52 protein-coding genes and 2 pseudogenes (2 of these 54 cut by a window edge) are annotated in these 57671 nt (G+C 67.9%); 26 read left to right on the plus strand and 28 right to left on the minus strand.

Features of this window, described 5'->3' with window-relative positions:
* Positions 1–103, minus strand: partial view of a hypothetical protein gene (locus tag ACWF9G_RS12890; RefSeq protein ID WP_379306791.1) — the 5' end (the start) only. Its footprint begins 179 nt before the window's first position; the window shows 103 of its 282 coding nt (coding positions 1–103); the start codon lies at positions 101–103; its stop codon lies beyond the left edge, outside the window.
* Between the two features lie 105 nt (positions 104–208).
* Between ACWF9G_RS12890 and ACWF9G_RS12895 the strand changes: the two genes are divergently transcribed.
* The 6 genes from ACWF9G_RS12895 to ACWF9G_RS12920 all read left to right on the plus strand — a co-directional run bounded on the left by ACWF9G_RS12895 (position 209) and on the right by ACWF9G_RS12920 (position 6962).
* Complete coding sequence (locus ACWF9G_RS12895) at positions 209–1390, plus strand: AAA family ATPase (RefSeq protein WP_379306793.1); 1182 nt, start codon at positions 209–211, stop codon at positions 1388–1390.
* A gap of 389 nt (positions 1391–1779) precedes the next feature.
* Entirely contained in the window at positions 1780–2706 is a 927-nt protein-coding gene (locus tag ACWF9G_RS12900; RefSeq protein WP_452515321.1) for an alpha/beta fold hydrolase, read from the plus strand.
* A gap of 192 nt (positions 2707–2898) precedes the next feature.
* The gene (locus ACWF9G_RS12905) at positions 2899–3189 is read left to right on the plus strand and encodes a hypothetical protein (RefSeq protein WP_189031575.1); all 291 of its coding nucleotides are present in this window, start codon (positions 2899–2901) and stop codon (positions 3187–3189) included.
* 228 nt (positions 3190–3417) lie between these two features.
* The gene (locus ACWF9G_RS12910) at positions 3418–4248 is read left to right on the plus strand and encodes a hypothetical protein (protein WP_452515323.1); all 831 of its coding nucleotides are present in this window, start codon (positions 3418–3420) and stop codon (positions 4246–4248) included.
* 30 nt (positions 4249–4278) lie between these two features.
* Positions 4279–6213: a fumarate reductase/succinate dehydrogenase flavoprotein subunit gene (locus ACWF9G_RS12915; protein ID WP_452515325.1), complete on the plus strand. Its 1935-nt coding sequence runs from the start codon at positions 4279–4281 to the stop codon at positions 6211–6213.
* A 2-nt stretch (positions 6214–6215) separates the two neighbouring features.
* Positions 6216–6962, plus strand: a complete 747-nt coding sequence (locus tag ACWF9G_RS12920; RefSeq protein WP_379306801.1) for a succinate dehydrogenase/fumarate reductase iron-sulfur subunit — start codon at positions 6216–6218, stop codon at positions 6960–6962.
* Positions 6963–7011: 49 nt separating this feature from the next.
* On the opposite strand, the gene ACWF9G_RS12925 is transcribed toward ACWF9G_RS12920, so the two are convergent.
* From ACWF9G_RS12925 to ACWF9G_RS12940, 4 genes are all read right to left on the minus strand, one after another.
* Positions 7012–7149 (minus strand): hypothetical protein, encoded by a 138-nt coding sequence (locus tag ACWF9G_RS12925; RefSeq protein WP_229740032.1) that lies wholly within the window; start codon positions 7147–7149, stop codon positions 7012–7014.
* Between the two features lie 98 nt (positions 7150–7247).
* Entirely contained in the window at positions 7248–7463 is a 216-nt protein-coding gene (locus ACWF9G_RS12930) for a DUF397 domain-containing protein (RefSeq protein WP_452515327.1), read from the minus strand.
* Positions 7460–7678: a DUF397 domain-containing protein gene (locus ACWF9G_RS12935; RefSeq protein WP_189031590.1), complete on the minus strand. Its 219-nt coding sequence runs from the start codon at positions 7676–7678 to the stop codon at positions 7460–7462. Before ACWF9G_RS12935 ends, ACWF9G_RS12930 begins: the two co-directional genes overlap by 4 nt.
* On the minus strand, positions 7675–8592 hold the full coding sequence (locus ACWF9G_RS12940; protein WP_379306806.1) for a helix-turn-helix domain-containing protein: 918 nt from the start codon (positions 8590–8592) through the stop codon (positions 7675–7677). Before ACWF9G_RS12940 ends, ACWF9G_RS12935 begins: the two co-directional genes overlap by 4 nt.
* A 180-nt stretch (positions 8593–8772) precedes the next feature.
* On the opposite strand from ACWF9G_RS12940, the gene ACWF9G_RS12945 reads away from it, so the two are divergent.
* Positions 8773–8979, plus strand: coding sequence for a hypothetical protein (locus tag ACWF9G_RS12945; RefSeq protein WP_379306808.1), 207 nt, complete (start codon positions 8773–8775; stop codon positions 8977–8979).
* Here the strand turns inward: ACWF9G_RS12945 and ACWF9G_RS12950 are convergent.
* Both ACWF9G_RS12950 and ACWF9G_RS12955 read right to left on the minus strand, forming a co-directional pair.
* The gene (locus tag ACWF9G_RS12950; protein WP_452515329.1) at positions 8976–9923 is read right to left on the minus strand and encodes a DNA-3-methyladenine glycosylase family protein; all 948 of its coding nucleotides are present in this window, start codon (positions 9921–9923) and stop codon (positions 8976–8978) included. The genes ACWF9G_RS12945 and ACWF9G_RS12950 overlap by 4 nt on opposite strands.
* 327 nt (positions 9924–10250) lie before the next feature.
* The gene (locus tag ACWF9G_RS12955) at positions 10251–13352 is read right to left on the minus strand and encodes an FAD-binding and (Fe-S)-binding domain-containing protein (protein ID WP_452515331.1); all 3102 of its coding nucleotides are present in this window, start codon (positions 13350–13352) and stop codon (positions 10251–10253) included.
* Positions 13353–13510: 158 nt separating this feature from the next.
* On the opposite strand from ACWF9G_RS12955, the gene ACWF9G_RS12960 reads away from it, so the two are divergent.
* A complete protein-coding gene (locus ACWF9G_RS12960; protein WP_452515333.1) occupies positions 13511–15397 on the plus strand; it encodes an ABC transporter ATP-binding protein in 1887 nt (628 codons plus the stop codon).
* A 63-nt stretch (positions 15398–15460) separates the two neighbouring features.
* Here ACWF9G_RS12960 and ACWF9G_RS12965 read toward each other — a convergent pair whose 3' ends face one another.
* Positions 15461–16456 (minus strand): acrylyl-CoA reductase family protein, encoded by a 996-nt coding sequence (locus tag ACWF9G_RS12965; RefSeq protein WP_452515335.1) that lies wholly within the window; start codon positions 16454–16456, stop codon positions 15461–15463.
* Positions 16457–16543: 87 nt separating this feature from the next.
* Positions 16544–17620, minus strand: coding sequence for a DNA polymerase IV (locus ACWF9G_RS12970; RefSeq protein ID WP_452515337.1), 1077 nt, complete (start codon positions 17618–17620; stop codon positions 16544–16546).
* A gap of 148 nt (positions 17621–17768) precedes the next feature.
* On the opposite strand from ACWF9G_RS12970, the pseudogene ACWF9G_RS12975 reads away from it, so the two are divergent.
* A pseudogene (locus ACWF9G_RS12975) lies at positions 17769–18176 on the plus strand (PaaI family thioesterase); the annotation flags it as partial.
* 282 nt (positions 18177–18458) lie between these two features.
* Here the strand turns inward: ACWF9G_RS12975 and lon are convergent.
* The 4 genes from lon to ACWF9G_RS12995 form a co-directional block, all read right to left on the minus strand.
* On the minus strand, positions 18459–20867 hold the full coding sequence (lon, locus tag ACWF9G_RS12980; RefSeq protein ID WP_452515338.1) for an endopeptidase La: 2409 nt from the start codon (positions 20865–20867) through the stop codon (positions 18459–18461).
* Positions 20868–21011: 144 nt separating this feature from the next.
* Positions 21012–22085, minus strand: coding sequence for a DUF3068 domain-containing protein (locus ACWF9G_RS12985; protein WP_379306822.1), 1074 nt, complete (start codon positions 22083–22085; stop codon positions 21012–21014).
* Positions 22082–22252: a DUF2613 domain-containing protein gene (locus ACWF9G_RS12990; protein ID WP_189031615.1), complete on the minus strand. Its 171-nt coding sequence runs from the start codon at positions 22250–22252 to the stop codon at positions 22082–22084. The genes ACWF9G_RS12985 and ACWF9G_RS12990 overlap by 4 nt, the downstream gene beginning before the upstream one ends.
* 29 nt (positions 22253–22281) lie before the next feature.
* Positions 22282–23058: an Rv1157c family protein gene (locus tag ACWF9G_RS12995; protein WP_379306824.1), complete on the minus strand. Its 777-nt coding sequence runs from the start codon at positions 23056–23058 to the stop codon at positions 22282–22284.
* A gap of 84 nt (positions 23059–23142) precedes the next feature.
* Here ACWF9G_RS12995 and ACWF9G_RS13000 point away from each other — a divergent pair, with 84 nt between their 5' ends.
* Positions 23143–23754 carry a TetR/AcrR family transcriptional regulator gene (locus ACWF9G_RS13000; RefSeq protein WP_379306826.1) on the plus strand — a complete coding sequence of 204 codons (612 nt, stop codon included), beginning with the start codon at positions 23143–23145 and terminating at the stop codon, positions 23752–23754.
* A 297-nt stretch (positions 23755–24051) separates the two neighbouring features.
* Here the strand turns inward: ACWF9G_RS13000 and ACWF9G_RS13005 are convergent, their stop codons facing one another.
* Positions 24052–25740 carry a serine/threonine-protein kinase gene (locus tag ACWF9G_RS13005; RefSeq protein WP_452515341.1) on the minus strand — a complete coding sequence of 563 codons (1689 nt, stop codon included), beginning with the start codon at positions 25738–25740 and terminating at the stop codon, positions 24052–24054.
* A 227-nt stretch (positions 25741–25967) separates the two neighbouring features.
* Here ACWF9G_RS13005 and ACWF9G_RS13010 point away from each other — a divergent pair, with 227 nt between their 5' ends.
* The 6 genes from ACWF9G_RS13010 to ACWF9G_RS13035 all read left to right on the plus strand — a co-directional run bounded on the left by ACWF9G_RS13010 (position 25968) and on the right by ACWF9G_RS13035 (position 31512).
* Positions 25968–27323, plus strand: coding sequence for a hypothetical protein (locus ACWF9G_RS13010; RefSeq protein ID WP_379306830.1), 1356 nt, complete (start codon positions 25968–25970; stop codon positions 27321–27323).
* 104 nt (positions 27324–27427) lie between these two features.
* Positions 27428–28219, plus strand: coding sequence for a TIGR03084 family metal-binding protein (locus ACWF9G_RS13015; RefSeq protein WP_379306832.1), 792 nt, complete (start codon positions 27428–27430; stop codon positions 28217–28219).
* 336 nt (positions 28220–28555) lie between these two features.
* Positions 28556–29239: a hypothetical protein gene (locus ACWF9G_RS13020; protein ID WP_452515343.1), complete on the plus strand. Its 684-nt coding sequence runs from the start codon at positions 28556–28558 to the stop codon at positions 29237–29239.
* Complete coding sequence (gene lhgO / locus ACWF9G_RS13025) at positions 29236–30441, plus strand: L-2-hydroxyglutarate oxidase (RefSeq protein ID WP_452515345.1); 1206 nt, start codon at positions 29236–29238, stop codon at positions 30439–30441. The genes ACWF9G_RS13020 and lhgO overlap by 4 nt, the downstream gene beginning before the upstream one ends.
* Before the next feature lie 68 nt (positions 30442–30509).
* Complete coding sequence (locus tag ACWF9G_RS13030) at positions 30510–30983, plus strand: SRPBCC family protein (protein WP_379306838.1); 474 nt, start codon at positions 30510–30512, stop codon at positions 30981–30983.
* A gap of 10 nt (positions 30984–30993) precedes the next feature.
* Positions 30994–31512, plus strand: coding sequence for a ribonuclease H family protein (locus ACWF9G_RS13035; RefSeq protein WP_452515346.1), 519 nt, complete (start codon positions 30994–30996; stop codon positions 31510–31512).
* Positions 31513–31598: 86 nt separating this feature from the next.
* On the opposite strand, the gene ACWF9G_RS13040 is transcribed toward ACWF9G_RS13035, so the two are convergent.
* The 9 genes from ACWF9G_RS13040 to ACWF9G_RS13080 all read right to left on the minus strand — a co-directional run bounded on the left by ACWF9G_RS13040 (position 31599) and on the right by ACWF9G_RS13080 (position 41120).
* Positions 31599–32357, minus strand: a complete 759-nt coding sequence (locus ACWF9G_RS13040) for a hypothetical protein (RefSeq protein WP_452515348.1) — start codon at positions 32355–32357, stop codon at positions 31599–31601.
* Positions 32358–32493: 136 nt separating this feature from the next.
* Positions 32494–33672 (minus strand): MlaD family protein, encoded by a 1179-nt coding sequence (locus ACWF9G_RS13045; protein ID WP_379305999.1) that lies wholly within the window; start codon positions 33670–33672, stop codon positions 32494–32496.
* The gene (locus tag ACWF9G_RS13050) at positions 33669–34760 is read right to left on the minus strand and encodes an MCE family protein (RefSeq protein ID WP_379306001.1); all 1092 of its coding nucleotides are present in this window, start codon (positions 34758–34760) and stop codon (positions 33669–33671) included. Before ACWF9G_RS13050 ends, ACWF9G_RS13045 begins: the two co-directional genes overlap by 4 nt.
* An 8-nt stretch (positions 34761–34768) precedes the next feature.
* The gene (locus ACWF9G_RS13055) at positions 34769–35878 is read right to left on the minus strand and encodes an MCE family protein (protein ID WP_379306003.1); all 1110 of its coding nucleotides are present in this window, start codon (positions 35876–35878) and stop codon (positions 34769–34771) included.
* Positions 35875–36870, minus strand: coding sequence for an MCE family protein (locus tag ACWF9G_RS13060; protein WP_452515350.1), 996 nt, complete (start codon positions 36868–36870; stop codon positions 35875–35877). Before ACWF9G_RS13060 ends, ACWF9G_RS13055 begins: the two co-directional genes overlap by 4 nt.
* Positions 36867–37892, minus strand: coding sequence for an MCE family protein (locus ACWF9G_RS13065; protein WP_379306007.1), 1026 nt, complete (start codon positions 37890–37892; stop codon positions 36867–36869). Before ACWF9G_RS13065 ends, ACWF9G_RS13060 begins: the two co-directional genes overlap by 4 nt.
* Positions 37889–39388, minus strand: coding sequence for an MlaD family protein (locus ACWF9G_RS13070; RefSeq protein ID WP_379306009.1), 1500 nt, complete (start codon positions 39386–39388; stop codon positions 37889–37891). Before ACWF9G_RS13070 ends, ACWF9G_RS13065 begins: the two co-directional genes overlap by 4 nt.
* 7 nt (positions 39389–39395) lie before the next feature.
* Positions 39396–40262: an MlaE family ABC transporter permease gene (locus tag ACWF9G_RS13075; protein ID WP_379306011.1), complete on the minus strand. Its 867-nt coding sequence runs from the start codon at positions 40260–40262 to the stop codon at positions 39396–39398.
* A 3-nt stretch (positions 40263–40265) separates the two neighbouring features.
* On the minus strand, positions 40266–41120 hold the full coding sequence (locus tag ACWF9G_RS13080) for an MlaE family ABC transporter permease (RefSeq protein WP_379035543.1): 855 nt from the start codon (positions 41118–41120) through the stop codon (positions 40266–40268).
* A 461-nt stretch (positions 41121–41581) separates the two neighbouring features.
* Here ACWF9G_RS13080 and ACWF9G_RS13085 point away from each other — a divergent pair, with 461 nt between their 5' ends.
* Positions 41582–42256, plus strand: a complete 675-nt coding sequence (locus ACWF9G_RS13085) for a serine protease (protein WP_452515353.1) — start codon at positions 41582–41584, stop codon at positions 42254–42256.
* 115 nt (positions 42257–42371) lie between these two features.
* On the opposite strand, the gene ACWF9G_RS13090 is transcribed toward ACWF9G_RS13085, so the two are convergent.
* Positions 42372–43820: an MFS transporter gene (locus tag ACWF9G_RS13090; protein ID WP_452515355.1), complete on the minus strand. Its 1449-nt coding sequence runs from the start codon at positions 43818–43820 to the stop codon at positions 42372–42374.
* A gap of 37 nt (positions 43821–43857) precedes the next feature.
* On the minus strand, positions 43858–44484 hold the full coding sequence (lppU, locus tag ACWF9G_RS13095) for an LppU family putative lipoprotein (RefSeq protein ID WP_379306017.1): 627 nt from the start codon (positions 44482–44484) through the stop codon (positions 43858–43860).
* Between the two features lie 191 nt (positions 44485–44675).
* Here lppU and ACWF9G_RS13100 point away from each other — a divergent pair, with 191 nt between their 5' ends.
* The 7 genes from ACWF9G_RS13100 to ACWF9G_RS13130 all read left to right on the plus strand — a co-directional run bounded on the left by ACWF9G_RS13100 (position 44676) and on the right by ACWF9G_RS13130 (position 52807).
* Positions 44676–45884, plus strand: coding sequence for a serine hydrolase domain-containing protein (locus ACWF9G_RS13100; protein WP_452515441.1), 1209 nt, complete (start codon positions 44676–44678; stop codon positions 45882–45884).
* 41 nt (positions 45885–45925) lie between these two features.
* Positions 45926–47266 (plus strand): cytochrome P450, encoded by a 1341-nt coding sequence (locus ACWF9G_RS13105; protein WP_452515357.1) that lies wholly within the window; start codon positions 45926–45928, stop codon positions 47264–47266.
* Between the two features lie 292 nt (positions 47267–47558).
* The gene (locus ACWF9G_RS13110; protein WP_452515359.1) at positions 47559–48428 is read left to right on the plus strand and encodes a L,D-transpeptidase; all 870 of its coding nucleotides are present in this window, start codon (positions 47559–47561) and stop codon (positions 48426–48428) included.
* A 123-nt stretch (positions 48429–48551) separates the two neighbouring features.
* A complete protein-coding gene (locus ACWF9G_RS13115) occupies positions 48552–49502 on the plus strand; it encodes a carbohydrate ABC transporter permease (RefSeq protein ID WP_379306135.1) in 951 nt (316 codons plus the stop codon).
* Positions 49499–50365, plus strand: a complete 867-nt coding sequence (locus ACWF9G_RS13120; RefSeq protein ID WP_452515361.1) for a carbohydrate ABC transporter permease — start codon at positions 49499–49501, stop codon at positions 50363–50365. The genes ACWF9G_RS13115 and ACWF9G_RS13120 overlap by 4 nt, the downstream gene beginning before the upstream one ends.
* A 20-nt stretch (positions 50366–50385) precedes the next feature.
* The gene (locus tag ACWF9G_RS13125) at positions 50386–51714 is read left to right on the plus strand and encodes an ABC transporter substrate-binding protein (RefSeq protein ID WP_379306025.1); all 1329 of its coding nucleotides are present in this window, start codon (positions 50386–50388) and stop codon (positions 51712–51714) included.
* 16 nt (positions 51715–51730) lie between these two features.
* Positions 51731–52807, plus strand: coding sequence for an ABC transporter ATP-binding protein (locus ACWF9G_RS13130; RefSeq protein WP_452515363.1), 1077 nt, complete (start codon positions 51731–51733; stop codon positions 52805–52807).
* Between the two features lie 7 nt (positions 52808–52814).
* Here ACWF9G_RS13130 and ACWF9G_RS13135 read toward each other — a convergent pair whose 3' ends face one another.
* The 3 genes from ACWF9G_RS13135 to ACWF9G_RS13145 all read right to left on the minus strand — a co-directional run bounded on the left by ACWF9G_RS13135 (position 52815) and on the right by ACWF9G_RS13145 (position 56669).
* Positions 52815–53567 carry an MBL fold metallo-hydrolase gene (locus ACWF9G_RS13135; protein ID WP_452515365.1) on the minus strand — a complete coding sequence of 251 codons (753 nt, stop codon included), beginning with the start codon at positions 53565–53567 and terminating at the stop codon, positions 52815–52817.
* A 67-nt stretch (positions 53568–53634) separates the two neighbouring features.
* A complete protein-coding gene (locus tag ACWF9G_RS13140) occupies positions 53635–55650 on the minus strand; it encodes a M13 family metallopeptidase (RefSeq protein WP_452515367.1) in 2016 nt (671 codons plus the stop codon).
* 53 nt (positions 55651–55703) lie between these two features.
* A complete protein-coding gene (locus ACWF9G_RS13145; RefSeq protein ID WP_452515368.1) occupies positions 55704–56669 on the minus strand; it encodes a LysR family transcriptional regulator in 966 nt (321 codons plus the stop codon).
* Positions 56670–56781: 112 nt separating this feature from the next.
* On the opposite strand from ACWF9G_RS13145, the pseudogene ACWF9G_RS13150 reads away from it, so the two are divergent.
* Together ACWF9G_RS13150 and ACWF9G_RS13155 are read left to right on the plus strand one after the other, a co-directional pair.
* Positions 56782–57348: pseudogene (locus ACWF9G_RS13150) on the plus strand (NAD(P)H-binding protein); the annotation flags it as partial.
* Positions 57349–57638: 290 nt separating this feature from the next.
* On the plus strand, positions 57639–57671 hold the 5' portion of the coding sequence (locus tag ACWF9G_RS13155) for a darcynin family protein (RefSeq protein WP_452515443.1). 102 nt of this gene lie beyond the right edge of the window; the window shows 33 of its 135 coding nt (coding positions 1–33); its start codon is at positions 57639–57641; its stop codon lies off the right edge, out of view.

Below are 57671 nucleotides of genomic sequence, written 5' to 3' on the forward strand. Positions count from 1 at the left end.
CCAGGAAAGCGCCCGCGGGCAGCTCCCAACCCGCGACGATCTCGGCGGTGGAGGCCACCTCAGGCTCGGCGTCGTGACCATCGCGCCAGGATTCCTCGACCATGCCGCTCCGTCCCCATTCCGCTCGTCTTACGTTCGCTAGCAGTATCTAGGACACAGCCCAGAGTTACCGAGATTCTGCCGTGCCGACGCGCTACGGTTGTCCGGCATGGACCCCGTGCGCAATCCCTACGCCCCCGGCGCCGGCCAACGTCCACCCGAATTGGCCGGGCGCGACAAGCAACTCGCCGCCTTCGACATCGTGCTCGAGCGCGTCGCCAGGGGCAGGCCGGAGCGCAGCGTGATGCTCACCGGTTTGCGTGGCGTGGGAAAGACCGTGCTGCTCAACCAGCTTCGCTCGGCCGCTGTCTCGCGCAGCTGGGGGACCGGCAAGATCGAGGCGCGGCCGGATCAGGATCTGCGCAGGCCGCTGTCGTCCGCGCTGCACATGGCGGTACGCGCGATCGCGATGGCGCACCGCAATCCCGAACACGTCGACGACTTCCTCGGCATCCTCAAGGCCTTCGCCCTGCGCGCCACCGCCGACAAGGGCATGCGCGAACGCTGGCAGCCCGGCATCGATGTACCCGCGGTGACCGGGCGCGCCGATTCCGGCGATATCGAGATCGACCTGATCGAGCTGTTCAAGGAGGCCGCTGCGCTGGCGGCCGACATCGGCGTCGGGATCGGCATCTTCATCGACGAGATGCAGGATCTTGGCCCTGCCGATGTGTCCGCGATCTGCGGCGCCTGCCACGAGCTCAGCCAGGACGCCGCGCCGCTGATCGTCGTCGGCGCGGGGCTGCCGCATCTGCCCGCGGTGCTCTCGGCGTCCAAGAGCTACTCGGAGCGCCTGTTCAGTTATCACCGCATCGATCGGCTCGACCGGGAATCGGCGGACCTCGCGCTGATCGCCCCCGCCGAGCGCGAAGAGGTGAAGTTCACCTCCGAAGCCCTCGACTCGCTCTATCAGAAGGCCGACGGCTACCCGTATTTCGTGCAGGCCTACGGCAAGGCGGCCTGGGATCAGGCGCCGGAGAGCCCGATCACCGCCGAGGACGTCGAGGTCGCCGCACCGACGGCCGAGGAAGAACTGGCGGTCGGCTTCTTCGGTTCCCGCTATGAGCGCGCCACGCCCGCCGAGCGCGAGTACATGCGCGCGATGGCCGATCTCGCCGGCGACGACGGCCCGGTGGCGACGTCGGCGGTGGCCGCCGAGCTCGGCCGCAAGCCCGCCTCGGTCTCCCCCGCGCGCGACGGCCTGATCAAGAAGGGCCTGATCTACTCGGCCGAACGCGGCACGATCGGCTTCACGGTCCCGCACTTCGGCCGCTACCTCCGAAGCGTATAGCTCTCTTCGGCTATCTAGCCCTTCTACTAGATATGCCGATACGGACCTCACGGGCTGCGTCCGCAGGTTGATCTACAGATTTCTAGCAATAGCGCTAGAAAGCCGAAGAGTCTCCTTGATAACGACCGGAGCCCGTCCGGATTCGGTTGCGCATCAGCTGGATAACGCGAGGATTCGCGGGCTAACGGCCCGGAAATCTGATTCGAAAATGTCCATACAGGACCACCACGCCACACACGCCCCGACCCCGAGGAGGGGCCCGCCGCGCAGCGGCGGGTTCGCGGCCGTCCCGCTGATCAGGCGTCATGGCGCAGGCGACGAAGGAGCAAGCCATGGCGCCTGATCAGCGGGACCCAAGGGGCCGCGAACCCGAGCGCGCCAGCGCTCCGATGAACACAGTCCGACGCGCGACGGTCACCGCCGACGACGGCGTGCCGATCGCGGTCCGCACCTTCGGCGCCGCCGACGCGACGCTGACCGTCGTCTTCGTCCACGGCCACTGCCTGCACACCGAGTCCTGGGCGATCCTGCGCGAACAGCTGCTCCGGCACTGGGACGCGGGGACAAGGATGGTGTTCTACGACCACCGCGGCCACGGCGAATCCGGGCACGCCCACCACACGACCTACACGATCGACCAGCTCGCGACCGACCTCGACGCCGTGCTGCGCGCGATCGCGCCCACCGGGCCGGTCGTGCTGGTCGGCCATTCGATGGGCGCGATGGTGCTGCTGGCCTACGCCCGGCTGTTCCCGGCGGCGATCGGCGAGCGGGTCGCCGGGATCGGGTTGATCGCCGGCGCGGCGGGCGGGATCACCGAGGTCGGCCTCGGCAGGCTGCTCAACCGGCACGCCGTCGCCTCGCTCCAGCGGGCCGTCGTGCACGCGCCGCGGGTGATGCAGGCGTCGAAGCGCTTCTCGCGCTGGATCTTCGGACCGCTGATCCGCGAGGCGAGCGCGGGGACCAGGCGGGTGAACCCGCGGGTCGCCGCGATCGCGACCGCGATCCTCAACGAGACGCCGCTGCTGACGATGTCGGGTTTCCTGAGCTCGCTGCTGACCTTCGACGAGGCACACACCCTGCCGCGACTGAGCGAGCTGCCTACCCTGGTGCTGGCAGGCTCGGCCGACCTGATGGTGCCGTTCACGCACTCGGTGGTGCTCGCCTCCCAGCTGGCGGGCGCCGAACTGGTGCGAATCGAGGGCGCGGGGCACAGCGTCATCCTCGAGTGCGCCGAGGAGGTCGCCCACTCGATCGCCACGCTGGTCGAGCGCGCGGCCGAGGGCGTCCGCAAGCACTACGCCGTCGCGGGCTGAGGTCGCGAGTTACCGGACGGCAACCGCGGGATCCGACCCAACTTCGGGCGCAAACCGAAAAGCTCGGTTATTGTGGTGGAGATCACGTTGTGTGGTGAGTCACACGGCTCGGTGCAGTGCGGCCCGGGAGTTCACGGGCGTGCCAGGTGATCCGACGAGTCGGTATGCCCGCCATATACACAGGAGGTAACGATGACACGCAGCGATATCGCGGAACTGCGCTACGCGGTCGGCCAACTCCGGCAATCGATCGGCGCACTGCGCTCCAACTACGGCGACGCAGCCACCGTGCGCAGGTTGGAGAACGACCTCGAGCGGCTCGTCATCGATGCCGAGGAGTTCGAGCAGGCGCCACCGCCGGAGCTCGCCGCCCCACGCAGGGCGGAACCGATCTATGTCCCGGACAGCAAGTCCGACGAGGCCGCCTGGATGGGCGCGCAGGACGAGGGGCTCGGTTTCCACTCCCGGCCGCGAACCAAATAGAAGACCTGTTCACCGGCGCGGCGGTCCTGCCACCCAGGGTCGCCGCGCCGACCCCTGTCCGGACCCGGCATTCCCGGCCTGTGACAGAGATCACCGAGGCGGTCATGGCCGGTTGAGGGAGACCCGGCTCGAGCGGCGATAACACAGGCGTATGGTGCTCCACATCACAATCCATCGCGGTGGGGAATGATCAACCGCCGCACGGCCTAGATCAGCGAGGCATCCACCGTGAGTGCCGCACCGACCACCACCCCGCCGTCCGGCACGGGCGTCTTCAGCAAGACGAGAGCCCGTATCGCCGCGCGCACCCTGCGCACCGACCGGTGGTGGCTGCCACCCCTGCTCACCGCAATCGGCCTGGCCGCCTTCGTCGGCTACGCGACGATCAGATCGTTTGTGCGCACGGCCTATTGGGTGCCGCAGTACCACTATCTGACGCCGTTCTACTCCCCGTGCCTGAGCGACTCCTGCGCACCGGGATCGAGCCACTTCGGCACCCCGTTCGGCGAACTCCCGATGTGGATCCCACTCGGCTTCGTTGTGCTGCCGTTCCTGCTCGGCTTCCGGCTGACCTGCTACTACTACCGCAAGGCCTACTACCGCTCGGTGTGGTTCTCCCCGCCGGCCTGCGCGGTCGCCGAACCGCACACGCGCTACACCGGTGAGTCGCGGCTGCCGTTGATCATCCAGAACTCGCACCGCTACTTCTTCTATGTCGCGGTGGTGGTATCGGTGATCAACACCTACGACGCGATCACCGCATTCCACGGTGACACCGGCGGTTTCGGCTTCGGTCTCGGCAATATCGTGCTGACCGTCAACGTCATTCTGCTGTGGGCCTACACCCTGTCGTGCCACTCGTGCAGGCACATCGCGGGCGGCAGGCTCAAGCACTTCTCCGCGCATCCGGTGCGGTACTGGTTCTGGACCCAGGTCTCCAAGCTCAACACCCGCCACATGGCGCTGGCCTGGACCACCCTCGGCACCCTCGCGCTCACCGACTTCTACGTGATGTTGGTTGCGAGCCAGACCATTTCGGACCTGCGGTTCGTCAACTGATTTCGCGTCGACTCGAGGAGCTTCATCGACATGCCAGAAGTGGAACAACACGACTACGACGTCGTGGTGATCGGGGCGGGCGGCGCCGGATTGCGTGCCGTCATCGAGGCAAGGGAGCAGGGGCTCTCGGTCGCGGTGGTGTGTAAGTCGTTGTTCGGCAAGGCGCACACCGTGATGGCCGAGGGCGGCTGCGCGGCCTCGATGGGCAATGCCAACGAGAAGGACAACTGGCAGACCCATTTCAAGGACACCATGCGTGGTGGCAAGTTCCTCAACAACTGGCGGATGGCCGAACTGCACGCGCGCGAAGCCGCCGACCGGGTGTGGGAGCTGGAAACCTATGGCGCGCTGTTCGATCGGACACCGGACGGGCGGATCAGCCAGCGCAACTTCGGCGGCCACACCTACCCGCGCCTTGCCCACGTCGGCGACCGCACCGGACTCGAGCTCATCCGCACCATGCAGCAGAAGATCGTCTCGCTGCAGCAGGAGGACCACGCGGCCACCGGCGACTACGAGGCCAGGATCAAGGTCTTCGCCGAGTGCACGATCACCGAACTGCTGACCGACAACGGCCGCATCGCGGGCGCGTTCGGGTACTGGCGTGAGTCGGGCGGCCTGGTGCTGTTCAAGGCGCCCGCGATCGTGCTCGCCACCGGCGGCATCGGCAAGTCCTACAAGGTGACCTCGAATTCCTGGGAGTACACCGGCGACGGGCACGCGCTGGCGCTGCGCTCGGGCGCGACGCTGATCAACATGGAATTCCTGCAGTTCCATCCGACGGGCATGGTCTGGCCGCCGAGCGTGAAGGGCATCCTGGTCACCGAGGGCGTGCGCGGTGACGGTGGCGTGCTGAAGAACTCCGAGGGCAAGCGGTTCATGTTCGACTACATCCCGCCGGTGTTCAAGGGCCAGTACGCCGAGACAGAGGCCGAGGCCGATCAGTGGTTGCGCGACAACGATTCCGCGCGCCGCACCCCCGACCTGCTCCCCCGCGACGAGGTCGCCAGAGCGATCAACGAGGAGGTCAAGGCCGGGCGCGGCACCGAACACGGTGGCGTCTACCTGGATATCTCCTCCCGGATGCCCGCCGACGAGATCGTGCGCAGGCTGCCGTCGATGCATCACCAGTTCAAGGAACTGGCCGACGTCGACATCACCGCCGAACCGATGGAGGTCGGCCCGACCTGTCACTACGTGATGGGCGGCATCGAGGTCGACCCCGACAGCGGCGCGGCCGTTGTCCCCGGATTGTTCGCCGCCGGTGAGTGTTCCGGCGGCATGCACGGCTCGAACCGGCTCGGCGGCAACTCGCTGTCGGACCTGCTGGTATTCGGCAGGCGGGCCGGGCTCGGCGCGTCGGCCTACGTCAAGCAGCTCACCGAGCGGCCCGCACCGGCCGGCGCCGATATCGAGGCAGCCGCGAAAACCGCACTGGCACCGTTCGATCCACCCGCGGCCGGTCCCGGCGAGAACCCCTACACCCTGCACAGCGAGTTGCAGGAGACGATGAACGACCTGGTCGGCATCATCCGCAAGGAACACGAGGTGCGCGAGGCGATCGAGAAGCTGGCGCAGCTGCGCGCCAGATTCGCCAACGTCACGGTGGCAGGGCAGCGGCAGTTCAATCCCGGCTGGCACCTGGCGCTCGACTTGGCCAACATGCTGCTGGTCAGCGAATGCGTGGCCGAGGCCGCGCTGTTGCGCACCGAGAGCCGCGGCGGGCACACCCGCGACGACCACCCGGGCATGAATCCGGACTGGCGCAACAAACTGCTGGTCTGCGCGATCGACCCCGCCACGGCGGGACAGCAGATGCCGGCGATCACGGTCACCCCGGCCGATCAGACGCCGATGCGCGAGGACCTGCTCGCCCTGTTCGAACTGAGCGAACTCGAGAAGTACTACACCGGGCAGGAATTGGCCGAACATCCGGCCGCGAGCTCGGCCGAGGGAAAGGCGTAGCGATGGGGTACGACGCCCGGTTCCGGGTCTGGCGCGGTGATGTCGACGGCGGCGGTCTCGAGGACTTCACGGTGCTGGTGAACGAGGGCGAAGTGGTGCTCGACATCATCCATCGCCTGCAGGCCACCCAGGCGCCCGACCTCGCGGTGCGCTGGAATTGCAAAGCGGGCAAATGTGGTTCGTGTTCGGCGGAGGTGAACGGCAGACCGGGGTTGCTGTGCATGACGCGAATGTCGACGTTCACCCAGGACGAGGTGATCACGGTGACGCCGATGCGCACGTTCCCGATCATCAAGGACCTCGTTACCGACGTCTCGTTCAATTACGAGAAGGCCAGGGAGATACCGTCTTTCACGCCTCCTGCGGATCTCGCGCCGGGCGAGTACCGGATGAAACAGGTCGACGTGGAGCGCTCACAGGAGTTCCGCAAGTGCATCGAGTGCTTCCTGTGCCAGAACACCTGTCATGTGGTGCGTGATCACGAGGACAACAAGCAGGCCTTCGCCGGGCCGCGCTATCTGATGCGCATCACCGAACTGGAGATGCATCCGCTCGACACCGCCGATCGCCGCGAATTGGCGCAGGAGGAAGCGGGTCTGAGTTATTGCAATATCACCAAATGCTGCACCGAGGTCTGCCCGGAAGGCATCAAGATCACCGACAACGCGTTGATTCCGTTGAAAGAGCGCGTCGTCGATCGTCGATACGACCCGATTGTCTGGCTGGGCAACAAACTGTTCCGGCGGTAGGCAGCTGCGCTGCGGGGTCCGCGCAGGCGAACCCCGCAGCGACTGCTACCTACAACACGGCTACAGTCCCTACCGCGACTAATCCGACCAGTAATCCGATGAACAGCGCCGCGAGCAACGAGCCGGTGAGCACATAGATTCCGACCGACGACACCGCGAAAAGCAGTATCACGATCAGGCGCTCCACCCCGTCCTCAGGCGCCAGCCTCCGGTACCGGGGTGGCATTTTCTTCAACCCTCGGTCCATAACCAAGGGTTACCCGCCGCGTCTTGATCCAAACGTGATCAAGGGCGATCGAACTCGCCGTCGTGCACGCCCGCGGTGAACGCGGCCCATTCGCTCGGGGTGAAGATCAACACCGGCCCGCCGGGGTTTTTGCCATCGCGTAGGGCGACATACCCGTCGTCCAGCATGGCGACCTCGACGCTGCTGCCCGCCCCCGCGGTGCCCGCCCGCAGCCAGGTGGCGCCGGTGGTGTCGATGGTGCGCTTGCTGTTCACCGTGCGCCAAGCGCGCAGGCGAACGCGCCGTTGTCGATGCCGCGGGTGAAGGCGTCCCAGCTCGGTCCGTCGAAGACCAGAGCGGGGCCCGCCGGGTTCTTGCTGTCACGGACGCCGACGCGCCCGCCGTACAGGAACGCGACTTCGACGCAGTCCTTGCCAGCGCCGCTGCGCGTGCTCTTGAACCAGTGTGCGTCGACGAGATCGAAACTCATGCCACATACTCCTTCGCGACCCGCCGCAGCAGGTCTCTACTCGGTTGAATATCCAGCGCATGACGCTGGAGGCACTCGTGAGCCCGGTCGTACCTTCTGACATCCGCGCGTCGTTCCAGGTAGAGATCGCCGGTGAAGCCTTCGGCATACACCACCGGCGGTTCGACCGGTTGCCCCTTGCTGTCGGTGCCGAACTCGAGAACCGTGAAAGGTCCGGTGGAGACTCCGAGTGGAACACCGGCGGCAAACGGCAGGATACGCAGAGCCACATTGCTTCGGGTACTCGTGTCGGCAAGATGTCGCAGCTGCGCAGCCATTACCTTTGCATCACCGACGATGCGATGCAATACCGATTCGTGCAGAACCACATCGATCTCTGCGGGCGAATGCTTGCGGGTGATCAACGCCTGCCGTTGCAGCCGCAACGCGACCCTTCGGTCGAGTTCGTCGACCGAATCCTTGGGATAGCCCAGGTGATTCAGCGCCCGCGCGTAGTCGGCCGTCTGGAGTAGGCCGAGGACCAATTCGGACTGATAGGCCCGCAACCGATGCGCCGATGCCTCCAAACCCACATAGACGTCGAAGTTTTCGGGAATCAGATCGCCGTAGGCGTGCCACCAGCTCTTGACAGCGGCCTGCTGCGCGAGGCCGGTCAATCCTTCGGCGAGATCGTCGGGAATGCCGTAGATCCGGCACAGTTCGTGGATGTCGATCGTCCGAATGCGATCGGCCTGACCCTTTTCCAGGCGCTGCAGTGTGCTGGCGCCCCATTCCATCAACTTGGCCGCCTCGGCGATGGTCAGACCCGCCTGGGTTCGCCAATCGCGCAGATAGCGCCCGAGCTGGCGGCGCGGCAGTGTCGAGGAGACACCCGCCGCCGTGCCACCCGCTCCGGTCGATGCGTTCGTTGCCACAGCCCCACTCCTCCTGTGTTCGCAACCCGCCACGACCCATAACCCCGGTCTGGCGGTGGATTTCGTCCACTATGGGGAATCCTGCACTCCCCCTTGGATCTTGTGCTGGGAATTCGCGCTAAATATCGGGATCGGCGTGTACTGACCGTTAGCCGGGCGTTTGCGTGCTGTGCTTGGTTCATGCAATTGAGCGATGTGAACATGCATGTTGCCGCTGCACTACTCGGTTGCGGCACCGATCCGGGCCCTATGGACGCCGAACAGGCCCATGCCGCAATGCAATCGCACCTGGACTGCACCGTCGACGAGTGCCGGGTGCGCAGGCGGGCGCGCGACACCCTGGTGGAGTCGGGGCGCTGCGTGCTCGACCAGCGCGCGATCCGTTAGCGGTGCCGGTGATCGGTGATCGGGGTGCGCGGGCCGAACTTCGGTTTGCGCGCCTGGCCGCTGAGCGCGAGCAGCCGGACCGCTCGATAGCGGTGCGGGCGTAGCGGTTCCAGGTACTCGATCATCTCCGCGTCGTCGATCGGGCGGCCGAGCAGGCTCCAGCCGACCACCGCGGCCAGGTGATAGTCGCCGACCGAGAGGGCGTCGGCGTCACCGAAGGCCCGCTGCGCGGTCTCGGCAACCGTCCAGACACCGATGCCGGGGAGGCTGCGCAACCGTTGCGCGGCCTCGGCGGGCGGCAGGTCGGCGGTGCGCTCGATCGAGTCGGCCACCCTGGCGGCGCGCACGATCGTCTGCGCGCGCTGCGGCCCGACATTGGCGCGGTGGTACTTCCACGACGGGATGCGCCGCCAGGTCTCGGCGTCGGGCGCGACCATCAGACCGGCGGGTGCCGGACCTGGCGCCTTCGTCCCGAACTCGCGCACCAGGCTCCGCCAGGACGCGAACGACGACTTCGTGTGCACCTTCTGCTCGAGGATCGCGGGCACCAGCGACTCGAATACCAGCCCGGTCCGCAGCATGCGCAGGCCGGGCACCACGCGATGCGCTTCGACCAGCTTGGGATGGTCGGGAGCGAAGTCGTCGAGGTCTTCCTCGAGACAGAGCATCCGGTCCAGACCGGCCAGGAATTCCTCGGCGCCCGGCCCCCACGCCCGCGCATGCGCACCGTCGCGGCCGTCCTGGGTGAGCCGGTAGGTGACCACGCCGCTCGGCATCCGCGAGGCGTGCCAGTGCGCGCCGTCGAGGTCGACGTGATGGCACGGGTCGCCGCCGCCGCGCCGCAGCGGGACCACGGTCAGCCCGACGTCGAACGGCCTGGTCGACCGGACGGTCCTGGACACCCCGGCCGTCGTCAGGCCGGGGTCGAGGGTCTGATCGCGCACCCGACCATTGTGCGCGCCCGATCCGGTGCGGATGTGGATTCGTAATGTTCGCCACGTGGACCGCGATACCCCTCCGATGGCAAACATCTGGCATCCCCATCGCCGTAGGAGGTAAACCGATGATCACCAACGCGCTCAACTGGCTGCTGGCAGCGTGGGGCAGCGGGTCCGCGGGCAGTTCGGGGTACCAGCTCGCGCCGGGGACGCTGCCGCACGGCAGCTGAGCATCCGGCTGCGCAGGCCGCTGAGCTGGCGAGTTCTTGCGCCTATCGAACCGAGCCACCACCGGCGGGAACGGGGTCGCAGCGGGTGGGCCGAACGGCCGGGTCAGCCGCCGAGCAGGTACGACGCCAACGGCACACCGCGCACACCCGCCAGCTGCTCGGCCTGGGTTCGGCAGGAGAAGCCGTCCGCCAGGAACGTCGTCGCGGGCGGGGCGGCGCGCAGGGCCGGGAGCAGCGCGTTCTCGGCGACCGCCACCGAGACGTCGTAGTGGCCTTTCTGCATGCCGAAGTTGCCTGCCAGCCCGCAGCACCCGGCGAGCTCGTCGACGGTGACGCCCATCGCGGCCAGCAGCCTGCGTTCCGCGGCGAAGCCACCCACGGCGTGCTGGTGGCAGTGCGGCTGGACGACGACCCTCTCGCCGGTGCGCCGTGGCGGCTGCCAACCGGGATGCTCGAGCAGGAATTCGGCGAGGGTGCGCACGGCGGCGGCGACCTGTGGTGCGCGAGGATCTTCCGGGAGTAGTTCGGGCAGGTCGGCGCGCAGTGTGGCGGTGCACGACGGTTCGAGGCCGACGACAAGGCCACCCGCCGCCACGTGATCGGCCAGCGCGTCGAGGGTGGCGCGTAGGCGGGCGCGGGCGCCGTCGAGCTGGCCGGTGGTGATCCAGGTCAGTCCGCAACAGACGCGAGCCGCCGGGATACGGACGCGATAGCCGAGCTGTTCGAGCAGCAACGTCGCGGCCACGGCGTTGTCCGGTGCGAACGTGTCGGTGAACGTATCGACCCACAGCATCACCTCACCGGTGGTAGCGGCCGGTAGACCTGCCCACCCCATTGCCGCGTCGCCCGTCGCTGAGGGACCTGCAGCCGCCTCACCAATCGCTGCGTTGCCCACAGCCGCGTCACGTGCAGCCGCCTCGCCCAGCGCCGCATCACCCACAACCTGGCCGCCAGCCGCAGCGTCACCCGCAGCCGCGTCGCCCGCAGTCGGGCCGTCTGCCGCCTTGTCATCGGCAGGCGTCGCGGCAGGCGTCGCGGCAGTATGCGTCTCGGTGTTTGGGAGCAGGTTCGGCAGGAGGTGGCGGTGCGGGGTGCGCTGCAGGGCGATCGCGGCCGGATCTGTGCGGTTGTCGCCGCCGATGTCCTGCCAGATTCGGCGGAATGATGTCGTCGCGAGTACTGGAGCCTCGCGGCGGGGGTCGATTCCCGCGGCGCGCATGGCCGTGCGCCGGAGCAGCGGGCGCGCGGCGAGGGCGTTGGCGAGGCGGGGGAAGCGTTGTGCGGCGGTGAGCCAGCGGGGGAGTTGACCGAGGACGTAGTGGTCGAGGGGGCGTAGGCGATGGTGGTAGCGGCGGTGGAGGACTTCGGATTTGTAGGTCGCCATGTCGACGCCGGCGGGGCAGTCCGAGGCACAGGCCTTGCAGGACAGGCACAGGTCCAGGGATTGCTCGACTGCCGGTGCGCGCCAGTCGAGTTCGCCGCGCACTACTTCCTGCAGCACTCTGGCCCGGCCGCGTGTGGTGTCCTTTTCGTCGGCGGTCGCCAGGTAGGACGGGCACATGAAGCCGCCGGAACCGCGAGTGTCCGCACGGCACTTGCCGATTCCTACACATCTGTGCACAGCTGTGGACAGATCGCCGGAGTCGGCGGACAGGGCGAAGCCGCCTGCCGGGGCCAGCGGCCGGAGCCCAGCCACGCGTAGATCGGCGTCGACCGGATTCGGCGCGACCAGTACTCCCTGATTGAGCACGTCATCGGGGTCGAACAGGGCCTTGAATCCGGCGAAGGCGGCGCGGGCGGCGGGGGAGTACATCACCGCGAGCAGTTCGGATCTGGCTCGGCCGTCGCCGTGTTCGCCCGACAGCGAGCCACCGTGGCGCACTACCAGTTCGGCGGCCTCGAACAGGAAGGAGCGGAACTGTTGTGGCGCGTCCGCGATCGGGAAGTCGAGGCGGACGTGGATGCAGCCGTCACCGATGTGGCCGTACAGCAGTCCGTCGACTCCGTATTCACCGGTCAGCGCCGCGAATTCACGGAGGTACGTGCCAAGGCGCTCGGGCGGGACGGCGGCGTCCTCCCAGCCGGGCCACGCCGGTTTCCCGTCCGGCGTCCGCCCGGCCAATCCCGCCCCGTCGGCGCGGATATGCCACAGTGCCGCAGTCGCAGCGGGATCGGTGACGATCCGGTAGTCGTCGGCATTGGCTTCCCGGCACAACCGCTCGGCCGCGGCCAGCGCTTCGGCGGCACTCGCACCCGCGGTTTCGACGAACAGCCAGCCGCGGCCGCGCGGCAGCTCGGGCACCGTCCCGCGATGGGCGCGCACCCGGTCGACCAACCCGGCGTCGATACCCTCCACCGCGACGGGCGCGCATCCCATCACCGCGGCGACATCGTCTGCCGCCGTGGCGATATCGGGATAGCCGAGCACGGTCAGCACTGTCGCGGCAGGCAGCGGCGTGAGCTCGATCTCGGCCTCGAGCAGCAGCCCACAGGTGCCCTCGGTGCCGACGAACGCCTTCGCGATCGACGAACCGCGTTCCGGCAGTAGATGTTCCAGACCGTAGCCGGAGGCCTGGCGGTCGAACCTGCCCAGCTCGGTGCGCAACACCGCGAGGTGGGTATTCGTGAAGCTGGAAAGGCCAGGTATTTCGGCAGGATTCGTGCCGAGCATGCGCTGCGTCGCGGTCCCGTCGATGACGCGCAGCGATCGCACGGTATCGGAGGTGCGTCCCCAGGCCAGCGCGTGCGGACCGCAGGCGTTGTTGCCGATCATCCCGCCCAGCGTGCAGCGGTCCTGGGTGGACGGATCGGGTCCGAACCGCAGGCCGTCGGGTCGCAACCGTCGTTGCAGGTCCGACAGCACGACGCCCGGCTGTACCAGCGCCGTGCGCGCCTCGGGATCGACCGCCCGGATGGCCCGCATATGCCTGCTGAAATCGAGCACGATGCCGGGGCCGACCGCATTGCCCGCTACCGAGGTGCCGCCGCCGCGCGCGGTCACCGCCAACCCGTGTTCGCGGGCGAAGCTCACCGTCGCGGCGACGTCGGAATCGTGGCGGGGAAACACGACCATCGCGGGCCTGACCCGGTAGTTGGAGGCGTCCGAGGAGTACTCCGCGAGCCTGCGCGTCGAGGCGTCGACCGCACAGGTGACCCGGCCACGCAGGGCATCGGCCAGCAGCTCCGCACTCCGGATCTCGTCCACCCGACCAGCCTATTCGGCCCCACCCGCGGCTTTCCGCGCCCGGTTTCGCTGTGCGCGGAACCGGCCGTCGGCGGAAAGTATTTGCGGTCAACCTTTGTTGAGGTTTTAGTGTCGGTGGGCAGGAGTTCGATGGGTGGGGAGCGAAGAGGAGTGTGGCAGTGAGTATCGAATCGGTGGCCTACAGCCAGATGTACCGGCGGATGAACGCGCCAGAGGAGGAACGGCCGTTCCGCCTGGCCACGGCACGCCGCATCCTCCGCTTCGCCGACCCGCACCAGCGCCGGATCTCCGGGTTCCTGCTGCTCAGCGTGGTGGCCGCGATCCTCGGCGTGGCGACGCCGGTGCTCGCCGGACGGGTCGTCAACGACATCGTCGGCGGTTCGGCACCGCGGATCGTCGTGCTGCTCGCCCTCGCCATCGCCGGGCTCGCGATCCTCGACGCCGGGCTGGGGGTGGTCATCCGCTGGCTGTCCGCCCGGATCGGTGAGGGGCTGATCCTCGACCTGCGCACCGCCGTGTTCGATCACGTGCAGAAGATGCCGGTCGCGTTCTTCACCCGCACCAGGACCGGCGCCCTGGTGAGCCGGTTGAACAGCGATGTGATCGGCGCGCAGCGCGCGTTCAGCGACACGCTGTCCGGCGTCGTCACCAACCTGGTGACGCTGGCGCTGACCCTGGCCGTGATGCTCAGCATCTCGTGGCAGATCACCCTGCTCGCCCTCGTGCTGCTGCCCGTGTTCGTCATCCCGGCTCGCCGCGCAGGCAACCGGCTCGCCGCCATGCAGCGCGAGGCCGCCCAGCTCAATGCCGCCATGAGCACCCAGATGACCGAGCGTTTCTCCGCGCCCGGCGCCACCCTGGTCAAGCTGTTCGGCAGGCCGAAGCAGGAATCGTCCGAGTTCGCCGTGCGCGCCACCAGGGTCCGTGACATCGGCGTGCGCACCGCCATGCTGCAGACCACCTTCGTCACCTCGCTGACGCTGGTGTCGGCCCTCGCGCTCGCGCTGGTCTACGGCCTCGGCGGCTGGTACGCGCTACAGGGCAGTCTCGACGCCGGTTCGGTCGTCGCGCTGTCGCTGCTGCTGACCCGCCTTTACACCCCGCTCACCGCCCTGGCCAGCGCGCGCCTGGAGATCATGTCCGCCCTGGTGAGCTTCGAGCGCGTCTTCGAGGTGCTCGACCTGAAGCCGCTGATCGAGGACGCGCCCGGCGCGGTCCCGGTGCCGGACGGTCCGGTGGCGGTGGAGCTGGACGCGGTCGACTTCGGTTACCCCTCGGCCGACAAGGTGTCGCTCGCCTCGCTCGAAGACGTCGCGACCCTGGACACCCGCGGTGGCGTCGAGGTGCTGCACGAGGTGACGCTGCGGGCCGAACCCGGCCAGCTGGTCGCCCTGGTCGGATCCTCGGGCGCGGGCAAATCGACCATCGCCCAACTGGTTTCGCGGCTCTACGACGTCGATTCCGGAGCGGTCCGGCTCAACGGCACCGATGTGCGCGAGCTGACCACCGAATCGATCCAGCGCACGGTCGGCCTCGTCACCCAGGACGGGCACCTGTTCCACGACACGATCCGCGCGAATCTGCTGCTGGCACAACCGGAAGCGGCCGAGGAGCAGCTGTGGGACGCGCTGCGCAGGGCCCGCCTCGGCGACCTGGTCGGCTCGCTCGCCGACGGCCTCGACACCGTCGTCGGTGAACGCGGCTACCGGCTCTCCGGCGGCGAACGGCAACGCCTGACCATCGCCCGGCTGCTGCTCAAGCAGCCGCGCGTGGTGATCCTCGACGAGGCCACCGCCTCGCTGGACTCCACCTCGGAAGCCGCGGTGCAGGAAGCGCTCACCGAGGCGCTGCACGGCCGGACCGCCCTGGTGATCGCGCACCGGCTCTCGACGATCCGCGCCGCGGACCTGATCGTGGTGCTCGAGCAGGGCCGGATCGTGGAGCGCGGCACCCACGCCGACCTGCTCAACGCCGACGGTCGCTACGCCGAGCTCTACCGCACCCAGTTCGCCGACGAACCGGTCCCGGTCAAGACCGCGGTCTAGATATAACTGTTCCCCACCTGCTGTCACCGTCGGCAGGTGGGGAACAGTGGGCTGTGGAGCCGGTCAGAACTCGCCGGCGACCCCGATGACGGTGCGCCCGGAGTGGCTGCCGTCCTTGATCGACTGCAGGACCCGGCCGACCTCGGTGATCGGGGCGAACGACTCGATCGCCGAGAGATGCTGCGGGCGAAGCTCTTTACCCAGCCTCGACCACAGGGCCCGCCGCTTCTCGATCGGCAGGAAGACGGAGTCGATGCCGAGCAGGCTGACACCGCGCAGGATGAAGGGCAGCACGGTGGCGGGCAGTTCGGCGCCGCCGGTGAGGCCGCTCGCCGCGACCGCGCCGCCGTAGCCGATGGAGCTCAGCACGTGGGCCAGCGACGCGCCGCCGACACTGTCGACCGCGGCCGCCCAGAACGCTTTGTTGAGGGGGCGCGGCTTGGCGTCCTGATCGAGCGGGAGCCTGCCGATGACCTCGTTGGCGCCGAGCTCGGCGAGCAGGTCGCCCGCGTCGGTCTTGCCGGTGGAGGCGATGACCTCGAAGCCGAGGCCGGAGAGGATGTCGATGGCGACCGTGCCGACACCACCGGTCGCACCGGTGACCAGGACCGCGCCGTCGTCGGGGGTGAGGCCACGGTCGAGCAGGGCCTGCACACTCATCGCCGCGGTGAAGCCCGCGGTGCCGATGGTGGCGGCGTCGCGGGTGTCGAGGCCGTCAAGGCGCACCACCCATTCGGCGGGCACCCTGGCGTATTCGGCGAAGCCACCGTTGCGGGCGACGCCGATTTCATAGCCGTGCGCGATCACCTGGTCGCCGGGGGCGAAGTCGTCGGTCTCGCACGCGACCACCTCACCGGTGAGGTCGATACCGGGCACGATCGGGTAATTGCGCACCACGCCGCCGCGCGGGGTGATCGCGAGGAGATCCTTGTAGTTGGCACTCGAGTAGTGGACCTTGATCGTCACCTCGCCTGCGCCGAGGAAATCGTCCCCGACCTGCTCACGAGCGAGCACGATCTGGCCGTCGTTCTCCCGGGCAACCATCGCGGAGTAATCCATGGCTCAGAGCATACGAGGCGAACCAGCCCACGGGCAGACCAAAACTTCCTGGACAGGCGATCACGAGTCGGGGTGGGCTCGGGGTGGTCAGGGCTGCTCGGGCGGGAGGAGTTCGAGGCGAACGCCGAGGAGGCGGACCGGGCGGTCGAGGTCGAAGCGGTCGATGATCGCCAGGGCGGTGTCGACGATGGTGGGGATGTCGTCCGTCGGCGCGGGGAGTTTCCGCTGCTTGCTGCGGGTGTAGAAGGTTTTGGTGCGGACGGTGACCGAGACGCGGGTGCTGATCCGCTGATGCTCGATCATCTCCTCGGCGACCTCGGTGGCCAGTCTCGCCACTTCCCGGCGGATCTCCTCCGGCTCGGTGAGATCGTGTGGGAAGGTCTCGGACTTGCTGCGGCCCACCGGGATTCGCGGGGTGGTCGTGAGCTCGGTGTCGCCTTTGCCGTGGCCGAGGACCCACAGGTAGGGCCCGGTGTTGGGACCGAATTCGGCGGCGAGGCGCTGCCGGTCGGCGGCCATCAGGTCGGCGACGGTGGCGATACCGAGGGCGGCCATTCGATGCGCGATTTTGGCGCCGACACCCCACAGCGCGTCGGTGGGGCGATGACCCATCAGCTCGGTCCAGTTGGCCGCGGTCAGCTCGAAGACGCCGGCCGCGGCGCCGGGGTCGTGTTCGGGCTCGGCGGAGGACTTGCCCGCCGACTTGGCGAAACCGGTGGCCAGTTTCGCGGTGAGCTTGTTGTCGCCGATGCCGACCGAGCAGGTCAGACCGAGTTCGACGACGGCGCTGCGGATTTCGGCGGCCAGCGGCCATGGGTCGCCGTCGGTGGCGACGAACGCCTCGTCCATGCCCCACACCTCGACCGCGCCGGCCACCCGGCCAAGGGTCGCCATGATCTCGTCGGAGGCTTCCTCGTAGGCGGCCATGTCCACCGGCAGGAACACACCGTCGGGGCACTTGCGCTGCGCCATCTTCAACGGCATGCCGGCGCGCAGGCCGTAGGCCCTGGCCGGGTAGGACGCGCAGGTGACGACCTTGCGCGGCTGGTCGGGATCGCCGGTACCGCCGACGATGACCGGCTGTCCGCGCAGCTCAGGGCGACGCCGGAATTCCACCGCCGCCTGGAACTGGTCGAGATCGACATGCAGCAGCCACTGGGGCACGGTTGAAGTATTACCGCACGGTACCGACAAACCGCCGCAACCTGGCGCTGACGGGTGCGGCACTGGGGTAATCGCCGCACCGGCCGGATGGCAATATCCGTAGCGCGCCAACCGATGTCACGACAGAGCTCGAAGAACGGAACACCCGATGCCGACCGAAGCCACCACCCTCGACCTCGACCTGGCCCGCCAGGTATTAGCCGCGCAGCCGTTCGCGCGCCTCGTCGGCACCGAACTGACCGAATTCGGGGACGGTGCGGCCACGCTGGTCATCGAGATCCAGCCTGAACACGGTCAGCAGTTCGGTTTCGTGCACGGTGGGGTGCTCGCCTACGCGGCGGACAACGCGCTGACCTTCGCCGCGGGCACCGTCCTCGGCCCCAACGTCCTGACCGGCGGCTTCACCATCACCTACCTGCGCCCGGCCATGGGCGAGCGGCTGCGCATCCACGCCACCGTCCTCGGCGCCACCCGCCGTCAGGCGGTCACCCACTGCGATGTCTACGCCGAGACCGAGGGCGAGGAGCCGATCCTGTGCGCGGTCGCGCAGGGAACGACCCGACGCGTGGAGAAGGATCTCGCCCCGTCCGCGGCGGCCGACGCCGACGAAGACCCGGAATTCGACGACGACGCCGACTTCGACGACGAGTTCGGGGAGGAGCAGGACAGCTTCGAGACCGATCAGCTGCCGGTCATCACCGTCAGTCCGGACGAAGCGCCGCAGTTGCCGCCCACGGTCAGCCGGTAGAGCTACTGGCGTAATCGTGCAATCCGGCTCGCTGCAGTCAGATATCTGACCGCGGAGACGCGAAATGCACGATTACGCCAGTGTGACGATCTAGGCCGTGTACGCCAGCTTCTCGGCCGCAGGCTCGGCGATCGGCTCGATGGCGTAGGCCAGGATCTCGGCCACGTCGGCGACGGGACGGACATCCAGGGCGGCCAGCACTTCCGCCGGGACCTCGTCGAGGTCCGGTTCGTTGCGGGCCGGGATGAAGACCGTCTTCAGGCCCGCTCGCTGGGCGGCGAGCAGCTTCTGCTTTACGCCGCCGATCGGCAGGACACGGCCGTTCAGCGTGACCTCACCGGTCATGCCGACATCACCGCGCACCTGGCGATCCAGGGCCAGCGACACCAGGGCGGTCACCATGGTGACGCCCGCCGACGGTCCGTCCTTGGGCACCGCACCCGCAGGGAAGTGGATGTGGATATTGCGGTCGAGGACCTTCGGTTCGATGCCGATCTCCTCCAGGTGCGAGCGCACGTAGGTGAGGGCGATCTGCGCCGACTCCTTCATGACGTCGCCGAGCTGGCCGGTGAGGGTGAGCGAACGCTCGCCCTCGGCGGCATTGGCCTCGATGTAGAGGACATCGCCGCCTGCACCGGTGACCGCGAGGCCGGTCGCCACGCCGGGAACCGCGGTGCGTTCCACCGAGTCCGGGGTGAACCGGGGACGGCCCAGGTAGTCGGTCAGGTTGTCGACGTCGACGGTCAGACCCGTTGCCGCGCTGTCGTATCCGAGCGACGGATCGTAGCCGAGACCGATGTCGATCACGTCGGCGCCCGAAGCGGGCGCGTCACCTCCGGACAGCTTGGTCGCCGCCTTGCGCAGCGCCTTGGCGACCAGCCGCTCCATCTGGCGCACACCGGCTTCCCTGGTGAAGTTCGCCGCGATCTCGCGCAGGGCCGCATCGGTGATCGAGACCTCCTGCGCGGTCAGGGCATTGCGTTCCAGCTGCCGAGGCACCAGGAAGTCGCGGGCGATGGCCACCTTGTCGGCCTCGGTGTAGCCGTCGACGGTGATGAGCTCCATCCGGTCGAGCAGCGGGCCGGGGATGGTGTCCATGACATTGGCCGTCGCGATGAACAGCACGTTCGACAGGTCGAGGTCCAGATCCAGGTAGTGGTCGCGGAAGGTGTGGTTCTGCGCGGGGTCGAGGACCTCGAGCAGCGCCGCCGCCGGATCACCGCGGAAGTCGGAGCCGACCTTGTCGATCTCGTCCAGCAGGACAACGGGATTCATCGAACCCGCCTCCTTCACCGCACGCACGATCCGGCCGGGCAGCGCGCCGACGTAGGTGCGGCGGTGGCCGCGGATCTCGGCCTCGTCGCGCACGCCGCCGAGGGCGACGCGAACGAACTTGCGGCCCAGCGCCTTCGCGACCGATTCACCCAGCGAGGTCTTGCCGACACCGGGCGGACCGACCAGCACGAGCACCGCGCCCGAGCCACGTCCGCCGACGACATCGAGCCCGCGCGAGGCCCGGCGCGCACGCACCGCCAGGTACTCGACCATGCGGTCCTTCACCTCGTCCAGGCCGTGGTGATCGGCGTCGAGCACGGCACGCGCGGCCGGGACATCGGTGCTGTCTTCGGTTTTCACCGTCCACGGCAGGTCGAGCACGGTGTCGAGCCAGGTGCGGATCCAGCCCGATTCGGGGCTCTGATCGCTGGCGCGCTCCAGCCTGCCGACCTCGCGCAGCGCCTCGGCGCGTACGTTCTCGGGCAGGTCGGCGTTCTCCACGCGGGTGCGGTAGTCGTCGGCGCCGTCGGGTTCGTCCTCGCCGAGTTCCTTGCGGATGGCGTTGAGCTGCTGACGCAGCAGGAACTCGCGCTGGCTCTTCTCCATGCCCTCGCGGACATCCTCGGAGATCTTGTCGGTGACCTCGACCTCGGCGATGTGGTCTGTGATCCACTCGATCTGCTTGGTCAGCCGGACGGCGACGTCCGGGGTCTCCAGCAGCTCGCGCTTCTGCTCGTCGGACAGGTACGGCGCGTAACCGGCCGTGTCGGCGATGGCGTCCGGATTGTCGAGCTGGTTGACGATGTCGATGATCTGCCACGCCTCGCGGCGCTGCAGCACCGCGACGACCAGCTTCTTGTATTCGGCGGCCAGTTCGGTGGTCCGTGCGTCGGCCGCCACCTCCTCGACGACCTCGGCCTCCACCCACAGGGCGGCGCCGGGCCCGGTCACGCCGTGCCCGATCCGCGCCCTGCGCTCGGCCTTGAGCACGGCGGCGGGAGCGCCACCGCGCATGCGCCCGACCTGCTCGATCGAGGCGACGACGCCGTAGGAGGCGTACCCCTCGTCCAGCCGCGGCGCGACGAGCACGGCACCGGTCTTCCCGGCCTGCGCGGCGTCGATGGCGGCCTGCGCCGACTCGTCCAATTCGATGGGCACGACCATGCCCGGCAGCACGATCGGATCGGTGAGGAACAGCACCGGCAGGTTCTGAGCTGTAGTCATGTCGACCCTTCCAAAGTTGAGCTTTGCTGACTCAACCCACCGCCCCACCGGTTTGTTCCTGCCGGGCCGGTCGTTCACCGACGGCGAACGCAACACGGCCTCCCCGGGTGATCCGGGGAGGCCGCGCTGTGCAGGGGAACCGAGCTAGAGGTTCGTGGAGCGGAGCTGTTCGGTGGGCGGGTCGTAGGTGCGACGCGCGGTGGAACCGCCTGCGCTCATGACGCCGAGGACGGCGCCCGCGATGAGCAGGATCGCGGCGAGGATGCCCAGGATGATCGGCAGGGTCTTGCCGAACAGGTCGAGCCTGTCGAGGCTCTCCTGGGTGACGGCCATCTGCGAGTCGATGGTCTCCTCGTCGAAGACCAGGTGCGACTTCAGGGCGGTGACATCGACCTGGTTGGCGCTGCGGCCGTAGTAGAGGTGGATGGACTCGCCGCCCTTGAGGACCGCGCCGGTCCGCGGCTCGACCCACAGGTCGCGGGTGTTGGTGTAGAAGCGGGTCATCGTGACCGGCTCGTCGCCCTCGAGGCCCCACTTGGCGGCGGGGAGGGTGAGCTTGTTGGTCGCGGCGGGGACCACGTCGTTCATGTTCGTCACCGGGATGGTCTGCCGGAAGTGGTAGACCGGCACGCCGTTGATCTCGGCTTCCTCGACGAAGTCGATGGGCCGGGTCGAGCGGGCGTTGGTGTCGAAGTAGGGGTACGACTTCTTCTCGGTGCCGATCGGGAAGCGGTACTGCAGACCCTGACGGGTCAGGGCGTCGGCCACCGAGGCGCCCGACCTGTCGACGGTGACCGCGAGCGAACCGTTGGGCGAAGCGTCGACGGGCTGACCCGTCACGCGGTCGATGGTGACCCGGTCGATCGAGGCCGTCAGGATGCCGGTGTCGCCGTCGCGGTCGTCACGACGCAGGGTCTGGCCGGCCTGGACCGTCATCTCGTCGGAGCCAGAGGGCTCCTCGACGGTCAGGAAGCGCTGCGAGACGACGGGGACGTTCTTGTCGACCTTGGCCGAGCCCTCCGGCGAAGTCAGCGACCTCGCGTCCAGCACAAGGCTTTCCTCGCCCGGCACATTCTTGGCAATCGTGGTGATCCGCAGATCCAGCGGGGTCTTGGCGACCTTGCCGACGGTGTAGGTGGGAATCATGACGGCGGCGGCGAGCAGCAGCGCGCCGAGTCCGACGAGAATGCAGGCGATTATCCTGCGCCCGCTGTTCATCGGCTGCCGTACTGCACGTTGCCGAGCACAGACGAGCCCGGGTCAGCGGTGGTCTCGGGTGCTGGGATCGAATTCTGTTGCGCGCCTGCGGTGATGCCGAGCACGGCAATCACCCCGAGGATCGCGCCGGCCAGACCGCTGATCAGGCCGGGGACGGCAAACTTCATAGATCGAAACTCCAATATCCGGCGTCGGCTCAAGCGACGGAGAAGAACCCGATGGTCGGGGCGAACGAGCAGGTCCGGTCACCGTCGGCGGTGGTCGTGGTGAGCGAACCGGTGATCACCGCGGCGACCCGGCCCGAACCGGTGTCGGCGATGGCGGACAGGGTGGCCGGTCCGTCCGGGTTGATTCCGGCCGCGGTGGTGAGCGGCTGGTTGCCGGTGCGCCGGTTGTCGAGGTTGACCCACTGCACCGTCATCGGCGGGTTCTGCGCGACGGTAGGCGTTTTGGTACCCAGCGCGGTGAAGACGAAACCGGTCTGGCCCGCGGCGGGTCCCGGCGGCGGCAGCTCGGCCGGGCCGGGTACGGCCAGCGCGGTGCCGACGGAATCGGAGGTCGGGCCGATGCAGCCCTTGCCGATGGTCGGGTAGAGGAATTGCGCGATCCGCGGCCCGTCGGACGGCGGGAGCTCGGGGCCACCGCCACCACTGCCGTCGAGGAAGGTGATGACCCGCTCGAGCGTCGACTTGACCTGCGCGGGGATGCCCGGCGTAGCGAGCAGCACGCGCGCCTGGGCCAGGATCGCGGCCTGCGCGCCGTCGGCGATGGGGGCGGGAGCGGAGATGGCGCTTACGATCGACGGTGCCAGCGCGGCCAGCGTCTCGGAGGGAACGTTCTCCGCGATCGCCGGGACGCTCGGCTGAGCCGCAGGCCGCGGGGCAGCCATGGTCGATGCCGGTGCGGCGAGTGAGGCACTCACCGCTAGTACGAGAGCGGACAATGCGGTCCGCGAGCCTCGGGTGCGCAGCACTGGTCAGCCGTCCTTCTTTGTGGGGATTGGTTGGAGCAGCCCGGAAGGGTAAGTGTGATCCCGGGTTTCATATACATTGGAGAGGTGACTACAGCGGACAGGCGGTATGGGGGTCGTACAGTCGTCGCGCGTAAAGCCGAACGGCGCCAGCGGTTCCTGGAAGCAGCGACGCGAATCTTCGCCGAACGCGGGTACGTCACGTGCTCGCTCGCCGAGGTGTGCGCGGCGGCCGGGCTGTCCAAGCGGCAGTTCTACGAGGAGTTCGAGACCCGCGAGGACGTGCTCATCGCGGCCTACGACCGCATCCAGGACGACGCGGCGGCCGCGGTCGCCACGGCGGTGATCGACCACTCCGACCCGGAGGCCGCGCTGCGCGCGGGCCTGGCCGCCTACCTGGAATCGCTCGGCTCCGACCCGTACCGCGCGCAGGTGGCGCTGATCGAGGTGATCGGGGTCAGCGATCGGATGGAGAACCATCGCCGGGAGCGGCGCCACGCCTGGTCGGCGCTGATCGAGACCGCGCTGGCAGGCAAGGGCGTCCGGCTGCGCGGCGACGCGCAGCTCGCCACGGGCCTGCTCACCGGCGCGGTCAACGGTGTCGCGCACGAATGGCTGCTGCTCGCTTCGCGTCCGCCGGTCGGCGAGCTGGTCGACCTGCTGACCGCCGCAGCGCTCTCGCTGGTCGATCAGGACTGATTTCCGCGCCATCGCCGGGAGAGTGGCAACTTCACGCACTTGCCGCTTGCTCAACCCACTCCCTCTCCGGACATTGTGAGACCGGACGGCTTCACAGTGTGGGACGAGAGTCTGGCATAGTAGTGACCCAGATCGCAACGGCTGAAACTTTGCGATCGACATCACCTGGGGAGATGTGCTGGTCACGGGTCCAAACAAGCTCGTGGTGGTAGTGAACCACCACCGGCCGCGCGGGGTGTCCGGTTCGCCGTTTCACACCCGGCGGTACGTGTCCGGCAATCGACCGGCAACCGGCGATCAGGACTTCCGCAGCACGCCCGCGATGCTGCCGCCGAGCGCGCCCGGCGTGCTGTAGGCGAGGGTGCCGTCCGGCCGCAGAGTGACCGTCGATGTCGCGCCCTCGTCGAGACAGCCGCTCGCGCTCTTGCCGGTCAGCTTCGCCCGCAGGACGAGGCGGTCGGTGGTGGCCTCGACCAGGATCTCCGATCGCTCGCAGCGCTCACCGGAGATCATCCCGGTGTTCGACGCGGTGGCCACCTTCTGCCCGACCTTGCCGTTGCCGATGGTCAGCTCGATCGCGAAGCGCACCGGACCGTCCGACGCCTGCCCCTGCCAGCTCCCGACGAAGGCGCTGGGGACGGTGGTGGCCGGTGCACCGGTGGCGGTCGGCGCGTCCGTGTCCACGGCGACCGGCGTCGAGATGGCAACGCCGCCCGCATCGGGCTCGCCGCGCAACTGGACGCCGATCAGGAACGCACCCGCCGCGACAGCCACCGCGACAGTGACCGCCGCGGCCACGAGGAGAGGGCGGGTGCGGCGCGGGGCCGAGCGCTCGGGCAGGACCGGATGCGGTCCCGAGACGGCGTCCGGACGGGTCGCCAGGTGCCAGGCTGTCGGCGTCATGGTGGGATCACCGGCTCCGCCGACCGGCCGACCGGCAGTCGAATATGGCGCGGGGGTGTACCCGCCGACGTTCGCGGCAGGCAGGGGAGTGCCAGGAGGCGGCGTATGGCCGCCGGTGTGCCTGCCGGTGGCAGCCCAGTTCGGCATCGAGGCATCCGGCGTGCCGAGGCCTGCCGGGCCGGAATCCAGGTCGAGCAGGCGCACCGCGCGCATGCTGACCTCTTCGAGCACCGCGGGCGGCAGCCACCCCGATCGCTCGGGCCTGCCGATTCCGGCGAGCTCGGCCAGTACTTCCCGCGGTGTTGGCCTTGCCGCTGCGTCCTTGGCGACGCAGGCCGCGACCAGCGGGCGCAGCGACGGTGGCAGGCCCTCCAGGCGCGGCTCCTCATAAACGATCCGCCACAGCATCTGCACGATCTCGGCGGAGCCGAACGGTCCGTGCCCTGATGCGGCGAAGGTCAGCACACCACCGAGCGCGAACACATCGCACGCGGGCCCGAGCGGTTCGCCGGTGACCTGCTCCGGGCACATGAAACCCGGTGAGCCGATGACCTTTCCGGTGGTGGTGAGCGCGGTGTCCTCGACCGCTCGCGCGATACCGAAGTCGACCACCTTGGGTCCGTCGACGGCCAGCAGTACATTCGACGGCTTCAGATCGCGATGCACCACGCCCGCACCGTGAATCGCGACGAGCGCTTCGGCCAACCCGTGGCCAAGGGCGAGCAGCGACGGTTCGGCGAAGGGACCGAACCGGGCCACCGCGTCCGAGAGCGCAAGACCGGCAACGTAACCGGTGGCCAGCCATGGTGGATCGGCATCGACATCGGCGTCGAGCACGGGCGCGGTGAACGCCCCGCCGACCCGGCCCGCGGCGGCCACCTCCCGGCGGAACCTGACCCGGAACTCGGTGTCGCCCAGCAGATCCGGCCGGATCACCTTCACCGCGACGGTGCGCCCGCCCGCATTGCGGCCCAGATATACCTTGCCCATGCCACCGGCGCCGAGGACGCCGAGCAGCCGGTACGCCCCGATCTGGCGTGGATCGTCGCCGCCGAGGGGTTGCACCGCGGATACCTGTTCCACCACCGGTCCCCTCCGAACATGAGCGCGTGCCTGCCCGGTCACTCTAGCCGCACGATCAGACGACGAACTGGGCTCGTGACCAGGTCCATCGGGCGCGGAAGATCGGGCGTCGGCCGCCTCGGCAAACGGGGTCGCGACGCCGTACCCCATCGAGACCGGTCAGAATGTGATTGCCTTATTCTCACGTTCTTCACGTTCTTCGCGCGTCAGCACTAGGGGGCTCCTCGATGACCACACTGGCCTCCGGACTCTTCATCGATTGGGAAGAGCTGACGGGGCAGTCGAAATTCGTGGTCGAACTGGTGAGCTTCCCGATCTTCTGCGCGGTGGCGGGCTGGCTCACCAACTGGACCGGCGTGCTCATGCTCTTCTGGCCGCTGCATTTCAAGGGCTTCCGGGTACCGATGCTGCACGTCCTGTACCCGTATCTGCCGCGCCGGGTCCAGGTGCTGCCGACCTTCTCCGGCGACGGGCGCAGGCTCGGTTTCCAGGGCTTCATCCCCGCCCGCGCCGAGAAGATGGCGAGTATCTGCGTCGACAAGGCGCTGATGCGCATCGGCAGCCCGCGCGATTTCATCCATGAACTCGATCTGGACGGCATCGGCGACTATCTCGCCGAACGGGCCCGCGACCAGGTGCGACCGATCGTCGACGAGATCATGTACCGGGAGAATCCCGATCTGTGGCGCTCGCTGCCGCGGCCGGTGAAGCAGGCCGTCTACCAGCGGGTCGACCGGCAGCTGCCCGCGCTGGGCCGGCGCGCGTTCGCGAGCCTGGGCGACAACATCGACCAGCTGCTCGACGTCAAGAACTTCGTGATCAGGTACCTGGAGAAGAACCCGACCATTCTCAAGGACCTCACCACCACCATCGCCGCGCCGGAACTGAAGTTCATGGCCCGGATCGGCCTGCTCGGCGCGCCGTTCGGACTGGTGCTGGCGCTGTACCTGCACGTGCACTCGCAGATCCCGTACTGGGGGCTGGTGCCCGCGTGGGTGATCGTGCTGCTGGCCTCGGCCGCGATCGGCGTCATCGTGAACGTCATCGCGATCAAGATGGTGTTCGAGCCGGGCGACCCGCAGCCGCGCTACAAGTACCTGTGGCGCCAAGCCCTGCTGGCCAAGCGGCAGCCGCAGGCGGCGACCGACCTCGCGCACATCCTGGCCTACCAGGTGCTGACCGTGGAGAACCTGTCCAACGAGCTGCTCGATGGGCCGAACGGCGACAAGACCAAGCAGTTGATCGAGCGGGTCGTCGCCGAGGAGATCCAGCACCAGCTCGGCCCGACCGCGTTCATGGTGCGCGCGGCGATCGGGCGGAAAGGGTACGACAACCTCGCCATCTCCGGCGCGGGCGCAGGCATGAGCCTCGCGCCGGAAATGGTCGACGACGAGAAGTTCGTGCTGGAGCAGGCGAAGAAGATCGACGAGTTCGCCGATCGCAAGCTGCAGAAACTCACGCCGGGCGAGTTCATGGAGATGTTCTACGCCGCGGTGGAGCAGGACGCGTGGCTGCTGTACGTGCACGGTGGTGTGCTCGGTGTCGTAGTCGGCGCGATCCACCTGCTCACCTTCGGCTGGTAGCGGCAAATAACAAGCACGCGTGCTTGCATTTTTCTCGGGCCGCTGAGATTCTTGGTGACGAGGCGCACCCGTACCGGGCCGCGCCATGATCGGCAAGGGAACAGATGGCTGACCTCGCAGCGCTCCTCGACGACTTCGCCGCCGAATGCGCGGATCTGGAAAACCTGGTCGCACCGCTGACCCCCGAACAGTGGCAGACCCCGACCCCGTCGCCCGGCTGGGACATCACCACCCAGATCGCCCACCTGACCTGGACCGACGAGGTGTCCAAGCTCGCCGCCACCGACGGCGAGACCTTCACGAAGCTGCTGACCGAGGCCGCGCCGAAGATGTTCACCTTCGTCGACGAGGCCGCCGAGGAAGTGGCGCAGACCCCGCCCGCCGAGCTGCTCGTGCGCTGGCGCGCGGGCCGCGCCGAGCTCATCGCCGCGCTGGCCGCCGTGCCTGCGGGCACCAAGCTGCCCTGGTTCGGCCCGCCGATGAGCCCGGCGTCGATGATCTCGGCCCGCATCATGGAGTGCTGGGCGCACGGACAGGACGTCGCCGACGCGCTCGGCGTCGACCGCACGCCCACCGCCCGGCTGCGCACTGTCGCCCACATCAGCGTCCGTACCAGGAACTACGCCTACACCGTCCACGGTGAATCGGGCCCGGCCGAGGAATTCCGGGTGGAGTTGACCGCACCCGACGGCACCCTGTGGACCTGGGGCCCCGAGGACGCGAAGCAGCGCGTCACCGGTCCTGCCGTCGACTTCTGCCTGGTCGCCACCCAGCGACGCCATCGCGAGGACACCGCCCTGGTCACCGAAGGCCCGGATGCCGAACACTGGCTCGGGATCGCGCAGGCCTTCGCGGGCCCGCCCGGATCCGGCCGCGAAGCAGGCCAGTTCGCCTGAGAAATATCCCTGGAACAGGCGAGCGTCAGTCTCTGAGCGCCATCCGTGACGACTGCCCCGGACGTCGTTGGCCGGGGGTTGACCACCGTGGCAGTCGTGAATGACGCTCGCCTGCCAACCCGGGATACCCACCGAGTGGATGTGAGAAACAACCACGCCCTCGATTCACCGCCCTGACTACGACTTATAGGTCATGCGTCCAGATGTGGTCCTGATCTCACCCGGCGGAGAGTGCTAACTCCAGCTAGCACCCCGTACGGTGGGATTCAGCGCGTGGCTTTCAACGATGCGGGCCCCGTTCCCTCGGGTTTACCCACACGCAGGAAGGACCGCATCGTGACCGCACATCGACCAGCGCAGATCGTGCGCCTGTCCGCGACCGTCATCGCCGGCGCCGCCAGCCTCTGCCTCACCGTGGCCGCGGGCGCCTACATCGTCAATCACATGCCCGAACTCGCGCAGCCACCGGCCGCCGACCACGCGACGCCTTCCGATTCACCCGGGCACGGGCACCATCGTCCGCCGCTCGCCGGGGAACCTTCGCCGCGGTCGGCCAGCGATATCGTCGAACTCACGATGTCGTCCGAGCGTGCCGTGCCGACCGCGACCCGCACCGTGGCGACCCAGCAGTCCGGTGCCGGTGCGACGCCGGACAGTTCGACGCTCGGCGGACGGCTGCGGATCGGCACCAGCAGCTACGTCGGCGCGCAGGTCGCGCCCGCGCGCACCGACACCATCGCGTTCACGGTGGACACCAACCTGGTGACGACCATCGCGACGAAATACCTCGGCATCACGGCAGATCCGGCCGGCGTGACCGCGCTGCGTACCGAACTCGACACGCGCCGTGGCGAACTGGTCTTCGTCCTGTCCGATCCCGGTCTCGGCAGTCATACCCTGCGCGTCGAGCGGGTGCAGCAGCCGTCGACCGATGGGCAGAACGGCACCGAACCGGCCGCGGACGCTACGCCCGCACCGCGGTCGCCCGACGACAAGGCGCCGACTACCGTCGGCGTGTGAGTTCTGGCGGCACCGCGGACGGTGTGTACGACTTCTGCGTGCTCGGCGGCGGCATCGTCGGCGTGGCGACCGCGCATCGGCTGCTGACCAAGTTTCCCGGGGCGAGCCTGGTCCTGCTCGACAAGGAGTCCTCTCTCGGCGCGCACCAGACCGGGCACAACAGCGGCGTCATCCACTCCGGGATCTATTACCCACCGGACAGTTTGAAGGCCAGGCTGTGCCGCGCGGGGGCGCAGTGGACCAAGGAGTTCGCGGCCGCCAACGACATTCCGTTCCAGGAATGCGGAAAGCTGCTGGTGGCCACCGATTCGGCCGAGCACGCACGGATGCTCGACCTCTACGAGCGATCGATCACCAACGGTGTCGACGTGGAGGCCATAGACGCGGCGGAGCTGGTCCGGCGTGAACCCAGGATCGCCGGTGTCGGTGCGCTGTTCGTGCCCGCCACCGGCATCATCGATTACGCGAAGGTCACCGCGGCACTGGCCGATCAGGTGACGGCCATGGGCGGCCGGATCATGCTCGGCACCCCGATCGAGTCGATCAGCGAAACCGATTCCGCCGTGACGGTTTCCGGGCCGACCGGCTCGACCACCGCGGGCACGCTGGTGGTGTGCGCGGGTTTGCAGGCCGATCGGATGGCGCGAATGGCCGGTATCCGCACCGACTTCCGCATCATCCCGTTCCGTGGCGAGTACTACCGGCTGCCTACCGACCGGGCCGACCTCGTCAGCACGCTGATCTATCCGGTGCCTGACCCGGCGCTGCCGTTCCTCGGCGTCCACCTGAGCCCGACCATCGACGGCGAGCTGACCGTCGGCCCGAACGCGGTCCTCGGCCTGGCCAGAGAGGGCTATCCCAAGGGCAGCGTCGACCTGCGCGACGCGGTCGACGTACTGAGCTTCCCCGGTTTCCATCGGGTGGCCCGCGACCATGTCCGCACCGGCGCGCGCGAGCTGCGCAATTCGCTGTTCAAGCGCGGCTACCTCGCCGAATGCCGCAAGTACTGCCCGGAACTCACCACTGCCGACCTGCTGCCGCATCGCGCGGGAATCAGGGCGCAGGCGGTGCTGCGCGACGGCACCCTGGTGCACGACTTCCTGATCGAGCGGACACCGCGCTCGATTCACGTCCTCAACGCACCCTCACCGGCGGCGACCTCGGCGATGCCGATCGCGGAATACCTTGTCGAACAGCTCTGACCGCCATTCCGGCGAATAAAGAGGAAATTTGTAGTAATTTTGAGGCCATCCGTGATCAGGGAGGGCCGATGGGCCACATCAAGTATGCGTGCGACGTCGGCGCACCGGTCGACGTCGCCTTCGCCTACGCCGAGAACTTCCGCTTCATCGCACACTGGATGTCCGGCGTCACCGGCATCGAGCCCGCGGGCGAACCCGACCGGGGTCTCGGCGCCGCCTTCGCGATGAAAATCCGCCTGTTCGGGGTGATCCCGCTCCGATCCACCTGCGAGATCACCGAATACCGGCGCAATGCGGTGATCGGGTATACCCTGCGTGGGCGGGTATACGGAACCGTGACACTACGGTTCGACCCACTCGGCTACGAACGGTCGGTGCTGACCTCCGAAGCCGACTATCCACCACCACGCGGTGTGTTCGGCCGCCTGTGCCATGGCCTCGTAGACGCGGCCGCGAGATCGGCACTGCGCCGTACGGAGTCGCGGTTGCGAAGGGAGATAGAGGCATTCCACGGTACCGATCTTGTCGGCCGCATCGCCTAGGGTGGCGGTCATGATCATCGTGAGCACCGACGGGTCCTGCCTGCGCAATCCCGGTGGTGCCATCGGCTGGGCCTGGGTGAATCACCAGGGTCCCGCCGACAGCGGGGGAGCGGTCAGCGGTACCAACCAGATCGCCGAACTGCGCGCGGTCTTGGAAGCCATCCTCGCCCACCCCGGCGCCGAGCCGATGCTCATCGAGAGCGATTCCCAGTACGCCATCAAGTGCGCCTCCGAGTGGATCGGCAGCTGGCGGCGCAACGGCTGGCGCACCTCCACCGGCGGCGCGGTGAAGAACGTCGACATCATCAAGCAGATCGACCGGGCCATCACCAGGCGCGAAGGACCGGTTCGCTTCCGCTGGGTCCGCGGGCACGTGGGTAACTACTTCAACGAACAAGCCGACACACTGGCGGGCGCGGCCGCACGCGAGGCCGCAGCCCGCCCGGCGCAAGCCGAAACCACCAGACCGCGGACCACGGGGAAGCCGGTCGAGCCGGCAGTGCCGTCCGGAACACTCACCCTGTTCTGACGGGTCGGCACGACCGGGGTTGGTCCGCACGAAAACGCCTCCGGCGGCAGAGTCGCTCTGCCGCCGGAGGCGTTCGCATCGACAGATCAGTTACCGGGAGCAGGCGCGGGCGCCTGCGTCGTCGGCGCAGGCTGACCACCGGGGGCAGCGCCACCGGAGGCCCCGCTGCCGCCCTTGAGCAGCGGCGAATCCAGCTTGCTGACCAGCCACTTGCCGTCGTCGGACTTCTCGAGGGTCATCTCGACGGCGAACATCATCCGGTCCGGTTCGGTCTGGGTGAAGTTGGTCCGGTACTGGGTCATGGTGACCATGGCCTTGACGTCCTCGGTGGTGCCAGAGATGTAGGCGCACTGCACGTCCTCACCGCGGGACTTCACCTGGGCCTGGACCATCGCGCCCTTGAGCGCCTCGCTGGCGTCGCTGAATTCCTTCAGGTAGTCGCCGGTGGCACCCGCCTTCATCGAGGAGATGTAGCCGTCGAGGTCCTTCGAGTAGTCGTAGTTGGCCAGAATGTTGCCGTAGTCGCAGGCCGCCTTCGTCGAGTCGGCGATGGCGTCGAGCTTGTCGGCCTTGTCATTGCTCTGCAGGAAGAACACCACGGCCGCGGTGGCCGCGCCGAGCGCAACCACACCGGCCACACCAGCCGCGATCCAGCCCGTGGAGCTCGATTTCCCGGTCGAAGCGGGCGCGGGAGCCGCCGCCTCGGTCACGGTCTCTGCCTTGACAGTGGCCGCGTCCTGCTCGGGAGTGGCCGCTGCGCCCTTGACGGTCGCGTCGGCCTTCGCCAGATCGGGCTTGTCCGCCGCGGCAGCTTCCTTCTTGCTCTCGGCGTCGTCGCTGGTCATCGAATCAATCCTGCTCTTTCCCGGCGCACCAATGGCACCGATATCCTTCGTGGGCCCGTGAGCCGGACCACACGCTCTCCTGCAAGCGAGTATGCCCGGTCCGGTGCGTGCGCTCCGGGCCGGGCCGGGCATCCACTCAGTTCGCCGGGATGGGTGTCCGTTCGTTCGGATCGACACCCGGCGGCATCTGCGCGCCGTTGTTCGGCACGTTCGGTCGCGGCGCGTTTGCCGAACCGCGGATCTGCTGATCTGCGGGCGGGTTGACGCAGTAGTTCCACTTCGGGATCGACCCGTCCTGGACTTCCTCGTTGCGCCGGTACTCGGTCGCGTAGTAGCACGTCGGACGCGGCCAGATATCGATGATGGTGTGGAACTCGCCGTCGTGCGCCGGAGCGGAGATCGAGTCCAGACCCAGCGCGAGCGACGGGAACAGCAGCCGCAGCGCGGGCTGACGCAGCTGCGCCGCCCTGGTGATGGACACGAAGTTGGCCGCCAGGCTGCTGATCGGATCGGCCGTCTTGTCCAGGACAGCGCCGAGCGCCTCGAACTGGGCAGGCGCGTTGTCCAGGACGCCCTGCAGCTCCGCGTTGGCGTTGTTGAACTGCGCGAGCAGCGTGCCCGAGTTGCTGGTCAGCGTCTGCAGATCGGGCTGGGCGTGCGAGGTGGTCTCGGCGATCACCCGCAGATTCGCGATCAGGTTCACCGTCTGCGGCAGCAGGTTGTCCAGACCGGCCACCACCAGGCTGACCCCGTTGATGAGACCACGCAGCTGATCGGGACCGCCGCCGAGCGCGATATCGAGCTCGTTCAGGATCGTCTTGAACTGCTGCGGGTCCACCTGCGAGATCAGCGCGCTGGTGTCGTCGAGCACGGCCCACACCGGGGTCGGCGTCTTGATCTGCTCGGGGTTGAACTTGATCACCGCGCCGTCGGCGAGGAACGGGCCGACATCGGTCTTCGGACGGAAGTCGATGTACTGCTCGCCCGCCGCCGACAGCGCCGCCACCTGGATCATGGTGTCGACCGGGATCTTGTAGCTCGTGTCGATCTGCGCCCTGACCGCGATCGCCTGACCCTGGTCGATCAGCTCGACGGTGCTGACCCTGCCGATCCGGTGCCCGCGCAGGGTCACGTCGTTGCCCGGCTGCAGACCGCCGGAGCGGTCCAGGTTGACCGTCACGTCGTACTCGGACCGCAGCGGGTTCACCCGCATGACGTTGACCAGCAGGTAGGTCGCGCCGACGATCAGCACGACCACCAGGGCCGCGTTCGCCAGCACGATCTTGCTACCGAAGAACTTCTTCGCCTTGCTCATCGGTGGCCTCCCACTCGGCCCTGAACGATCTGCAGCACCTGGATGAAGGTGCCGACGAAATCGTTCACGTCCTTGAGATCCGGGAACTTGCTGTTCGCCGGATCGGTCAGCAACCCGATGTCGAGGTTGGTCAGCGTCGCGTACGGCGCGAGCGACTTGCCCTTGAACGTCTGGTTCGCGCCGGGGCGGATCGCGTGCAGCTGATCCATGACGTAACCGAAGTCGTCACCGGTCGCGGCCAGCGCGTTCATCAGGTTGTCCAGATTGGTGAGCAGCTCGGAGAGCTGATCACCGGTGGTGTTGGAGTAGTCGCCGAGAGCGGCGCTGGCCGTGGCCACCTTGGTGAGCAGATCGCCGATGGCCCTGTTGTTCTCGGCGATGGCGCCGATGGCCTGCGGCAAGGTGTCGGCCACCTGGCCCAGCTGGGTCTTGTTGTTCTCGATGGTGTTGGCGAGGGTGTTGAACTCGGTGAGCACCGTGTCGACCCTGGCGCTGTTGTTGTTCAATTCGCCGATGACACCGGTCATCTCGGTGATCAGGTGCGCCAGATTGCCGCCCTGCCCGTTGAGGATCGAGCCGAGTTCGGTGCCGAGCCTGCTCAGGCTGGCCACGCCGCCGCCGTTGAACAGCATCGACACCGAGATCAGCAGCTCTTCGACAGTGGCTCCCGCCGAGGTGAACTCGCGGGTGAGCGTGTCACCGTCCTGCAGGGCGGCGCCCCCGCTGGTGTCGTCCTTCGGCTTGGACAGCGCGATGAAGACGTCACCGAGGGGGGTGGCCTGACGCAGCTCGGCCGTGCTGCCCTTGGGCAGCTGGATGTCCGTGCTGATCTGCATGTCGACGATGGCCTGGAAGTTCTTGGTCGAGATGTCGGAAACCACACCGACATCGGAACCACCGATCTTCACCTTGGCCTGGTCGGGCAGGTTCAGCGCGTTGTCGAACACCGCGTGAATCGTGTAGGTATCGCCTTCGGCGCCCGGCTTGGGCAGCGGCAGATCCTCCACGGTGAAACCGCAGCCGGAGGTGATCGCCACCGTGGCCGTCGCGGCCGCGGCGACAAGCGCGCGGCGGGCTTTCATCGTCATACGTAGGGTCATTTCGTCAGTCCGAGCAGTGCGGCAGTCAGGCCGTAGTCAGGGCCGAAATCCTGCATGTTTCCGGAACGGCAGCCATCGGACTTCATCTGGATCCGCTCACAGAACACGCTGACGATCTCGCCCGAGAGGGCGGTACCGATCAACCCGTGCAGGCGGACGAAGCCCTTCTCCTTGTTTATCGCGCCGTCGATGTTCTGCATGAGCAGCGGGACGATGTCGACGATCTCGACCATCGCGCCCGAGTTCGCGCGCAACTGGTTGGTGACGTTGGTCAAGCCGGTCAGCGAGGTGGACAGCTCGTCGGAGTGCTCACCGAAGGTCGTCGAGGTGTTGGCCAGGAACTGGTTGAGCTGGTCGAGGGTGGCCTGCAGGCCGGGCGCCTGCTCGGCCAGCAGACCCGACATGGCGGTCACCCGGTTGCTGAAATCGCGCACCGACTGATCGTTGTCGGCCAGCATCGTCGTCAGCTCGTTGAGCTTGATGATGATGTTGGAGATGGCGTCCTTGTTGTCGACACCGATCTTCAGCGCGCTCGAGAGCGCGTCGAGGGTTTCGCGGATCTTCTGGCCGTTGCCGTTGAGGACCGGGTAGAGCACCCGGCCCGAGAGCGGGCCGAGGCCTTCCTGGCCGGGTTCGGGCTTGAGCGCCGCGGAGAACTGGTCGATGGTCTTGATCATCGTGTCCAGCTCGACCGGGGTCCTGGTGTTGGCCTTGGTCAGGTGCTGGCCGGACTCCATCGCCTCCCCGCCGGTGTAGGGCGGGCTGATCTCGATGTGGCGGTCGGTGACGATCGAGGGCGAGATGATCGCGGCGATCGCGTCCTTCGGGATCTTCACGCCGGCGTCGATGGTCATGTGGACCTCGACGTAGGTGCCCTTGGGGATGATCTTGTCGACCTTGCCCACCGCGAGACCGAGGACCATGATCTCGTTGCCCTCGTACATGCCCGCGATGTTCTCGAAGTCGGCGGTGATCTTGGTCGACATGCCGAGCGCGTCGTTCACCTGGCCGGGCAGTAGCGAGCAGCTGCCCAGGGTCAGTGCGGTGGCGCCGATCATCAGGGATCGGGCCAGCGTCTTGCCGCGGAACTTGGAAGTCAGTTTCATCCTGCGCACCCCTGGATCACCTGAACGAAGCACAGCCAGTTGTCGGGGAACAACCACGGCAGCGAGACGTCGCCGTAGTTGCCGTTGCCGAGCGCGTTGTTGAAGTAGCGCGCCGTGGGCTGACCGATCTGCAGCAGCTTGTCGAGATTGTCCTTGTTCTTCTGCAGACCCTCGGCCATCGTGTTGAGCTGACCGATGGTGCCGCCGAACTGATCACCGTTCTCGGCGCCGATCTCCTCCAGCTGACGGGTCAGCGTGGCGATGTTGTCGAGCAGCTGACGCAGCAGGTTCTGCCGTTCCATCACCCGGTTGGCGATGGCCTCGCCCTGGGTGATGACCAGCAGGATGCTGTTGCGGTTGTCGGCCAGCAGCTGGGTGACCCGGTTCAGGTCCTTGAGCAGGCTGTCGACCTCGACCTTGCGCCGGTCGACGACCTTGGCCAGCGCGCCGACGCTGTCGAGCGCCTGCGCAACGAGCTCCGGCGATTCGCCGAGCTGGCTGTTGATCGTGTTGAGCGAGGCGGCCAGCTTCTTGGTGTCGAGTTCCTCGAACTTCGGGGTACCGACCTGCACGACATCGGCGATGTCGTAGGGCACGTCGGTGTTGCTGCGCGGGATGGTCTTGCCCTTCAGGCCCGACCCGTCACCCGGCTGCAGGTCGACGTAGCGCGCGCCGAGCAGCGTGGCCATCTTGATCGCGGCGTGCGCGTCGGGCCCGAACTTCAGCGAGTTGTCCACGTCGAGGGTGACCACCACGTGATCGCCCTCGATGCGCGCACCGGTGACCGTGCCGACCTGTACACCCGAGACCGCGACCTTGTCGCCGGTCTTGATGCCGGCGGCCTGCACGAACTCCGCCTCGATCGACTGCCTGCCGAGCCCGATGAACTGGTAGACGGTGGAACCGACCAGCAGCAGCACGATGGCCAGCGAACCGATGACACCGAGCCAGAAATTGCGGTTGCCGAGGAAGGTCTTCTTCAGCTTGCTCATCTGCAGACCTCCGAGTGGGAGGTGCCACCGATCTGGCTGAACAGACCGCGCGGGAACAGGACACCGTAGAGCGACACGTCGAGGCCACACAGGTAGGCGTTGGCGTGGGTGCCCTCGGAGGTCATCCGGCCGAGGTCGGCGAGCATCGACGGCATGTCGATCGCGACCTGGTCGAGCTTGGCGCCGTTGGCCAGCAGCAGGGTCAGCGCCGCGGTGGACGAGTTCTGCGCCGCCGCCAGCTGGGGCTGGATCTTGCCGACCATGCCGACCAGCGAGGTCGTCGCGTCGGCCAGGGTGGCCGTGGAGGCCTGCAGCGACTGTCCCTGTTCGTAGAGCCCGCCGATCAGCGCCCGGGTCTGGGTAACCAGGGTCTCCAATTCATCCCCTCGCTTGGCCAACCCGGCCATCACACCGGACAGGTTGGTGATCACGTCGGACAGGATCGCGTCCCGACGCTGGAAATCCGAGGCCAGCTGCGCCGCCTGGACGATGAAGGACGACAGCGAGACCCCGTCACCCTGCAGCGCCTGGATCAGCGACTCCGACAAGGCGTTGACCTCGGCAGGCTCCAGCGCCTGGAACAGCGGCTGGAAACCGTTGAGCAGCGCGGAGATATCGAACGAGGGCTCGGTGCGGTCGATCGGGATGACCGAACCGCTCTGGAGCGCCTGCGGGCTCGGTGCCTTGCCCGGGGTCAGCGCGATGTAGCGCTGACCGATCAGGTTCTGGTACCTGACCAGGGCCTTGGTGTCGTCGAAGACCGTCTGGTCGCTCTGCACGATGAACGACACCTTGGCGTCGTTCTTGCCGTCGAGCTCGATCTTTTCGACCTTGCCGACGCGTACGCCCGCCATGCGGACATCGTCGCCGGGCCGCAGGCCGAGGACATCGGTGAAGATCGCGGTGTACTTGCGGGTGTCTCCGTCGACCGTGCGGGCGAGCGTGTTCCACACGACCACGATGACCAGCAGAGAAACGAGCGCGAAGATACTGAACCCGATCAGTGGCTTGCGGATGCTCATGCGCCACCCCCGTTTTCGGACACTTGCAGGGTTCCGCCCTTCAAAATCGGACCGAGCAGCAGGAATTCGGATGCCGTCGGCTTACGCCCCAGCAGTTGAGTCATCGCCGCTTCGCCCTGGTAGGAGATCGGCTTGCCGGTGGTCGCAGGCTGCTCCGGCGCCGCGGCGGGCGCGGCCGCCGGGGCAGGCGCGCCACCGAGCACACCGGGCAGACCCGGAATCTGGATCGACGGAACCAGGCCCTCGAGCGGCGTGCCGGCGAACGGCTTCACCTCGGTGCCGTTGGCCGTCTGCATCGGTGCGATGCCCGGCGCGGTGAGGCCGGGGATCTCGGGCATACCCGGGATCGACACCAGCGGCGGCAGTCCGGCGGCCGAGTCGAGTGCGCGGGGGCGCACGCTCTCCGGCAGCGGCGGCAGGCTGACCTCGGCGGGCGCGGTGAAGCAGCTCGGTCCGAGCAGGTCGCCGTAGCGCGGGCAGTCCGCGACGGTGTTCGGCTGGTACGGGGTGAACGTCAGACCCGCGTTCCACACCATCTGTTTGCCCGAGGGGCCACCGTGGAAGGTGGTGTTCAGCTTGGCCAGCGAGGGGCCGAACACATCGAAGGTCTTGGTGATCGAGGCCGGATCGTCGGCGACGGCCCCCAGGGTGGCGTTCATGCCGGTGGTGACCTCCTTGCCGACATCGGGGTTGGCCGCGAACAGGTCGTTGACCTGGTCGGTGGTGGCGCTGGCACCGGCGAGCAGCGCGATCAGCTGGTCGCGCTTGGTCGCGATGGTGTTCGCGGTCTGCACCGAGCTGCCGAGCACGTCGAGCAGTTCCGGCGCCGACGCGTTGAGCGCGTGCGCCGAGGCGGCGAAGTTGTCGAGCATTCCGCCCAGGTTCGGGCCCGCGTCGGCGACGGTGGTCAGCCAGTGGTCGAGACGCTGGATGGTGGAGCCGGGGACCCGGCCGCTGCCGTCGAGCGCCTGGGTGAGGGTGCCGAGCACCCGGCCCAGCTGCACCGGGTCGACCTCGTTGAGGATGTCGCGCACCGTGGTGAGCGTGTCCTGCAACGCGATCGTGCCCTGGCTGGTGTCCTCGGGGATCTGCGAGCCCTCGTGCAGGTACTGGTTGGACGCGCCGTTGAAGACCAGCTCGACCGAGGTGACCGCGAACAGGTTGCTCGGCACCACACGGGCGGTGACGTTGGCCGGAATGTCGCCGGCGAACTCGGGCTTGAGCTCGATGTTCACCTTCTGCACCGCGCCCTTGTCGACGATCTCCACGTCCTTGACGACGCCGACGAGCACCCCGCGGAACTTCACGTCGGCGTCCGAGGGCAGACCGTCACCGGTCGTCGACAGGTTGGCGGCCACATTGACCTTGGGCACGAAATAGCCCTGGTACCTGGCCATCAGGAAACCGAGAATCACCGCGAAGACGGCGAGACCACAGGCACCGGCGATGTAGAGCTGTTTCATCGTGGGACCGCGCCCACTGGGATCGATGATCATCGCGCGCCTACCCCGAGATCCTGATTCCGGGGTCGACGCCCCAGATCGCCAATGTCATGAACAGATCGGCGAACACGACCAGGATGATGCACATCTTGATCGCGCGGCCGGCCGCGACGCCGACGCCTTCGGGACCACCCGAGGCGAAGAAGCCGTAGTAGCACTGGATGAACGTCGTGATCATGACGAACACCACCGCTTTGAGCAGCGAGTACAGCACGTCGGTCGGCACCAGGAATTGGTAGAAGTAGTGCGAGTACGTACCGGCCGCTGTTCCGCCGATCAATTGCACGGTGATCGAGCAGGACACATACGCCATCACCAGGCCGATGCAGTACAGCGGCACGATCGCGATGACCGCCGCCATCATCCTGGTGCTGACCAGGTAGGGCAGCGGGCGGATGGCGATCGAGTCGAGCGCGTCGATCTCCTCGGAGATGCGCATGGCGCCGAGCTGGGCGGTGAATCGACAGCCCGCCTGCGCGGCGAAGGCCAGCGCCGCGAGCAGCGGGCCGAGCTCACGGGTGGTGGCGAAGGCCGAGATGGCGCCGGTGATCGGGCTGAGGCCGAGCAGGTTCAGCGAGGTGTGGCCCTGGATGGCCACCGTCATGCCGCCGAAGGCGCTGATGATCAGGATGACGCCGATGGTGCCACCACCGACGACGATGTTGCCGTTGCCCCACGTGACGTCGGAGAGCAGCCGCCAGATCTCCTTCGGGTACTGCTTGAACGCCAGCGGAATCGAGCCGACGGAGCGCAGGAAGAAGAAGACCTGGTGACCGAGGCGGGCGAGCAGGTCGATCGGCGCCCTGCCCGCGGCCTGGAGTTGGCGTAGCGGCCGCAGCAGCGGGGGTACGTATGTTGAAGATGACATGGCTCAGACCACCTGTGGGGGAAAGACTGCGGCGTAGATCTGCGTGATCGCCACGTTGACACCGAGCAGCATCACCATGGAGCTGACCACCGCCGAGTTCACCGCGTTGGCGACACCACCGGGGCCGCCGCGGGCGTTCAGACCACAGTCACAGGCGATGATCGAAGCGAGCAGACCGAAGATCACCGACTTGAGCAGGGCCACCGCGAGGTCGCGGGTGACCGCGAACGAGGCGAAGGTGCTCATGTAGGAACCGGGGGTACCCGCCTGGGCGAAGATGTTGAACATGTAGCCGGTGATGAAGCCGACGAAGACGACGAAACCGCACAGCAGGAAGCTGACGAGCATCGCGGCGCCGAGCCGGGGGGCAACCAGCCTGCGCAGCGGGTCGACGCCCATGACCTTCATCGCGTCGATCTCTTCACGGATGGTGCGCGAGCCGAGGTCGGCGCAGACCGCCGAGCCGACCGCACCGGCGATCATGATCGAGGTGACCAGCGGTGCACCCTGCTGGATGATGCCGAGGCCGTTGGCGGCGCCGATGAACGAGGTCGCACCGACCTGGCCCGCGACCGCGCCGACCTGGATGGAGACGATCACGGCGATCGGGATGGCGACCAGCAGCGTCGGCGCGGCGGCGACGCCTGCCATGAACGCGCACTGACGGACGAATTCGTCGAAGGGGAAGCGCCTGCGGAAGATCGCGACGATCAGCTCGGTGACCGCTTCGATACCCATCGTGATCTGTCGACCGAAGGTTTCGAGGGACTTCTTCGGATGGTCGTCCCAAAGGCCCTTGGTCCGGTCGACAGCTTCGCTGACTCGTGAACGGGCGGGCGGACTCTCGGTCGACTGCACTGCTAATACCCCTCTCGACGCCAGGTCATCTACACCCCGACGACTTGTTTGCTTGACGCACCTTACTACGGAGTAGCGCAGAACACACCACCGACATGTGAGCGCTGTCATAGACAGAGGTCACTGTCGGGAACAGCTATGAGTCCTGCCATGTCGGACCATACCGCCCGTAATTGTGGGCGTCAGCGCGATTAGGCGCGATGGCGTTTTCGGTGCGGATTCCCAGTACCAGCGGTCGCGCCAAATAAATATTGCGGAAAACTGTCATTCATAACGAACCCCCCGTTCGAATACGTGAACAGATCACAGGAACAACTCAAAACTGGTCAATTGATCACTATTTTCATAGATAACCGCTATGACAAAGAGGGGGGCTGGCGACATGGCGCGCCCGGGACAGTTTCCAGGCACGATAGCCAGAATGAATTGATATCGTGCGGACTTCCGACGTCTGGAGGGACATGTTCACCACACTCGCCAAGGTGGCCAACGCCGCCGTCGCCGTCGCCCTCGGTGCCGCACTGCTCGGCACCGGCGCTGGCGCTTCGCAGGCACAATCCGGCCCGCCGGTGCTCGGTGGCGGCTCCGGGATCGTCATCGACAGCATGTTCGAATGCACCCTCACCACCGTCGGTCACGACGGCGCGGGCAGGCTCGTCGGCCTGACCGCGGGCCACTGCGGCGACGCGGGCGCCTCCGTCGCCGCCGAGTCCGACCGCGGATTCGGTGAGATCGGCCGGTTCGCCTACAGCAACAACCAGCTCGACTACGCGGTCATCGAGTTCACGCCGGGGCGGATCATCCCGGTCAACCGGATCGGCAACGTCACCATCACCGGTGTCGGCGGGCCTGCCCAGTTCCCGACGATCGTCTGTAAGGAAGGCCGGACCACCGGCAACACCTGCGGTATCACCTGGGGTGACGTCTTCCAGACCAATACCGAGACCTGGACCCAGATGTGTGTCGTCGAAGGCGATTCCGGCGCACCGGTCGTCGTCGGCTCGACCCTGGTCGGCATGGTGAACGCCTACCTGGCCGTCGCCTGCTTCGGACCCGAGGTCGGCACGAATATGAGCTCGATCATGAACGACATCAATGCCCGCGGCGGCGTCGGAGCAGGCTTCCACCCGGTGTAGCCGGCGGCCGGCGCCGCGGGTTCGCGGCCCCCTTGTGCCTCGCGTCCGAGGGCAGAGATTGCGGCTTCGCCGTTCCGTCTCGGCCCTCGGACGAGGCGGGCCGCCAACGTGGTTGTCAATGCCGATTCGGCGCGAGCGCGGGTCCGTCGGCGCCCGCGCAGTGCGGCAGGCAGTCGACCCGCTCGGGCTCGGGCGTCCGGCGGGGCACGCGCAGCAGTACGCCCGCGATGACCGCGCCGATCAGCAGCAGCACCGCGCACCAGCGCATCGCGGTGTCGAAGCCCGCGGCGAAGGCGACGGGGTCGCCGAAGGCGCCCGACAACCCTGCCAGCCCGGGCAGCGCGGCGACGGCGAGCAGCTGAGCGGTCCTGGCGACGGCGTTGTTCACGCCGGAGGCGATGCCCGCGTCGGCGACGGGCACGGCGGCCAGCACCGCACCGGTCAGCGGCGCGACCAGGACCGACAGCCCGAGCCCGAAGACCAGCACGCCGGGCAGCACATCGGTGAGGTAGTCGGCGCCGGGCCCGACGCGTTGCAGCGCGAAGACACCGGCAGCGGCCAGCAGCGGACCGGCCGTCATCGGAATCCGTGGCCCGTGCCGTTGCGCCCACCGTCCCGCGGGCGCCGACAGCACGAGCATCAGCAGCGTCACCGGCAGACTCGCGGCGCCCGAGGCCATCGGCGAGTACCCGGCGACCAGCTGCAACTGCAGCACCAGCAGGAAGAAGACCCCGCCGAGCGCGGCGTAGACGAACAGGGTCACCAGGTTCGCCACGGTGAACACCCGCGAAGTGAACAGCGACGGCGGTACCAGCGGATTCGGGCTGCGCAGCTCGACGACGACGAAACCGGCCAGCGCGACGACGCCGACGATTACCAGGGCGGGATAGCCGTCGATCAAGCCGAGCGTGAGCGCGCCGAGCGCGACGGCCACGATCACCGCGCCGGGCACATCGATGCGCGTCGGCGCGTCCGGATCACGGCTCTCCGGCACCGACCGGAGCGCGACGATCGCCACGACCAGCGCCAACGGCACATTGAGCAGGAAGATCGCGCGCCACCCGACGAGATCGATGAGCCCGCCACCGAGCAGCGGCCCGAACGCGCCTGCCACCCCACCGAACCCCGACCACAACCCGATCGCACTGCCCTGATCGCGCTCGTCGATGGACGCCGAGATCAGCGCGAGGCTGCCCGGCGTGAGCAGCGCGCCCGCCACACCCTGCAGCAACCGGGCGACGACCAGCATCTCGATGTTCATCGAGACCGCGCACAGCAGCGAGGTGATCGCGAATCCGGCGATCCCCCAGACGAAGACGCGTCTGCGGCCGAGCCGGTCCCCGAGCGAGCCGCCGAGCAGGATGAACGAGGCGAGGGTGAGGGTGTAGCCGTTGACCGTCCACTGCAGACCGGCGACATCGGTGTGCAGCGATTCGCCGATGCGTGGCAGCGCGACCGAGACGACGGTGGCGTCCAGCGACGCCATCGAGGAGCCGAGGATGGTGGCCAGCAGGATCCACCGCCCCGTTGCGGAGTTGAGCCGAACCGTTCTGGTCGGAGCCACCTCTCCAAACTAGCTGGCGCCGAGGTGTTCCGCCGGGCTACAGACTCTCCACGCAGACCACGACGCGGCGCTCGGGGTATTTGAAGCCCGAGTCGGCGCTGTCGGGGCAGTCGTCGACGCTGTCGGTGTTGTTCTTGATCGTGACGACCTTGACCGGCTCGGAACCGGTTTCGCCGCAGTCGATGCGCTTGGGTTCGTCGCCGCCGACGTCCATGCAGCCACCGACCACCCAGTCGATGTCGAGGCACAGCGCGCCGGTCTCGATGCCGTTGAGGGTCTCGGCGTAGAAGTTGTCGCGGTCGCTGACACACCCGCTGCTGTTCTCGGCCTTGCCGATGACCTTGTAGTTCGACGAGCGGCTGCCGCAGGACGCCTTGGTGATGGTGGCGTCGTTCACGGTGCCGCCGAGCGCGACGCAATCGCCGACACTGGCCTGGAAGTCGGTGCCACCACGGCCCGAGGTGGGCGACGGTTTGCTCGTCGTCGGTTTACCCGACGTGGGCTTGCCCGGCTTGGTGGTTGGCGCGGTGCCGGTGGCGGGGACGACGTCGATCGCCGGCTGTGCGTGGCCGTCGATGGTGCCACCGCATCCGGTCGAGACGAACGCGGTCACCGCGATGGCGACGGCGCCGACGAGCCGGCCTACGGACAGGTCTGCAAACACCTTCTGTGAATACACCACCGGAGCCACCGGCGTCGACTCCGTCCCGATGGGTGGGGCGCTGGGCTACCCTTGGGATTCCGGCCCCCCGGCCGAACCTGCATCAGGAGGTGAACCCGATGGTGGCAGCAGCGGCGGGAGATTTCGGGCCCCTGACACATCCCGGCGGTACGCCGATCGCGGCGCCGCGGCAGATGCTGGTCGATCCGCGGTTCATCCGGCTGGCCGACCATTTCTTCGGATTGTTCCCGCAGCCCAACCGCGGCGGCGGCGCGCTGGCGATCTATCTGGACGGCAGGCCGGTCGTCGACGTCTGGGCAGGCTGGGCCGCCAAGGATCAGCGCTGGAACGGCGAGAACATCGCGCTCACCTTCTCCACCGGCAAGGGCGTCGCGACGACGGTCGTGCACCGGCTGGCCGAGCGCGGGCTCATCGACTACGAGGCGCCGGTCGCGCGGTACTGGCCGGAGTTCGCCGCGCACGGCAAGCACGACATCACCGTGCGCGATGTGCTCTCGCACCGCGCGGGCCTGCACCGGGTGCGCGGGCTGGTGCCGGGCCGCGAGGGGATTCTCGACTACGGCGCCGTGGTCACCGCGCTCGCCGAGAGTCCCGCCGATCCGCGCCGGATCCGCACCTCGGGCTATCACGCGATCACCTTCGGCTGGCTGGTCGCCGAGATCGTGCAGCGGGTCACCGGGGAACCGTTCACCGAGGTGCTGCGGCGCGAAGTGGCCGAGCCGCTCGGCACCGACGAGTTCTGGTTCCAGGTGCCCGCCGCGCAGCGGCACCGGATCGCCAAGATCTTTCCGCACCTGGCGCCGCCGGGAATCCGCTGGAACACCGCGTCTTCGGTGCTGTCGTGGGTGCGGCCCGCGCGCGGACTGGCCGAGGCCGGAATGCCGGAGAGTTTCGACGAGCTGGTCCGCGACCCGCGCGTGCACGACGCGGTGATGCCAGGCTGGAACGGTGTCTTCTCCGCGCGAGCGCTGGCCAGGATGTACGGCGCGCTCGCCAACGGCGGAGTCGTCTACTCCGGCGATGCCGAGAACTCGTCGCCAGGGGGCGACTCGGCGATGCCGTTCCTGCGGCCGGAGACGATCGAGAACGCCAACCGGACCCAGCAGACCGACAGCCGCGATTACGTCCTCGGCCTGCCGCTGCGCTTCACCCTCGGCTATCACCGGCCGGTGCTGATGACCAAGCAGCAGCCGCGACGGGCGTTCGGCCACTACGGAATCGGCGGTTCCGGCGCGTACGCCGACCCCGATCTGCGGATGTCGATCGCGTTCGTGACGAACCGGCTGGGCAATGCCGTCACCGCGCTCGGTGACGCGCGGCTGGCCAAACTGTCGGCGATCGCCCAGGGCACGGTCCGCAAAGTCCGCGCCGAGCAGGAGTAGCCGTTTCGAACCGGCCACCGGCGCGCGCCGTAGTACCCGACATGACAGCGTTGAGCCCGGCACCGGCGACGCCACGCCTGTCGCTGCTGCACGGGCTGGCCGCGGGCTGGGATTTCGAGGGCTACCTGCGGCGACGCGCCCGGCACAGCGATCCGTTCGCGGTCGGTTTCCCCGGCTTCCCGCCCGTGCTGTTCACCGGGACCGCCGAGGGCGCGCGTGAGCTGTTCCGCGCGCCGGTGGCGCTCGTCGGTCCGCCATTGCCCAATCCGATCGAACCGATGGTCGGCGCGGCCTCGCTGATCCTGAGTTCCGGTGAGCGCCATCGCACCGACCGCGCACTGCTCGCACCCGCACTGCACGCCCAACGCGTGCGCGCACTGGCGCCGGTGATCAGGGACGCGACGCTGCGCGAAATCGATGGCGGCCCTGCGGGTTCCTGGCAGATCGGCAGGCGGATCGACGCGCTCGCCGCGGCACACAGCATCACGCTGCGGGTCATCCTGGCCGCCGTGTTCGGCACGAAGTTCGACCGCGAATCCGAATACGCCGGTGCCGTCGCCGATTTCCTCGCAACGTTCACCACGCCGTTGCTGGTCGCGCCCGTATTACGCCGTCGCATGGGCGGTTTCGGCCCGTGGCAGCGTTTCGTCGCGGCCCGGACGCGGCTGGACCGGCTGCTCCTGGCCGAGATCACCCGACGGCGGCGCGCGGGCGGCTCCGAGACAGACGACCTGCTCGATCTGCTGCTGACGATCCGCTACGACGACGGCACCGTACTCACCGACACCGAGCTGTGCGAGCACCTGCGGGCCCTGCTCGTCGCGGGTCACGAGACCGCCGCGACGACGCTGACCTGGGCGCTCTATCACCTGCACCGCGAGCCGGGCCTGCTGGCGCGGGTCACCGCCGAACTGACGACCGCGGGTGACGACCCCGCCGAGCAGGCCGCGCTGCCGCTGCTCGGCGCCGTCTGCCAGGAGACCCTGCGCCTGCATCCCCCGGTGCCCATCGTGCTGCGCATGCTCACCGAGCCGTGGCGGTGGCGCGGGGTCGACGTGGCCGCCGGGCAGACGATCGGCCTCGCCGTCGGCGTGCTGCACAGTCAGCCGTCGAGCTGGCCCGCTCCGCGGCTGTTCCATCCCGATCGCTTCATCGACCGCAAGGTCTCGCCGTTCGAGTTCGCGCCGTTCGGCGGCGGGCCTCGGCGCTGTATCGGCGTCACGCTGGCCGAATACGAGCTGCGCATCGTGCTGGCAACCCTGTTGACCGAGGTCCGGTTGTCGCTCGACGCCGGTCTTGCCCTGGGCAGGCGCCCCCGGACCGTGCCGCGCAACATCGCCGTCGCACCCGATCGAGCGATCCACTTCACACGGATAGCGTGATTTCGGTCACCCCGCGTTTGAGGCTCACACGCGTGTGTTTCGACCCCGCTCGGCATCACCGTTTCCGACTCGCCGATGTGAGCGCGGCGTTTGACGAAGACCGATGGATAACAACGCGTTATGTGACCTGGGACACACCGTTGCCGGACTGTTATCGCCGCTCGAAGCGGCTGGCACGTTGTCACCTGGGGCGGGTAGGAATGGACGGTCAGGGTCTCCGGCGTCGTTACCCCGTGGAGACCTGTCGCGGACTCCGCGACGATCACGAAGATCTTGGAATGGACGAGTAACCATGCACTACGAGGCAAATACGCGGCAAGCGCGCCGGCTTCGCCGGGGCCTGCTGCTGACGGCGGCGTTCGCGGCGACCGGTGCGCTGATCGCCGTCCCCGTGCAGGCCGAGCCGACCCTCCCTGGCTCCGGTTCCAGCCAGCCCGCGGTGGACGCGCCCGCCGCCCAGGCGCCGTTCGCACCGCCGACCATCAATATCGCCGACGGCGAGACCGTCGGCGTCGCGCAGCCGATCATCATCACCTTCAAGGACCCGGTCGAGGACCGAGCGGCCGCCGAGCGGGCCATCAAGGTCACCTCGAGCCAGCCCGCCCCCGGCCACTTCTACTGGACCGGCGCCAAGCAGGTGCGCTGGAAGCCGACCGACTTCTGGCCTGCCAACACCGACGTGACCGTCGCGGCCGGTGGCACCACCAGCGCGTTCCGCATCGGCGACGCGTTCATCGCCAGCGTCGACGACAACACCAAGATGATCACCGTGACGGTGAACGGTGAGGTCGTCCGCGAGATGCCGACCTCGCTGGGCAAGCCGGGCTACGAGACCCCCAACGGCACCTACATCGTGGGTGAGCGGTTCGAGAAGATGACGATGGACTCCTCGACCTACGGCGTGCCGGTCACCGACCCCGAGGGCTACAAGCTCGAGGTCGAGTACGCGACCCGCATCTCCAACAGCGGCATCTTCGTGCACGCCGCTCCGTGGTCGGTGGGCCAGCAGGGCTACTCCAACGCCAGCCACGGCTGCCTGAACGTGAGCACCGAGAACGCCAAGTGGTTCCTGGAGAACTCCCGCCGCGGCGACGCGGTGGTCGTCACCAACACCAAGGGCGGAACGCTCAGTGCCGGTGACGGACTGGGCGACTGGAACTGATTCACTGAACAAAAGCCGAACAATACGATCAATGGCGGTCGTGTTGTTCGGCTTTTTGCTGTACTCGCCCTTGTGCGCCCGATGTTCAGAGGATCGGCGGCCAAGGTTAACCGACAGTTCGCCATGCGCCGTAAAACTGCCGCGGTGCGAAGCAGTCCAGAGCGGGTCCTCCCCGCGCCACGCGGCCGCGGGCTGAAAAACCGCCCGTGGCAAGACTATGCGCTGTTCGGCGTGCTGGTCGTCCCCAACCTGGTACTGCTGACGCTGTTCGTTTACCGGCCACTGGCCGACAACATCCGGCTCTCGTTCACCGACTGGAACATCGCGGATCCCGTTGCCACGCCGATCGGTTTCGACAACTACCTCGAATGGTGGCAGCGCGACGATTCCTGGAAGGTCGTCGGCAACACGGTGATCTTCACCGTCGCCGCGGTCGTGGTGAGTATGGCGCTCGGTCTCGCGCTGGCCCTGCTGCTGGATCGAAAACTGTTCGGGCGCAATGTTGTTCGATCCGCGATATTCGCGCCGTTCGTGATCTCGGGCGCGGCGATCGGCGTCGCTTTCCAATTCATCTTCGATCCGAGTTTCGGTCTGGTACAAGACGTGCTGCACCGGGTCGGCGTCGAGCGCGTTCCGGATTTCTATCAGGACCCGCACTGGGCCCTGTTCATGGTGACGATCACGTACATCTGGAAAAACCTCGGCTATACCTTCGTCATCTATCTGGCCGCGCTGCAGGGCGTGCGCGCCGAGTTGATGGAAGCCGCCGAAATGGACGGCGCGAGCCGGTGGACGACTTTCACGAAAGTGCTTCTGCCACAATTGCGTCCGACGACATTCTTCCTGTCGATCACCGTGCTGCTCAACTCTCTGCAAGTCTTCGACATCATCAATGTGATGACCCGCGGCGGCCCGCTCGGCAACGGCACGACGACCATGGTGTTCCAGGTGTACGAGGAGTCGTTCCGCAATTTCCGGGCGGGCTACGGCGCGACCGTCGCCACGATCATGTTCGTGGTGCTACTGGTGGTCACGTTGATCCAGGTGCGCGTGATGGATCGGGGCGATCGATGAAACACGTAGGCCCGCAGACACTCTCGTACCGCAGGCGGGAACGCGCCGTCACCGTGCTCGGCTATGCCGCGATGGTGTGCGTGCTGATCCTGATCGGGGTGCCGCTGTTCTGGATCCTGATCACCTCGTTCAAGGATCGCGCCGATATCTACACCCAGCCCGCGGTGTACTGGCCGCACAGCTGGCATCCGGAGAACTACGGCCAGGCCACCACCACGGTGCCGTTCTGGACCTTCCTGCGCAATTCGCTGATCGTCACCGGCGTGGTGTCGGCGGTGAAGTTCGTGCTCGGGGTGTTCAGCGCGTACGGCCTGGTGTTCCTGCGCTTTCCGGGCAAGAACATCGTGTTCCTGGTGATCATCGCGGCGCTGATGGTGCCCAACCAGATCACCGTCATCTCCAACTACGCGCTGATCGCGCAGCTGGGCTGGCGGAATACCTTCCAGGGCATCATCATTCCGCTCTGCGGCGTCGCCTTCGGCACCTTCCTGATGCGCAACCACTTCCTGTCGCTGCCCGGTGAGGTCATCGAGGCGGCGCGGATGGACGGCGCGAACTGGTGGCGGCTGCTGACCAAGGTGGTGCTGCCGATGTCGGGGCCGACGATGGTCGCGTTCGCGGTGGTCACGCTGGTCAACGAGTGGAACGAGTACCTGTGGCCGTTCCTGATGGCCGATTCCGCCGAGGTCGCCACGCTGCCGGTCGGGCTCACGCTGCTGCAGAACACCGAGAATCCTTCGGTCACCAACTGGGGGCCGGTGATGGCGGGCACCGTGCTCACGATGCTGCCGATCCTCATCGTGTTCCTCGCCCTGCAACGTCACATGATCAAGGGCCTCACCTCCGGTGCGGTCAAGGGTTGATTCTCGAACAGGAGATCCACGTGTCCACTTCACGATTCCCCGAGCTCAGCCGCCGCGGCTTCCTCGGCTTGACCGGCGCGGCCGCCGCGGGTCTGGCGCTCACCGCGTGTGCGGGCACCGGCGGCGGATCCGGTGCCGGCGGCGACACCGACACCATCACCTTCTGGTCCAATCACCCCGGCACCTCCAAGGACCTCGAGCTGGAGCTGATCAACCGGTTCCAGGCCGAGTACCCGGACCTGAAGGTCAACCTGGTCGACGCGGGCAAGAACTACGAGGAGGTGGCGCAGAAGTTCAACGCCGCGCTCACCGGCGGCGACCTGCCCGATGTCGTTGTGCTGTCGGATGTCTGGTGGTTCAACTACGCGCTGACCAGCGCGATCGAGCCGCTCGACGGCCACTTCGGCGCGGCGGGCGTGCGGCTGGACGACTACGTCGACTCGCTCGCGGCCGACTACCTGTTCGACGGCAAGCACTACGCGCTGCCGTATGCCCGCTCGACCCCGCTGTTCTACTACAACAAGGACGTGTGGGCGAAGGCCGGGCTGCCCGACCGCGGCCCGAACTCCTGGCAGGAATTCGACGAATGGGGCCCGAAGCTGCAGTCGGTCGTCGGCGCCGACAAGTTCGCGCACGCCTGGGGTGACGCCAAGAACTACCTGGGCTGGACCTTCCAGGGCCCGAACTGGACCTTCGGCGGCGCGTACTCCGACCAGTGGAAGCTGAAGTTCACCGACCCCGGTTCGATCGCCGCAGCCACCTACCTGCGCGATTCGATCAACGTCAAGAAGTACGCGGCGATCCGCCCGCAGATCGCGGTCGACTTCGGCACCGGCGTCGCCGCCTCCACGATCGCCTCCACCGGTGACCTCAAAGGCATCAAGAAGAACGCCGACGGCAAGTTCGAGCTCGGCACGGCGTTCCTGCCGCACCCGAACGGTCCCGGCGTCACCACCGGCGGCGCCGGTCTGGCCATCCCGTCGCGGATCTCCGACGGTCGCAAGACCAACGCGCTCAAGTTCATCGAGTTCGTCACCAATGCGGCCAACACCGCGTACTTCTCGCAGAACACCGGGTACATGCCGGTGCGCAAGTCGGCGGTCAGCGATCCGTCCGAGGTCGACTTCCTGGCGAAGAACCCGAACTCGAAGGTCGCCATCGACCAGCTGTCGGTGACCAAGTCGCAGGACTACGCGCGGGTGTTCGTGCCCGGCGCCGACCAGATCATCGGCACCGGCTACGAGCAGATCGGCCTCCAGAACGCCGATCCGGCAACGGTTCTGGCGAAGGTCGCCGCCGATGTGCAGGCGATCATCGACCGGCAGATCACGCCCAAGCTGCCCAAGTAGCGGAGAGGAACTCGCCATGGCGACAGTGCAGTTCGACGGTGTCACGCACCGCTATCCCGGCGCCGACACCCCCGCTGTCGACGCACTCGATCTCGATATCGCCGATGGCGAGTTCCTCGTGCTGGTCGGTCCGTCCGGCTGCGGCAAGTCGACCAGCCTGCGCATGCTGGCCGGCCTGGAATCGGTGGCGGAGGGCACCATCCGGATCGGCGAACGCGACGTCACCGGGTTGCCGCCGCGCGCCCGCGACGTGGCGATGGTGTTCCAGAGCTACGCGCTCTACCCGAACATGACCGTCGCCGAGAACATGGGCTTCGCCCTGCGCAACGCGGGAATGAGCAAGGTGGACACCCGGGTTCGGGTTCTGGAGGCCGCCGCGATGCTGGAGCTCGAGCCGCTGCTCGACCGCAAACCGGCCAAGCTCTCCGGCGGCCAGCGCCAGCGCGTCGCCATGGGCCGCGCGATCGTGCGCCGCCCCCAGGTGTTCTGCATGGACGAACCGCTGTCCAACCTGGACGCGAAACTCCGCGTCAGCACCCGCTCCCAGATCGCCGCCCTACAGCAGCGACTCGGCACCACCACCGTCTATGTCACCCACGACCAGGTGGAGGCCATGACGATGGGCCACCGAGTAGCGGTGCTGCGCGACGGCACCCTCCAGCAGATCGCGTCACCTCGCGAGCTCTACGACGACCCGGTGAACACCTTCGTCGCCGGCTTCATCGGCTCACCCGGCATGAACCTGCTCGAAGCACCAGTGCTCGACGGTGCCGCGGTGCTCGACGGGCTGCGAATCCCGGTGCCGCGCAAGCTGTCCAGCTCACGGGTAATACTCGGCATCCGCCCGGAGTCATGGGAGGTCACCACCGACCCCGAAGGCATCACCGTCGTCGCCGAACTCCTCGAAGAACTCGGCGCCGAATCCTTCGTCTACACCCACGGCGCGGGCACCGACTGGAAAACCCGCTCAGGCAAGATCGTCGTCCGCGTCGACCGCCGCTTCCACACCACTCTCGGCGAAACCCTGCACCTGCGCCCGAAGGCCGACGAGATCTTCTTCTTCGACGCCGAAACCGACGCGCGAGTGCGCTGAGCGCGGGTCACTCCCGTTGGTGGACGGCGTTTTCCCTCGCCTGCGCCACCGCGGCGGCCACGCCGTCGCGCCATATCGGGCCGTGGCCGGGGAGCACGATGTCGGCTGGGACCGATTCCAGTGCCGCGTAGCTGGCGATGGTGGCTGCGGTGTCGTGGTTGAAGAAATTGGGGAGTGGTTGGGGGCCTTCGATTTTCGAGGTGGGGTGGGCGGTGACGAGGGTGTCGCCGGTGGCTATGGCGCCCGCGGCGGGGAGGTGGAAGGCGGAGTGGCCGGAGGTGTGGCCGGGGCAGAGGATGGGGATGGGGTTGCCGGGGAAGTCCAGTCGGCCTTCGGTGGGGAACGGCTGGATGTGGGGGACCGTGTTCTTGCGGAGGCCGCCCGCGGCGGTGATGCGGGCGGCCCAGGCGAGGGTGTTGCGGTCGGTGAGGCGTTTGATGACGTCGAGTGGCGTGGCGGACTCGTGGCATTCGCCGCGGGCGTGGGCCACCTCGGTGGGGCTGGTGTAGGCGGGGATCGCGTAGTGGTGGTGCAGGTGATTCAGCGCGCCGACGTGATCCAGGTGGGCGTGGGTGAGCAGGATGGCGACGATGTCCTCGGGGCGGTGGCCGAGGGCGCGGATCGTCTGCTCGATGGTGCGGGCGTCGCCGTACCAGCCCGCGTCGATCAGGGTGAGGTCGCGGCCGTCGCGTAGCAGGACCATGTTGACGTCGGTGCCGCGGATCGTGAAGACGTCGTCGGCGACTTGCTGGTAGCGCACAGCGCGAATCCCTCCGTCGAGTTACAGCTCGGCGCCCTACCGACATCGCCGGTAGGGCCGGGCGACATCACCAGATCGTCACGCGCTCACCGGGAGCCAGGTAGAGCTGGTCGTCGGCCGTCACGTCGAAGGCCTCGTAGAAGCTGTCGATATTGCGCACGACCGCGTTGCAGCGGAACTCCGGCGGGGAGTGCGGATCGACGGCGAGGCGGCGGATCGCCTCCTCGGGGCGGGCCTTGGTGCGCCACACCTGTGCCCAGCCGTAGAAGACGCGCTGCAGGCCGGTGAGGCCGTCGATGAACGGCGGTGCGGCGCCGTCGAGCGAGATCTTGTACGCGGCCAGCGCGATCGACAGACCGCCGAGATCACCGATGTTCTCGCCGATGGTGAACTCGCCGTTGACGGTGTGCTCGTCGGCCAGGTCGGCGGGGGAGAGCACGTCGTACTGGTCGATCAGTGCCCTGGTGCGCTTGGCGAACTCGGCGCGGTCGGCGTCGGTCCACCAGTCCTTCATATTGCCGTCGCCGTCGTACTTGGCGCCCTGATCGTCGAAACCGTGGCCGATCTCGTGGCCGATCACCGCGCCGATGCCGCCGTAGTTGGCCGCGTCGTCGGCATTCATGTCGAAGAACGGCGGCTGCAGGATCGCGGCGGGGAAGACGATCTCGTTCATGCCGGGGTTGTAGTAGGCGTTCACCGTCTGCGGGGTCATGAACCATTCGCCGCGGTCGACCTCGCCACCCAGTTTGCCCAGGTCACGGTCGTGGTCGGCGGCGTAGCCGCTCCGGTAGTTGCCGACCAGGTCGGCCGGGTCGACCTCGACCGCGGAGTAGTCGCGCCAGGTGTCGGGGTAGCCGATCTTGGGGGTGAACTTCTCCAGCTTGGTCAGCGCCGCGGCACGGGTGTCGGGACCCATCCACTCGAGGTCGGTGATGTTGCGGCGGTAGGCCTCCTGCAGATTGGCCACCAGCTCGACCATGCGCGCCTTCGCCTGCGGTGGAAAGTGCCTGGCCACATAGAGTTTGCCGACCGCCTCGCCGAGCAGCTCCTGCACCAGCGACACGCCACGCTTCCAGCGCTCGCGGTTCTCCTGCGCGCCGGTCAGGGTGCGGCCGTAGAAATCGAAGTTCTCGGCGACGATCTCGTCGGTCAGGTACGGCGCCCTGGCGCGCAGCACCTGCGCGACCGCCCAGTCCCGCCAATCAGCCTGCGGCACAGCGGCCCACGCCTGCGCGAAGGCACGCACATAGTCGGGCTGGCGGACAACGAGCTCGGCGAACAGCTCCTCGCCGCCGCGATCGAGCCCGGAGGCGACGGCGTCGACCCAGGCGGCCCAATCGAATTCGGGGTTCTCGGCCACGAGATCGGCGAAAGTGGTGAGGTTGTAGCTCTTCTCGGCGTCGCGACGCCGCACCACGTCCCAATGCCCTGCGGCGAGGGTGCGTTCCAGCTCGAACACGCGGCGCGCGGCGTCGGCCGGGTCGGCGGGCAGCAGGCCCGCCAGCGCCGGGTCGGCGGCGGCGATGGTGAACATCTTCGCGAGATGGGCCTGGTAGGCCTCGCGGATCTCGGCGAATTCGTCCGAGCGGTAGTACGACTCGTCCGGCAGGCCGATCCCCGACTGGGTGGCGTGCACCAGGTAGCGGGTGGAGTCCTTGTCGTCGGTGTCGACGTAGTAGCCGAGCGCGCCGCGCACTCCGGTGCGCTGCAACCGGCCGAGCAGCGCGGCGAACGCGCTCGGGCCGTCGACCTCGGCGATCGCGCGCAGCTCGCCCGCGACCGGCGTGAACCCGGCCGCGGCCACGACGTCGGTGTCCATGAAGCTCGAGTACAGGTCACCGATCTTGCGGGCATCGGCGTCATCGGACGCGCCCGCCGCGCTGTCCTGGATGATCGCCTGCACATCGAGCTCGGCCTGGTCGTACAACGTCCGGAACGCGCCGTCCACCGCGCGGTCGGCCGGAATCTCGTACCCGGCCAGCCACTGCCCGTTGACGTGCGCGAACAGATCGTCCTGCACCCGCACCTCCTGGTCGCGGAAGGACAGATCGATACCGGAAGGACTGCTCAGGTCGGAAGTCACGCGCTCCAGTATGCCGACAACCGCCGACACGTGTGGCTGCTTGTAGGGCATCATCAGGGCTCTCGCCTGTCGGACGATGTGGTTGGGCTCCCGGGCGTGCGAAGGGTCCGGCGGATGGCGCCGCGGAGCCAGTGATGGGCTCCATCGGCTGTGTGTCGGGGGTGCCAGGCCATGCTGAGGGTCAGCGGCGGCAACGCCAGGGGGATGTCGAGGAGTCGCAGTCCGAGGGCGGTCGCGTCGTCGGTGAGGGGCGACGGGTCGGCACCGGGGAGTGCGGCGGGTACGAGGCAGACGATGTCGCTGCGGGCGGCGAGGGTCATGGCGGCCAGGTGGCTGGGGAGGACGACGCTGACACGCCGTTGCAGGTTCTGCTGGGCCAGCGCGGTATCGAGCGGGCCGGTGAACCGGCCACGGCGGCTGACCACGACGTGTTGGGCGGCAGCGAGCCTGGCCGGGGTCAAGGGTTCTTCGGTGAGGTGATGGCCGGGCCGGACGGCCGCCACCATGCGCAGACTGACCAGTTCTTCGACCCGGGTTTCGGGGTCTACGTGGTCGATGGCTCCGATCTCCAGATCGATCCGGCCCTCGCGGAGTGCGGATCCGGCCTCCAGCTCTTCGGCCCGGAACCGGAACGAGACCCCCGGCGCCTCCCGCTGGGCCAGTCGCAGCAGCCGGGGGGCCAGTGCCGCGCCGACCAGGTCGGCGGCCTGGAGGGTGAAGGTGCTGCTCAGGCCGGCGGGGTCGACTCCGGTGCCGGGACTGAGCAGTGCGCCGAGACTGCGCACCACCGCGGCGGCTTCGCCGCGCAGGGCCTGGGCACGCGGGGTGGGGACCATGGTCTGTCCGGCCCGGACCAGGAGGGGATCTTGGAGGATCCGGCGTAGGCGGGCGAGGGTGCGGCTCATGGCGGCGGGCGATGTGTGCAGGCGGGCGGCGGCGCGGGTGACGCTGTGCTCGGCCAGCAGGGCGTCCAGCGCGATGGCGAGATTGGCGTCGATGACCTGGTTCGGGCTGTTCACCAGCGTTATTCCATTTCAGTCAATGATTCAGTGCTGAAATTCCCATTGTGGCAACGCCTGGCTCTCCGCAGGATGACGGGTGTACCGATCCACCACGACCCGCGAGGCTTTCATGATCGTTATTACTGCTCCCACCGGGAACATCGGCCGTCTCCTGCTCGCCGAGCTCCTGGAGTCCGCCCCCGCCGCGGGTGAGGAACTGCGGGTGATCGTGCGCGATCCCGCGCGGCTTCCGGACGCGGCGCGCGGACGCGTCGAGGTGATCACCGGCTCGCATGGCGACGCCATGGCCCTCGACCGGGCCTTCGAGGGCGCGGACGCCGTCTTCTGGCTCGTCCCCCCGGACGCCTCCCGGACCCCGCACGACGGCTACAGCGGCTTCACCCGCCCCGCCGTGCGGGCGCTCGCCACCCACGGCGTCGGCCAGGTCGTCGGAGTATCCGCGCTCGGCCGCGGTACCCCGGTCGCCGACCGCGCCGGCCTGGTCACCGCCTCGCTCGCCATGGACGACCTCATCGCAGGCACCGGCGTCGCCTACCGGGCACTGGCCAACCCGTCCTTCTTCGAGAACCTCCTGGAAGAGGTCGACTCGATCCGCGACAAGGGCGTGTTCACCGACGTCGTCGACGCCGACCGCAAAGCCCCGCTCGTCGCTGTCGCCGACATCGCGGCCGTCGCCGCCGGCCTGCTGCTGGACCGCTCGTGGACCGGCACCGACAGCGTCCCCGTCCTCGGGCCGCAGGACCTGTCCCCCCACGACATGGCTCGCATCATGACCGAACAGCTCGGCCGTCCGGTCCGCTACGAACGCCAGTCGCTCGACGAGCTGCACACCACCCTCGTCGGCTATGGCCTCGACGAGGAGTTCGTCCAGGGTGTCGTCGACATGAAGCGGGCCAAGGACCAGGGCCTCGACGCCGGAGTCACCCGCACCCCGGACACCGCGTCCCCCACCAGCTTCGAGCGGTGGTGCACCCAGATCCTCATGCCCGCTGTCCGCTC

The organism is Nocardia sp. NPDC055029, from assembly GCF_053608525.1.

What these genes read in the sequence shown, in the direction of transcription:
- ACWF9G_RS13040 (WP_452515348.1), bottom strand. Translation starts at nt 32,357, where the DNA reads ATGACCAGCGACGACGCCGAGAGCAAGAAGGAAGCTGCCGCGGCGGAC.
- ACWF9G_RS13045 (WP_379305999.1), bottom strand. Translation starts at nt 33,672, where the DNA reads ATGAGCAAGGCGAAGAAGTTCTTCGGTAGCAAGATCGTGCTGGCGAAC.
- ACWF9G_RS12905 (WP_189031575.1), top strand. Translation starts at nt 2,899, where the DNA reads ATGACACGCAGCGATATCGCGGAACTGCGCTACGCGGTCGGCCAACTC.
- ACWF9G_RS13055 (WP_379306003.1), bottom strand. Translation starts at nt 35,878, where the DNA reads ATGAAACTGACTTCCAAGTTCCGCGGCAAGACGCTGGCCCGATCCCTG.
- ACWF9G_RS13110 (WP_452515359.1), top strand. Translation starts at nt 47,559, where the DNA reads ATGCACTACGAGGCAAATACGCGGCAAGCGCGCCGGCTTCGCCGGGGC.
- ACWF9G_RS12965 (WP_452515335.1), bottom strand. Translation starts at nt 16,456, where the DNA reads ATGGATTACTCCGCGATGGTTGCCCGGGAGAACGACGGCCAGATCGTG.
- ACWF9G_RS13105 (WP_452515357.1), top strand. Translation starts at nt 45,926, where the DNA reads ATGACAGCGTTGAGCCCGGCACCGGCGACGCCACGCCTGTCGCTGCTG.
- ACWF9G_RS12895 (WP_379306793.1), top strand. Translation starts at nt 209, where the DNA reads ATGGACCCCGTGCGCAATCCCTACGCCCCCGGCGCCGGCCAACGTCCA.
- ACWF9G_RS13130 (WP_452515363.1), top strand. Translation starts at nt 51,731, where the DNA reads ATGGCGACAGTGCAGTTCGACGGTGTCACGCACCGCTATCCCGGCGCC.
- ACWF9G_RS13050 (WP_379306001.1), bottom strand. Translation starts at nt 34,760, where the DNA reads ATGACGATGAAAGCCCGCCGCGCGCTTGTCGCCGCGGCCGCGACGGCC.
- ACWF9G_RS12990 (WP_189031615.1), bottom strand. Translation starts at nt 22,252, where the DNA reads ATGAAGTTTGCCGTCCCCGGCCTGATCAGCGGTCTGGCCGGCGCGATC.
- ACWF9G_RS12920 (WP_379306801.1), top strand. Translation starts at nt 6,216, where the DNA reads ATGGGGTACGACGCCCGGTTCCGGGTCTGGCGCGGTGATGTCGACGGC.
- ACWF9G_RS13085 (WP_452515353.1), top strand. Translation starts at nt 41,582, where the DNA reads ATGTTCACCACACTCGCCAAGGTGGCCAACGCCGCCGTCGCCGTCGCC.
- ACWF9G_RS13030 (WP_379306838.1), top strand. Translation starts at nt 30,510, where the DNA reads ATGGGCCACATCAAGTATGCGTGCGACGTCGGCGCACCGGTCGACGTC.
- ACWF9G_RS13060 (WP_452515350.1), bottom strand. Translation starts at nt 36,870, where the DNA reads ATGAGCAAGCTGAAGAAGACCTTCCTCGGCAACCGCAATTTCTGGCTC.
- ACWF9G_RS13015 (WP_379306832.1), top strand. Translation starts at nt 27,428, where the DNA reads ATGGCTGACCTCGCAGCGCTCCTCGACGACTTCGCCGCCGAATGCGCG.
- ACWF9G_RS13075 (WP_379306011.1), bottom strand. Translation starts at nt 40,262, where the DNA reads ATGTCATCTTCAACATACGTACCCCCGCTGCTGCGGCCGCTACGCCAA.
- ACWF9G_RS12915 (WP_452515325.1), top strand. Translation starts at nt 4,279, where the DNA reads ATGCCAGAAGTGGAACAACACGACTACGACGTCGTGGTGATCGGGGCG.
- ACWF9G_RS12985 (WP_379306822.1), bottom strand. Translation starts at nt 22,085, where the DNA reads ATGAACAGCGGGCGCAGGATAATCGCCTGCATTCTCGTCGGACTCGGC.
- ACWF9G_RS13100 (WP_452515441.1), top strand. Translation starts at nt 44,676, where the DNA reads ATGCTGGTCGATCCGCGGTTCATCCGGCTGGCCGACCATTTCTTCGGA.
- ACWF9G_RS13120 (WP_452515361.1), top strand. Translation starts at nt 49,499, where the DNA reads ATGAAACACGTAGGCCCGCAGACACTCTCGTACCGCAGGCGGGAACGC.
- ACWF9G_RS13115 (WP_379306135.1), top strand. Translation starts at nt 48,552, where the DNA reads ATGCGCCGTAAAACTGCCGCGGTGCGAAGCAGTCCAGAGCGGGTCCTC.
- ACWF9G_RS12900 (WP_452515321.1), top strand. Translation starts at nt 1,780, where the DNA reads ATGAACACAGTCCGACGCGCGACGGTCACCGCCGACGACGGCGTGCCG.
- ACWF9G_RS12935 (WP_189031590.1), bottom strand. Translation starts at nt 7,678, where the DNA reads ATGAGTTTCGATCTCGTCGACGCACACTGGTTCAAGAGCACGCGCAGC.
- ACWF9G_RS12945 (WP_379306808.1), top strand. Translation starts at nt 8,773, where the DNA reads ATGCAATTGAGCGATGTGAACATGCATGTTGCCGCTGCACTACTCGGT.
- ACWF9G_RS13070 (WP_379306009.1), bottom strand. Translation starts at nt 39,388, where the DNA reads ATGATCATCGATCCCAGTGGGCGCGGTCCCACGATGAAACAGCTCTAC.
- ACWF9G_RS13010 (WP_379306830.1), top strand. Translation starts at nt 25,968, where the DNA reads ATGACCACACTGGCCTCCGGACTCTTCATCGATTGGGAAGAGCTGACG.
- ACWF9G_RS13065 (WP_379306007.1), bottom strand. Translation starts at nt 37,892, where the DNA reads ATGAGCATCCGCAAGCCACTGATCGGGTTCAGTATCTTCGCGCTCGTT.
- ACWF9G_RS13035 (WP_452515346.1), top strand. Translation starts at nt 30,994, where the DNA reads ATGATCATCGTGAGCACCGACGGGTCCTGCCTGCGCAATCCCGGTGGT.
- lon (WP_452515338.1), bottom strand. Translation starts at nt 20,867, where the DNA reads ATGACTACAGCTCAGAACCTGCCGGTGCTGTTCCTCACCGATCCGATC.